Genomic DNA, 56,474 nt, shown 5'->3' with positions numbered 1-56,474 from the left:
GCATACGGGCCGCGACGCCCGACGACCTCGACACCGTGCTGGCTTTCTGGAAGGTGGCCGCCGAGGGCACGAGCATCAGTGACGACCGGACCGGCGTGGAGCGGCTCGTCGCCCGCGATCCCGAGGCGCTGATCCTCGCCGAGCACGACGGAGAGCTGGTGGGCACGGTGATCGCCGGCTTCGACGGCTGGCGGTGCCATCTCTACCGGCTCGCGGTGCACCCCGGGCGGCGGCGCCTCGGCATCGGCTCGGCGCTCCTCGCCGCCGCCGAGGAACGTTTCGTACGACTGGGAGGGCGTCGCGGGGACGCGATGGTGCTCCAGCGGAACGAGACCGCGCAGCACGCGTGGCGGGCCGCCGGGTACGGGCCCGAGGAGCAGTGGCGCCGCTGGGTGAAGCCGCTCACCGACTAGGGCCCACCACCCCACGAGAACCCTTTGCCGATCCTTTACTATTGGTGGATCATTCGATCCACCAAGGAAAGGTGTGAGCGTCCGCCCATGGGCGAGCCTCCCAGTACCCGACATCGCGCGATCCCCCCGCCCCTGGCCGATCATGGGACGGAGGTGACCCGATGACCGAAGTGCTCCTCCTCCTGGTGGCGGTTCTGCTCTCGCTGGCCTGCGGCGGCTTCGTCGCGGCGGAGTTCTCGCTGACCACGGTCGAGCGCAGCGAGCTGGAGCGCGCCGTGGAACGCGGTGAGCGCGGTGCGGCGGGCGCCCTCAAGGCCGTACGGAATCTGACCTTCCAGCTCTCCGGCGCCCAGCTCGGCATCACCGTCACCAACCTTGTCGTCGGCATGCTCTCCGAGGCGTCCATCGCCAAGCTGATCGCCGGCCCGCTGGAGTCGATCGGCATCTCGCCCTCGGCGTCGCGGTCGGTGGCGCTGGTCATCGGTACGGGCCTGTCGACGGTGTTCCTCATGGTGGTCGGCGAGCTCGTGCCCAAGAACTGGGCGATCTCCTCACCGCTCGCCATGGCCAAACACGTGGCCACGCCGCAGCGCTGGTTCAGCGCCGCGTTCCGCCCGTTCATCACGCATCTCAACAACACGGCGAACCATGTCGTACGCCGCTTCGGCCTGGAACCCGCCGAGGAGCTGGCCTCCGCGCGCGGACCCCAGGAACTGGTGGCCCTGGCCCGGCACTCCGCCAAGGAGGGCGCCCTGGAGGCGGACACCGCCGAGCTCTTCGTACGCACACTGAACCTCGCCGACCTGAGCGCCGAGAACGTGATGACCCCGCGCGTGCAGGTCATCGCGCTGGACGTCCAGGCGACCTGCGAGGACGTGGCGAACGCGACGCGGGCGACCGGGCTGTCCCGCTTCCCCGTCTACCGCGGCAATCTCGACTCGGTCGTCGGCGTCGCCCACATCAAGGACGTGCTGACCGTGGCCGCCGAGCGCCGGGCCCAGACATCCGTCGCCCAGATCCTGCGCGAGCCGCTGCTCGTCCCGGAGTCCCTGACCGTCGACCGGCTGCTCGACCGGCTGGCCGGCAAGCGCACCATGGCCGTGGTCATCGACGAGTACGGCGGTACGGCCGGGGTCGCCACCCTGGAGGACATCGTCGAGGAGGTCGTCGGCGAGGTGCGGGACGAGCACGACCCGCACGAGACGCCCGACCTGGCACCGGTCGGCACGGACGACGAGGGCCGCGCGCTGTACTCGGCCGACGGGTCGGCCCGCACCGACCAGCTCGCACGCGTCGGGCTGCGGGTGCCGGACGGACCGTACGAGACGCTGGCCGGTCTCATGGCGACCGAGCTCGGCCGCATTCCCGCCGTCGGGGACACCGTCGAGGCCGCCGGATGGCGGCTCGACGTGGTGGACGCCTCGGGGCGGCGGGCCGCGCGGGTGCTGCTGCACGCGCCGCGTGAGGACGAGCAGCCGCGCGACGAGGGGAAGGGTGCGCGATGACCGCCGTACAACTGCTGATCGGCCTCGCGACCCTGGTCGTGAACGGCTTCTTCGTGGGCGCCGAGTTCGCGCTGATCTCGGTGCGCCGCAGCCAGATAGAGCCGCACGCCGAGCAGGGCGACCGGCGGGCGCGCAGCGTGCTGTGGGGCCTGGAGCACGTGTCCGCGCTGCTGGCGGCCGCGCAGCTGGGCATCACCCTGTGCACCCTGGTCCTCGGCATCGTGGCCGAGCCCGCGATCGCGCACCTTCTGGAGCCGGTGTTCCACGCGGTGGGCATCTCGCAGAGCGCGGGCCACGCGGTCTCGTTCGTCATCGCGCTCACCCTGGCGACGTACCTGCACATGCTGCTCGGCGAGATGGTGCCGAAGAACATCGCCCTCGCGGAGCCGGTGCGTACCGCGCTGACGCTCGGCCCGCCGCTGGTCGCGCTCTCGCGCGCGCTGCGTCCGGTCATCTTCACGATCAACGCCTTCGCGAACGGGCTGCTCAAGCTGCTCAAGGTCGATGTGAAGAACGAGGTCGCGGCGACCTTCACGGACGACGAACTGGCCCGGCTGGTGAAGGACTCCGGCGCCGCCGGGCTCATCGACGTCCGCGCCCAGGAGCGGCTGCACGACGCGCTGGAGCTGGGCCGCCGGCCCGTGCAGGACGTCGTCCTCCCGCTGGAAAGCGTCGTCTACGCGAGCGTGGGCGTCACTCCTGACGAGCTGGAGCGGCTGTCCGCCGAGGCCGGCTTCTCCCGCTTCCCCGTCGTCGACGACGGCCGCCGCATCGTCGGCTATCTGCACGTCAAGGACGCGCTCGACGCCATGCCGCGCGACGTGCCGTTCCGGGTGGAGGACATGCGGCCCATCGCCCGCGTCCGGGAGAGCACTCCACTGGACGACGTGCTGACGGCGATGCGGCGCAGTCGTACGCATCTGGCGGCCGTCATGGGCAGCGACGGGCGGCTGGCGGGGCTCGTGACGATGGAGGACGTACTGAGGGAGCTGTTCGGGCAGCCGGTGTGAGGAACCTGGGGTTGGCGGTCGGCCTGAGTCGGCCGGCCGCCGGCCAAAGGTTTGATGGCCGCTGACCACAGTTGGTGGCCCGACCGACCGATGGGTATGCGTGCGGGTTACCATCTTTTCCGCCATGCAGACGAATGCCACTTACACCAGTCTTGTCGCGGTCGGCGACTCCTTCACCGAGGGCATGTCGGACCTGTTGCCCGACGGCTCGTACCGCGGCTGGGCCGATCTCCTCGCGGGCCGGATGGCCGCGCGGGCACCGGGATTCCGGTACGCCAACCTCGCGGTGCGCGGCAAGCTCATCGGGCAGATCGTCGACGAGCAGGTGGACGTGGCGGCCTCGATGCGGCCCGACGTGATCACGCTGGTCGGCGGGCTCAACGACACGCTGCGGCCCAAGGTCGACATGGGACGCGTCCGCGGTCTCCTGGAGGAGGCCGTGGAGCGGCTGGCCCCCGCCTGCGAGCAGCTCGTCCTGATGCGCAGCCCGGGCCGCAACGGCCCGGTGCTCGAACGCTTCAGGCCCCGCATGGAGGAGCTCTTCACCATCGTCGACGCCCTCGCGGAGCGGCACGGCGCGCTCGTGGTCGACCTGTATGGGGCGCCCTCGCTCGCCGACCCCCGTCTGTGGGACGTGGACCGGCTGCACCTGACGCCGGAGGGGCACCGTCGCGTCGCCGAGGCGGTATGGCAGACGCTCGGCTACGAACCGCAGGACGCTCAGTGGCGTACGCCGATGGCGGCCACCGCGCCGCCCGGCTGGGTCGCCCGCCGGACCGCCGACGCCCGCTTCGCCAAGCAGCACCTGCTGCCGTGGATCGGGCGGCGGCTGACGGGCCGCTCGTCGGGTGACGGGCTCCCGGCCAAGCGGCCGGAACTGCTGCCGTACGAGGGGCCTGTGGGGTAAGCGGCTCGGCTGGGAAGACCGGTGGGGTAGACAGGAGACGTCCGGCCGAAGGGACCGATGGGACCAGTCGGACCGAAGAGAGCCGGACGTCGGGCTGAAGGGAGCCGCATGCCCACCACCGTGATCAACCTCAAGGGCCGCATCCACGACTTCGGCCCCCGGCTGGAGAACGCGCCCGCGGACCTCGTCTACATCGGCCGCCGCTGGACCATGGGCCACTGGGATCTCCCGCAGCACGCGCTCTACAACCCATTCGCGTACGACACCCCCACCAAGAAGCGCGACGGCACCCGCGCCGAGATCATGGTCAAGTACCGGGCGTATCTCCTCGAACGCCCCGAGCTGCTCGCCCAGGTGCCCGCCCTGCGTGGCAGGACGCTGGCGTGCTGGTGCGCGCCCGAGCTGTGCCACGGCGACATCCTGGCGGAGCTGGCCGACGCCTCGTAGGTCACCCCCGTAGGTCACCCCCGTGGGTGTCCCCGGTGGCGGGGGCACGCCCGTGCCTGCTTGCTGGACCGAGAGGGGAATCGGGACAGAGAGCGGGCATCGATGGAGCCGAGGGAAGAGCGGCTGCGGACGCCGCGGGCCGCCGGTACGGCGGGGTTGGTGTTCGCGGTGCTGCTGGCGCTGGCCATCGTGCTGATGCGGATCGCCCTCCCCGCGGGGAACGCCGGCGACGCGACGGTCGATCCTGGCGAGCGGTGGGCGGTGCGCACGGCACTGGAGATCCTCCCGTTCGCGGGAATCTTCTTCCTGTGGTTCATGGGCGCCCTGCGCGCACACGTCGGCGAAGCCGAGGACAGATTCGTCGCCACCGTGTTCCTGGGCAGCGGACTGCTGTTCGTCGCCACCATGTACGGAGCCGGCGCCGCGGCGGGCACCGTACTGAACGAGAGTCAGCCCTCGAACTTCGGCCGCCACTTCGCGTACACACTGATGACGACGTACGCGCTCCGGATGGCAGCCGTGTTCATCTTCACGGCCTCGAGCATCGGGCACCGCCTCGGCGTCCTCCCCCGTCCGATCGCCGTCTTCGGGTACCTCGTGGGCCTTGTCCTGCTCGTCGTGGGGTCCGGCTTGCCGTGGTCCGAGCTGCTCTTCCCGGTCTGGGCGCTGGTCGTCAGCACCCACATCCTCCGCGTCGGTCTTCGCGAGCCGCTCCCTTCAGGGAGCGCGCAGTGAGTTCGCCGGCCCGTCGGGCGGCTCGGCGAGCATCTCCGTGCCCCCGCGCGCATGCTGAAAAGGAGGGGGCGGAGAAGGGGCCACGGAAAGGCTGATCCTCGGTGAGGCTTGTCGTCGATCTCAACCGCTGCCAGGGATACGCGCAATGCGCGTTCCTCGCTCCCGACGTTTTCGCCATGCACGGAGACGAATCCCTGCTCTACAACCCGCAAGCCGCACAGGAGCAGCGCGACGAAGTGGCGCGAGCCGTCGCCGCGTGCCCCGTCCAGGCCATCCTCCTGGAGGCGGACCCGGCGGACGTGGCCCCCGGACCCGACCGGGAGGCGACCGGTGACCGGTAACGGATCCCTGGAGCGGCTCAAGCGCGAAGGGCGCATCGTCGTCGTCGGCGCCTCACTCGCGGGTCTCCGCGGCGCGGAGACCTTGCGCGAGGAGGGGTTCGCCGGCTCGCTCACGATGATCGGGGACGAGCCGTACGAGCCGTACGACCGGCCTCCGCTGTCCAAGCAGGTCCTGCTGGGCAAGGCGACGGCGGACCGCACCGACCTCCCCCGGCGCCGGGCGCTCGACGCGCAGTGGCGCCTCGGGGTCCCCGCCACCGGCCTCGACATGGCGGCCAGGCGGGTACGGCTGGCCGACGGCGACGAGGTGGAGTACGACCGGCTGCTCATCGCCACCGGTGTACGGGCGAGGCCGTGGCCGAAGGAGGAGGAGGCGGAGCTCGACGGGGTGTTCGTGCTGCGGACCCGTGACGACGCCACCGCGCTGGAGCGCGCGCTCGCGCAGGGCCCCCGCCGCGTGCTCGTCATCGGCGCCGGGTTCACCGGCTCGGAGATCGCCTCCGCCTGCCGGGAACGCGGGATCGCGGTCACTGTGGCCGAACGGGGTGCCGCGCCCCTGGTCGGAGCGCTCGGCGGAGTCATCGGCGAGGTCGCGGCCGAGATGCACCGCGAGCACGGCGTCGACCTGCGCTGCGGCGTGATGGTGACCGGCTTGGAGGGCGACTCCGCGGGACGTGTCCGCGCCGCCCATCTCTCCGACGGGAACACCGTCGAGACCGACGTGGTGGTGGTGTCCCTCGGCGCCATGCGCAACACCGAATGGCTCGGCGGATCGGGACTCGGCGCGGGCCCCCGGGGCATCGCCTGCGACGCCGGCTGCCGAGCCTTCGACATCCGGGGCATCGTGACCGACGACATCTATGTGGCCGGTGATGTCGCTCGTTCCCCGCATCCGCTGTTCGGATACCAGTTCCTGTCCCTGGAGCACTGGGGCAACGCCGTCTCCCAGGCCGAGACCGCGGCGCACAACATGCTGAGCGAGAGCACGGAACGCCGCCCCCACATCTGGGTGCCCGCCTTCTGGTCCTCCCAGTTCGGCGTGAACATCAAGTCCGTCGGGGTGCCGACGATGGGGACGGAGATCCTCATCGCACAGGGCTCCCTCAGCGAGCGCAGATTCACCGGCGTATACGGGTATCAGGAGCGCGTCATCGGCGCCGTCACCTTCGACCAGTCGAAGTGGCTGCAGTTCTACCAGCAGCTCATCGAGACCACGGCGCCGTTCCCGCCGTCCTTCCCCACGGTGGACCGCCGCCCCGAGGGGCAGCGGCCGGTGGACGCGGACTTCCCCGACCCGTCAGTGCCCACGCACGGCCCGACCGTCACCGTCAGCGGATATTCGCCGGACGACCGGCGGCTGACGTTCACCCCCGCCAGGCACTGATCCGACGCTCACGAGGACGCACTCATGACGCAAGCCATCCTGCGGCAGATCATCGACTACGCCCACCGTGCCAATCCGTACCCGCTGTACGAGGAGCTCCGCAAGACGCCGGTGTACCACGATCCGGACGGGCCGTTCGTCGTCAGCAGGTACTACGACATCCAGAGCCTGCTCCACGATCCGCGCATCAGCTCCGACGCCCGCAATCTGAAGACGACGGCGGGCGACCCGCTGGCCGGCGACGCGGAGGAGGAGACGGCCCTGCCTCCGAGCTTCCTGCGGCTCGACCCTCCGGAGCACGACCGGCTGCGGCGCATGACCAACCGGCCCTTCGGGCCCCCGCACACACCGCGGCGTGTCTACGACATGCACGGCGATCTGCGGGACATCGTCACCGGGCTCATCGACGGTATCGACACCCCGGACCGGATCGACCTGGTCGACCAGTTCTCGTACCCCTTCCCCGTGACCGTGATCTGCCGGCTGCTGGGGGTGCCGCGCGAGGACGAATCGCGCTTCCACACCTGGGCGGACATCATCGCCGCCAGCCTGGACCCGGACCCGGAAGCCGATCCCGAAGAGCACGCCAAGGTCTCGCACAACGCCCGCACGGAGCTGGGCATGTATCTGGCGGGGCTCATCGAGGAGCGCCGCAAGAAGCCCGGCGACGACATGCTGTCGGAGCTGGCCACCGCGCAGGGGCCGGACGGTGCGATGACGACGATGGAGGTGCTGAGCACCGCGGCACTCCTGCTGATCGCCGGCCATGAGACGACGGTCAACCTCATCACCAACGGCATGCTGACCCTGCTGCGCAATCCCGACGTCCTCGGACGGCTGCGCGAGGACCCGAGGCTGGCCGTCCCCATCGTCGAGGAGCTGCTGCGTTTCGAGCCGCCGGTGCAGCTGGTGCCGCAGCGCACCACGCTCGCCGACATCGAGGTCCGCGGCGTCACCATCCCCAAGGGCGCGTCGCTGTGGCTGGTGCTGGCGGCGGGGAACCGCGACCCCGACCGCTTCAAGGATCCGGAGCGGTTCGACCCGGACCGGGAGAACATCGAGCACCTGGGCTTCGGCAGCGGCATCCACGGCTGCTTCGGCGCCCCGCTGGCCCGGCTGGAAGCCCAGCTCGCGCTGAGCGAGCTGGCCCGCAGGCTGGAGAACCCCCGGCTGCTGGAGGACCCGCCGCCCTACCGCCAGAACGCGGTCCTGCGCGGCCCACGCCATCTGCCGATCACCTGCGACGGCATCCGCCCTTAGAGCCGACGGCATCCGCCCGAGAGCCTCCGGCCAGAGCTTCTGCCTGGAGCCACCACCGCTGACCTGGGCTCCGGACGGTGCGGGCGTTCCGGAGCCCTTCCGCACGGCGGGTAAACTCCGTCCACGTGACTGCCGCGCCTGCAAAGCCCCGTATCCCCAACGTCCTCGCCGGACGCTACGCCTCCGCCGAGCTCGCCACGCTCTGGTCCCCCGAGCAGAAGGTGAAACTGGAGCGTCAGCTCTGGCTCGCCGTGCTGCGAGCCCAGAAGGACCTCGGGATCGAGGTGCCGGACGCCGCCATCGCCGACTACGAGCGCGTCCTCGACCAGGTCGACCTGGCCTCGATCGCCGAGCGCGAGAAGGTCACGCGGCACGATGTGAAGGCGCGGATCGAGGAGTTCAACGACCTCGCCGGGCACGAGCAGGTCCACAAGGGCATGACCTCGCGCGACCTCACCGAGAACGTCGAGCAGCTGCAGATCCGGCTCTCCCTGGAGCTGATGCGCGACCGTACGGTGGCCGTCCTGGCGCGCCTCGGCAAGCTCGCGGGTGAGTACGCCGAGCTGGTCATGGCCGGTCGCTCGCACAACGTGGCCGCCCAGGCCACCACCCTCGGCAAGCGCTTCGCGACCGCCGCCGACGAACTGCTCGTCGCGTACGGCCGGGTCGAGGAGCTGCTCGGCCGCTACCCGCTGCGGGGTATCAAGGGCCCGGTCGGCACGGCGCAGGACATGCTGGACCTGCTGGGCGGTGACGCGGCGAAGCTCGCCGAGCTGGAGCAGCGCATCGCCGGGCACCTCGGCTTCTCGCAGGCCTTCACCTCGGTGGGCCAGGTCTACCCGCGCTCGCTGGACTACGAGGTCGTCACCGCGCTGGTGCAGCTGGCGGCCGCGCCGTCCTCGACGGCCAAGACGATCCGGCTGATGGCCGGGCACGAGCTGGTCACCGAGGGCTTCAAGCCCGGTCAGGTCGGCTCCTCCGCGATGCCGCACAAGATGAACACCCGCTCCTGCGAGCGCGTCAACGGCCTGATGGTCATCCTGCGCGGCTACGCCTCGATGACCGGCGAGCTGGCGGGCGACCAGTGGAACGAGGGCGATGTCTCGTGCTCGGTCGTGCGCCGGGTCGCGCTGCCGGACGCGTTCTTCGCGCTGGACGGTCTGCTGGAGACCTTCCTGACCGTCCTCGACGAGTTCGGCGCCTTCCCGGCCGTCGTCGCGCGCGAGCTGGACCGCTACCTGCCGTTCCTCGCCACGACCAAGGTCCTGATGGGCGCGGTGCGCGCGGGCGTCGGCCGCGAGGTCGCGCACGAGGCCATCAAGGAGAACGCCGTCGCCTCCGCGCTCGCCATGCGTGAGCAGGGCGCCGAGCGCAACGAACTGCTCGACAAGCTCGCCGCGGACGAGCGCATCCCGCTGGACCGCGCCCAGCTCGACGAGCTGATGGCCGACAAGCTCTCCTTCACCGGCGCCGCGGCCGACCAGGTCGCCGCCGTCATCGGCCGCATCGAGGAGATCGCCAAGCAGCACCCGGAGGCCGCCGGCTACACGCCGGGGGCGATCCTCTGACGCGGCTCACTCCCGCGGACCTGGAGGCCGCCCGCGACCGGCTCGTGCCGGATGTCGTCGCGGACGGCCTCCATGTTCTGTTCTGCGGCATCAACCCGGGTCTGATGACGGCCGCGACCGGGCATCACTTCGCCCGGCCCGGCAACCGCTTCTGGCCGGTGCTGCACCTGTCCGGGTTCACACCCCGGCTGATGAAGCCTTCGGAGCAGGGCGAGTTGCTCTCGTACGGGCTCGGTATCACGAACGTGGTGGCGCGCGCGACCGCTCGGGCCGACGAGCTCAGCGCCGAGGAGTACGTCGAGGGCGGGCGGCTGCTGAGCGCCAAGGTGGAGCGGCTGCGGCCGCGCTGGCTGGCGGTGGTGGGTGTGACCGCGTACCGGGCGGCCTTCGGCGACCGCAAGGCCCAAATCGGCCCGCAGGAGCGGACGATCGGGGCGAGCCGGGTGTGGGCGCTGCCCAATCCCAGTGGGCTCAACGCGCATTGGACGGCGGCGACGATGGCCGAGGAGTTCGGGCGGCTCCGGGAGGCGGCGCAGGCTCAGTAGGTCAGGGCGGGTCGATCTCCGTGACCACGGCCAGCAGCTGGAACGGCAGTTCCTTGTCCCACTGCGAGACGCCGAGGGCAACCCATCGGTCGTGCCCGTCCGCCCTCCAGAGGTGCACGTCCGGCACATGCGAACTCAGGGTGCCCCACGGCTCGGGTATCTCCTCGCCGTCCGCCGACCGCTCGAACGAGCTCGCCAGACTGAAGATCTGGGGGCGCCCCCAGCGGTTGCTGAGCAGCTCCGAGAGTCCATCCCGATCAGCCTCGTACTGTTCCTCCGTCTCCTCCCGTGCCGTGCCGTCGTCCTCCCAGAATTCCTCGCTCGTCGCTAACTCGGCGATGTGATAGCCGGGTCCCGCGTCACCGACGCCCGACCGGCCGTGCTCCAGAGGGAAGTCCTCGGAGCACAGCCGCAGGATCGTGGCGAGTTGTCGCGCGCTGGTCATGAGAGCCAGTAAAGCGGCTGCCACTGACAATTGGCGTGCCGTCAGCGCGGTCCTGTGCCGTCGGTGCCGTTCCGTGGCGCTCTATCCCGTTGCATGCCGCTCTGTGCCGTCAGGCGTCGCGACGGCGCAGGCTCCACGCACCGGCCGTCAGGGCCGCCGCCGCCCAGGCCGCGGTCACGGCGAGCCCCGTCCACGGTCCCAGGGAGCCGTCCCATGTCTCGTGCAGCACCACTTGCCCCGCCTTGTCCGGCAGGAAGTCGGCCACGGTGCCCGACGCGTTCCCGACGACGAAGGAGACGATCAGGAGGAACGGGATCAGGATGCTCAGCGTGGCGACCCCGCTGCGCAGGACAGTCGCGAGTCCTGCCGCGAGCAAGGCCATGAGCGTCAGATAGATCCCGCAGCCGATCACTGCGCACAGCTCGTCGCCCCAGGTGAGCCCGCTCGCCCGGTCCCCGAGGACCGCCTCGCCGACGACCAGGCTCACGCCTCCGGTGAACAGCCCGACGGCGAAGGCCGGTACGCCGATCGCCACCGCCTTGGCCGCGAACCAGCGCATCCGGTCGGGGACCGCGGTGAGTGACACGCGCAGGGCGCCGCCCTGGAACTCCGCCGAGACCGCCTGTGCTCCGAAGGTGATCGCCGCGATCTGTCCGAAGCTGACGCCGAAGAACGCCGAGAACAGCGGGTCGAACTCCGGGTCCCCGGAGTCGTCGAGGCTGGCGAGCGCGGAGAACGCCGTTGTGGCGAGGAGGATGGCGAGCAGTCCCCACATGAGCGACCGCAGGGTACGGATCTTGATCCACTCCGCGCGGAGTGCGGGTGCGAACGTCATGGTCAGGCCTCCTGAGGCTGCGTCGGGGCCGGCGTGGCGGCGAACTCGGTCTCGGTTGCGGTCAGATCCAGATACGCCTGCTCCAAGGTGCCTTCCTCCGCGGCGAGTTCGAGGATCGGCAGGCCCGCGGCGGACGTGAGGCGCCCGATGTCCTCCACGCGCGCGTCGAGCGCGGTCCAGCGTCCGTCCTCGCCCTCGACGGCCTCGACACCGTGCCGCGTGAGCAGGTCGCTCAGGGCGCCGCCGTCCGTGGTGCGCACCCGTACGCGGGGCTGCACGCGTGCGTGGATGAACTCCCGCATGGGCATGTCGGCGAGGAGTCGGCCCTTGCCGAGGACGACGAGGTGGTCGGCGAAGGACGCGGTCTCGTTCATGAGGTGGCTGGAGACGAGGACGGTCCGGCCTTCCTGAGCCAGCCGGCGCAACAACTCCCGGATCCAGATGATGCCTTCGGGGTCGAGTCCGTTCGACGGTTCGTCGAGCAGCACCACGGGCGGGTCGCCGAGGAGCGCGGCCGCGATGCCCAGGCGCTGGCGCATGCCCAAGGAGTACGTCTTCACCCTGCGGCGCGCGACGGAGGCGAGCCCCGCCTCCTCCAGCACCTCGTCCACGCGCCGCTCAGGGATGCGGTTGCTCGCGGCGAGCGCCCGCAGATGGTCGCGGGCGGTGCGCGATCCGTGCGCGGCCCCCGCGTCGAGCAGCGCACCCACCTCGCGCAGCGGTTCGTGGAGGCCGGCATAGGCGCGCCCGCCGAGGGTGGCCGTGCCGGACGTGGGCCGGTCCAGGCCCAGCACGAGCCGCATGGTGGTGGACTTCCCGGCGCCGTTGGGGCCCAGGAAGCCGGTGACACGGCCGGGCAGGACGCTGAAGGTGAGGTGGTCCACGGCTCGCTTGCTGCCGTACTCCTTGGTCAGGTCTTGGACGTCGATGCTGGTCATGGCCACAGCCTGGCCGTTGCTGAGGAGGCGTCGCCTCCCCCGCGGGTGGAGATCGTCTCCCCCGCTCGGGGGAGGCCCGTTGTCAGTGCCGCCTGTCACGATGACGCAATGGCCCGCTTTCTGCGCCCGTTGCTCCGGGGGACGACGTACACACGCTGGTTGCACCTGTGGGTGCCGATGCTGTTCGAAAGCGTGTGGCTGTTCATCGACATGTCGAAGCCGTGGGTGCCCGCGGTGCTGCTGATTCCGCTGGGGCTGATTCCGGCCGTGCGGCGGGGCGAGGGTGTACAGGCGCAGTTCATGCTGGCGCCGGGCGAGCGGGGCGGCGGGGACGCGGCGTTCTCGGTCACTCCTTCGCTCACCTGGCGGGACCGGTGGCGGACCGTGCTCTGGCTGGAAGTACGGATGGCTTGTGGCTGGGCGGCCTGTGGGCTCACCGTCTGGCTGCCGGTGATTGCCGTTGATCTGGTCAACGCGGCGACCGGCCATACCATCACCGACAACCCCTTCGTGCCGGTTTCGGACCCGCACTGGGCCTACGCACTACTCGTCCCGCTGCCGGTGCTCGCCCTCTACGGCGCGGTGGTCGGCCTGGGCGAGCTGATCACGGCGATCGCGCGCCGTCTCCTGGGCCCCTCCCCCACCGAACGGCTCGCCGCCCTGGAGGAGCGCACCGAGCAACTCCTGGAGCGCAGTCGCATCGCCCGTGAGCTGCACGACACGATCGGTCACGCGCTGACGGTCGCGGTGGTCCAGGCGGGTGCGGCACGGGCGGCCGGCGACCCCGCGTTCACCGACCGGGCCCTGGGCGCCATCGAGGACACCGGCCGGGCCGCCCTGGAAGACCTGGACCGGGTGCTGGGCATCCTGCGCGAGGCGGAACGCCCCGTGAGCAGTCGCCCCACATTGAGCGAGGCCGACCGGCTTCTGGAGTCGGCGCGGAGCTCCGGCGCCAAGGTGGACGCGGAGGTGACGGGTCCGGTGGAAACCGTTCCGGGACCGGTGTCCCGGGAGGGCTACCGCATCCTCCAGGAGTCCCTCACCAATGTGCTGCGGCATGCGGGGAGCGTCCCGGTCCGGGTCCGTATCGAGGTCGCGGACGGCGCGCTCGGTCTGGAGGTCCGCAATCCGCTGACGGCCGACATACCCGGGCCCGGCCGGGGCAGTGGTCTGCGCGGCATCCGGGAGCGTGCGGCGCTGCTCGGCGGTCGCGCGCGGACGGGCCCCGACCAAGGTGACTGGCAGGTGCATGTAGAGCTGCCGTTGCGCTGATCTACGCTGGCCGGATGCCGGTCACCGTTCTCCTCGTCGACGACGAACCCCTCGTACGCGCGGGTCTGCGCGCCGTCCTGGAGGCGCAGCCCGACATCACGGTCGTCGGGGAGGCGGCCGACGGTGCGGCGGTGATCCCCCTGGTGCGGCAGCTGCGGCCCGACGTGGTCGCCATGGACGTACGCATGCCCCTCCTGGACGGCATCGAGGCCACGCGCGCGGTGCTGCGCACCGTGAGCGATCCGCCGAAGATCCTCGTGGTGACGACGTTCGAGAACGACGAGTACGTCTACGAGGCGCTGCGGGCGGGTGCCGACGGGTTTCTGCTGAAGCGGGCGCGGCCCGCCGAGATCGTGCACGCGGTGCGGCTGGTCGCCGAGGGCGAGTCGCTGTTGTTTCCCGCCTCCGTACGGCAGTTGGCCGCCGAGTACGGGGACGGGGACGGCACCGGGAATCCGGTGGCGCGGGCGGCCATGGAGCGGGCCGCGCTGACCGAGCGGGAGGCGGAGGTGCTGCGGCTGATGGCCCGGGGGCTGTCGAACGCGGAGATCGCCGCGCGGCTGATCGTCGGGACCGAGACGGTGAAGTCCCACGTCAGCGCCGTACTGGCGAAGCTGGGTGCGCGGGATCGTACGCAGGCGGTCATCGCGGCGTACGAGTCGGGGTTCGTGGCGCCCGGCTGAGCGGGCCCGTCGGCAGGTGACGATTCCGACCCGTCGGTGGGTTGGGGGTCCCCGGCACTCGCCGGGGTACGCGACGCCGAGTACGATCCGGCCAACACGCGCACGAGCTGGGAGGACGGACGTTGGGGCAGTTGACCGGCGGGGACCCCTCTCTGCTGCGAAGGATCAATTCCGCGGTGGTGCTGCACGCGTTGCGTGCCACGGACTGCGCGACGCTCACCGAGATCACCCGGGTGACGGGGTTGTCCCGGCCCACGGTCGAGGGCGTCGTCGAAGGGCTGATCGAGAACGGGCTCGTCGTCGAGAAGGCGGCCGAGGAGGGCGCTGCCCGGCGCCAGGGGCGTCCGGCGCGCAGGTTCCGGTTCCGGGCCGAGGCGGGGCATCTGCTGGGCCTGGAGATCGGCCCGCACCGCGTCGCCGCGCTGCTGGCCGATCTGGACGGCCGCGTGATGGGTGCCATGGCCAAGGACGTGGACGAGACGGCGTCGGCGGACGAGCGGCTGGAACGGCTGCGTATGGCGGTCGCCGAGCTGCTGCGCAGGGCGGGTGTCGCCCGCAGCTCCCTGCGCGCGGTCGGCGTGGGCAGCCCCGGCATCGTGGAGGCCGACGGCACCGTACGCCTGGGCACGGCGCTGCCCGAGTGGACGGGCCTGCGGCTCGGCGAACGGCTCAGTCGTTCCTTCAAGTGCCCGGTGCTGGTCGAGAACGACGCCAACGCGGCGGCGGTCGCCGAGCACTGGAAGGGCGCGGCCACCGAGTCCGACGACGTCGTGTTCGTGCTGGCGGGGTTGAGCCCGGGCGCCGGTTCCCTGATCGGCGGGCGGCTGCACCGTGGCTATGGGGGCGCGGCCGGCGAGATCGGCGCACTGCATCTGCTGGGCCGCGAGGTCACTCCCGAGACGCTGCTCTCCACCACCGACGAGCCGCTGCACCCGCTCGACGAGCAGGCCGTCGCCGAGGTCTTCGCGTTCGCCAAGGGCGGCGACCTGCGCGCCCGGGCGGCGGTCGACCGCTTCATCCAGCGTCTTGTGCACGACGTCGCGGCGCTCGTCCTCGCCCTTGACCCCGAACTGGTCGTCATCGGCGGCTGGGCGGCCGGCCTGGACGGCGTACTGGAGCCGCTGCGGCGCGAGTTGGCGCGCTACTGTCTGCGCCCGCCCAAGGTGACGCTCTCGCTCCTGGGCGAGGCGGCGGTGGCGACGGGGGCGCTGCGGCTGGCTCTCGACCATGTCGAGGAGCAGCTGTTCGCGGTGGAGGGGACCGTGACGGCGCGGCGCTGAGCGAGCGCATCGTGAGACGACGTCGCGCCCCGGAGGTCTCCGGGGCGCGACGGGTGCGGTTCGGCGGACTGCCTGGCGCGTGGCTCAGGAAGCGCGGCGCTCCGGGTCGTGATGGATCTCCACACCGCCGGAGTCGCCGAAGGTCAGCCGGCAGGTGTCGGCGCGGTACGTGGCCACGGAGACCGCCGCGGTGCGCCCCGCCGCGAAGAAGCGGGTCGTGACGACGAGGACGGGCGCTCCGGGAAGCCGGTCGAGTTCCTTGGCGTCGTCCGCGCGGGCCGAGCCGAGCTCCACGGCGCGGTCCTGTCCCTCCAGTTCCAGGCGCTGCAGCTCTCGCAGCACCGCACGCGCGCGTGCCGCACCCGAGGGCGCGTCGATCGCGGACAGGTCGGGCACCGAGGACGCCGGGATGTAGAGCAGCTCGGCGGCGACCGGCTGGCCGTGCGTCACGCGGGAGCGGCGCACGGTGTGCACCTGCTCGCCGTGGACGGTCTCCAGGATGTCGGCCACCGACGCGGGCGGGACCGCCACCGTGCAGTCCGCGGGGTGCCAGGCGTCGCCGGCCGCGCCCGGCCATACGTGCTGCTCGGATCCGACGGCCACGCCCATACGCGGCGGGGCGACGGTGGTGCCCACTCCGCGGCGGCGCTGCAGGCGTCCCTCCAGCTCAAGCTGCTCCAGAGCCTGGCGCAGCGTGGCCCGGGCGACGCCGAACCGGGCCGCCAGGTCACGTTCGTTGGGCAGGATCTCGCCCACGGAGAACTCGGAGTCCAGTGCCTCACTGAGCACGGTCTTGAGATGCCAGTACTTAGGTTCCGGCACCGATTCCAACTGCGTGGTCCCCACCCTGTCCTCCGCAATCGCCGTGGCCCGGCGGCGTTTTAACGCCCTTGTTTATTAAAGGTTCTTGCACTATCCCTGCGACCATAGGGCTGCCCCCACCCTTGGTCAAGACCAATCCTCGATCCCTTACGGATTGCACAGGCGTGTTGCCGCAGAGCGTTCACAGGGCGTTCGTGCTGGGCGATGTTCATGACACGACGCCGAAAGCCCCCGTCCAGAAGACGGGGGCTTTCGGCGTCGTACAGGCAGGGACGGCCGGCAGGGACGGCTGAGGAGCCGAGGCCGGCCGGAGTGGCTATCCGGCGGACAGGGACATCAGCTTCTCGGGGTTGCGCAGGATGTAGACGCATTGGATGCGGCCGTCCACGACGTCCAACTGGAAGACGCTGTCCGGCTTGCCCGCGGAGAGGGCGAGCACCGCGAAGCCTCCGTTGATCTCCAGGAAGCGGAACGAGATGTCGGGGACGCCCTTCTTGGCCGCGCCGATGAGGAACCGTCCGACCTTGTCGGCGGAATCGAGGACCCGCAGTGGCGCCTGGGACAGGCCACCGCTGTCGCCGACCAGCCGTGCGTCCGGCGCCAGCAGGGACATGAGCCCCTCCAGGTCGCCCTCGGCGGCGGCGGCGAGGAACCGCTCGGTCAGATCGCGGCGTTGGGCCGGGTCGACCTCGTAGCGCGGCCGCCGTTCGTCGACATGCTTGCGCGCCCGCCCGGCGAGCTGGCGCACCGCGGGCTCGCCCCGGTCGAGGACGGCGGCGATGTCCGCGTACGGGTAGCCGAACGCCTCCCTGAGGACGAACACCGCGCGCTCCAGGGGTGACAGGGATTCCAGGACGACGAGGACGGCGAGCGAGACGGTGTCGGCGAGCACGGCGCGCTCCGCCGTGTCGGGGACACTGTCCCCGAAGTCGGTGATGTACGGCTCGGGGAGCCAGGGTCCTACGTACGCCTCGTTGCGCGACTGCACCTGGCGCAGTCGGTCGATGGCGAGGCGGGTGGTGACGCGGACCAGATAGCCGCGCGGTTCGCGCACGTCGGCCCGGTCGGCGGCGGACCAGCGCAGCCAGGCTTCCTGGACCACGTCCTCCGCGTCGGCCACCCGCCCGAGCATGCGGTAGGCGACGCCCATCAGGACGGGACGGTGCTCTTCGAAGACATCGGTCGCGGTGTCGATTGCCACCGTTCCATCCCACCCGACGCGTCTCGTCGTGTCCAGGCGGAAGGGGCGCCCGTCGGAGCACAATGACCCGCGGGCCGTCGGTGGCCGGCGGCCTCACCACGGGAGGAGCGACGATGCGGTACGCGGTTCTGGGCACGGGTGAAGTGGGGCGCACCCTCGGCGGCAAGCTGATCGAACTGGGTCACGAGGTGTCGTTGGGTTCGCGCACGAAGGACAATCCGGCCGCTGTGGAGTGGGCCGACAGCGCGGGGCCCGGGGCGGGCCACGGTACGTTCGCGGAGGCGGCGGCGTTCGGTGAGGTGGTCGTGAACGCGGTGGGCGGGCGGGTGGCTGTCACCGTGCTGCAAACGGCGGGCGCGGAGAATCTGGACGGCAAGGTCGTCCTCGACGTCTCCAACCCCATCGCGTTCGAGGACGGTCAGGTGCGTCTTTCGCCCGTCGAGTCGGACAGCGTGGGCGAGCAGATCCAGCGCGCCTTCCCGCACGCGCGCGTGGTGAAGAGCCTCAACACCGTCAACTGCTATCTGATGGTCGACCCCGCGCTGGTGCCGGGCGAGCACCAGATCTTCGTCTCCGGGGAGGACCAGAGCGCGAAGGAGCAGGTGACGGCGCTGCTCGGCGAGTTCGGCTGGCCGCCGCACCGCGTGCTCGACCTGGGCGGGATCCGGACGGCGCGTGCCACGGAGATGTATCTGCCGCTGTGGCTGACCCTGATGCAGAACGTCGGGCACCCGGAGTTCAACGTGGAGATCCGCAGGGCGCGTTGAGGAACGCACGCGCGCGTGGAGTTCGACGCCGGGCACGCGGGCGTACCACGCCGGGCGTGCGCGCGTCGTGCGGCTCGTGGCTCCTGGCTCGTGGCGGCCAGGGGCTACCCGTCGGTAGCAGTTGCTGACAAGCTGTCTACAAGACTGTCCGTCAGCGTGTCCCAGACGAGGAGCAGCCCCATGTCCGCCACGGTCTCCTTCAGCCTCCCCTCTTCGCGCGGCCCGAGGACCGTGACCATGTCCTACGCGCGCGTGGGCACCGGTGAGCCGCTGCTCCTGCTGCACGGCATCGGCCACCACCGGCAGGCCTGGGACCCGGTCATCCACATCCTGGCGGCCGAGCGCGAGGTCATCGCGGTCGACCTTCCAGGGTTCGGCGAGTCACCGGCACTGCCCGAGGGGCTGACGCACGACCTGTCGACGGTGGTGCCCGCGCTCGGCGCGCTGTGCGAGGCCCTGGAGATCGAACGGCCGCATGTGGCCGGCAACTCGCTGGGCGGGCTGCTGGCCCTGGAGCTGGGCCGCGAGAAGCTCGTACGGTCCGTCACCGCGCTCTCGCCCGCCGGTTTCTGGTCGCCGGTCGAGCGGCGGTACGCCTTCGGGGTGCTGATCGCCATGCGGCAGGCAGCGCGGCAGCTGCCGCTCCCCGTGGTCGAGCGGCTCTCCCGCACGGCGGCCGGACGGACGGTGCTGACCAGCACCATCTACGCCCGTCCCGGCCGCCGTTCACCCGAGGCCGTCGTCGCCGAGACCCTTGCGCTGGCCCACGCCGAGGGATTCAGCGAGACCCTCCGGGCGGGCACCTCCGTCCAGTTCACGGACGACATCCCCGGGCTTCCCGTCACCGTGGCCTGGGGTACCCGCGACCGGCTGCTGGTACGCCGCCAGGGGATCCGCGCCAAGCAGATCATTCCCCGGGCGCGGCTGGTGCGGCTGCCCGGCTGCGGGCACGTCCCGATGAACGACGACCCGGCGCTCGTCGCCCGCGTCATCCTCGACGGCAGCCGCTGACCGGCGCGTCACCAGGCCCAACGCACCGGATCCGAGGGCGACTCCCGCGCCGACCAGGGCGCTCCCCACGGCCTGCCCGACACCGTACGCGCCCGTGCCGACGAACGGCGCGGTGCAGGCGGCCGCGACGGGGATGAGCCCGGAGAAGAGCGTGGCGCGCTCCGCGCCGATGCGCTGCATGCCCATGTACCAGCACACGAAGCCGACCACCGTGACGACCGCCGCCTGCCACAGCAGCGCGGTCGCCTCGGTGGCGTCCGGCATCCGCAGCCACGCCGCGCCGCCGGTGAGCAGGCCGGCCACCGCCGACTCGACCGCGGCGATCCCGCAGACGGTGGCCGCCAGCAGCCGTGGTCCGAGGGGCCGCAGGACGGGCACGGCCAGGACCGCGAAGCCGACCTCTCCGGCCAGCGCGCACACGGAGTACCCGATCCCGGCCGCGTCCGTGCGGCCCCACCCCTGGACGGTGAACGCGCCCAGTGCGACGAGCGACGCCCCGTACAGGACACGGCGTTGCGGACGACGGCCCTCCTGAAGGGGTACGACAACGGCCACGACGACCGGGGCGCACCCCACGAAGACACCCGGAACGGCCGGTTCCGCCGTGCGTTCGGCGGCGATCACCACGAGGTTGAACCCGACCATGCCGACGGCCGCGAGCAGCGCGAGGCGCCCCCACTGACGCACCGGGAGCCGCCGCAGCGGGACCGCGCCGCCCCGGCCGACCAGCGGCAGGAGCAGTACGCAGGCGAGGCCGTAGCGCAGGAACTGGCCGCCCGCGTACGGGTAGTGGCCCAGCAGGCTGTTGGCGGTGAAGGAGCCTCCGACGAGGACGCAGGCGAGGGCGGCGAACAGCGCGCCCCGGGTGGTGGTGGCGTTCATGACGGTGACGCTATGAAGGGACGTGGTCCGGATTAAGGTCCACTTCCATGACGCCATCGGGGACCAATCGCGACCGGCCGCCGGGAACCGCCCCGTCCGGCGCCGCGCCGTGGGCCGCCGCCTGGGAGCTGCTTCTGCCGGCCGTCTCGGCCCCGGCACGCGCGCGTGGCCGCACGCTTCAGGCGGGACTGCGCGAGGCGGTCCGCTCAGGGCGCCTCACCCCGGGCACCCGGCTGCCGTCCAGCCGTGAGCTCGCCGCGGACCTCGGGGTGTCGCGGGGGCTGGTCACCGAGGCGTACGAGCAGTTGACGGCCGAGGGGTATCTGCGCAGTGGCCGAGGTGCCGGGACCTGGGTCGGGGGCGCGGCCCGGGCGGCGCGCCCGCGCGCGCGTGATCTCGCCCCACGGCCCGCCGGCGCCCGGGCCGACTTCGTTCCCGGGACGCCGGACCTGTCGCTGTTCCCGCGCTCCACGTGGACCGCCGCGCAGCGCGGGGTACTGGCCGAACTCCCCCACCACGCACTGGGCTACCCGGATCCGCGGGGGCTGCCCCGGCTGCGTACCGCCCTCGCCGAGCTGCTCTCCCGACGCCGGGGCGTGGTCGCGGACCCGGAGCGGATCGTCGTGGTCTCCGGAGTCGCGCAGGCGATGGCGCTGCTCGGATTCGTGCTCCACGCGCGCGGGGTGCGCGATGTCGGGGTCGAGGATCCGGGAAGCCCCGAGCACGGTGCCCTGTACGCCTCGGCCGGCGTGGGCACCGTACCGCTGCCCCTCGACGCGGAAGGGCTGGCCACCGGTCCGCTGGAGGCGTCGGGGGTCCGCGCGGTGGTGACGACGCCCGCGCACCAGTTCCCGTCCGGGATCGCGTACTCGGCGCGGCGTCGCGCGGAACTCCTCGACTGGGCGCGCTCGGTGGACGGGCTGGTGATCGAGGACGACTACGACGGGGACTTCCGCTACGACCGTGCCCCTGTGGGCGCCCTGCAAGGTCTCGACCCCGAACACGTCGCCTACACGGGGTCGGTCAGCAAGTCCCTGGCACCGGGACTGCGGCTCGGCTGGCTGCTCGTCCCCGCGTCCCTCTCCGAGGAGGTCGTCGAGCGCAAGCGGACCATGGATCTCGGGAACCCGGTCGTCGACCAGGCACTCCTCGCCCGCTTCATGGAACGAGGCGACTACGACCGGCAGCTGCGCCGCTGCCAGCGCGCCTACCGGGAACGGCGCGACGCCCTCGCGGCCGCGCTGGAGGAGCACTTTCCGGGCACGGAGGTGTCCGGAATCGCGGCGGGTCTGCATGTCATCGCCGCGTTGCCCGACCGGTACGGGCCGCTGGACCACTTCCTGGCACGGACCGCCGCGGCCGGGGTGGCCGTGCGTCCGCTGGCGCACTACGGGGAGGCGGTCGAGGACGGCGTACGGCTGGTACTGGGGTACGCGCATCTGTCGCCCGCGCGCATCCGCGACGGTGTACGGCTGATGGCGGCGGCCGTCCGCGACTGAGCCGCCCCCGTCACGTTCCGGTGCCGCCCGGCCCGAGTCGCACACCGGTTCCCTTGTCTCTGGGGTCAGTTGTTCACTTGTGGTTTCCGTGTGCGCTGCGGCGCACCAGTAGTTGTGGCATTGCACACTGGCCGGATCCGTCCCCGGAGGCGCATTCATGTCACACCGTCCGCAGAGCCCTTTCCCCGGTCGCCGCAGCGTTCTGCGCGGCTCGCTCGCCGCGTCCGCGGCGCTGGCCCTTCCCACCGCCCTCGGCGCGGCGCCGGCGTTCGCCCTGTCCGGGCGGCCGAAGGCGGGGTGGGGTGTCCAAGCCGGAGACGTGACCGCGGACTCCGGCCTGGTATGGGTCCGGTCCGACAGCCCGGCCCGGATGATCGTCGAGACGTCCGCGACGGAGTCGTTCCGCAATCCCCGCAGATGGCACGGTCCGCTGCTCGGCGCGGACACGGACTTCACGGGGACGACACGGCTGCGCGGACTGCCCGCGGGCGAGCAGATCCACTACCGCGTGCTGCTCGCCGACCCCGACGATTCCCGGCGCACCGGCGAACCGGTGACCGGCACCTTCCGTACGACGCCGGCCGGGCGGCGCGACGGAGTGCGCTTCCTGTGGTCGGGCGACCTGGCGGGACAGGGCTGGGGCATCAACCCGGACATCGGCGGCTACCGGATCTACGACGCCATGGCCAGGCTCGACCCGGACTTCTTCCTGTGCAGCGGTGACAACATCTACGCCGACGGGCCGATCGCGGCGACCGCCGCGCTCCCCGACGGCAGCACCTGGCGGAACATCACGACCGAGGAGAAGTCCAAGGTCGCGGAGTCGCTCGCCGAGTTCCGCGGCAACTTCCGCTACAACCTGCTGGACGAGAACCTGAAGCGCTTCAACGCCCAGGTGCCGTCCATCATCCAGTGGGACGACCACGAGGTGCGCAACAACTGGTACCCGGGCGAGGTGATCGCGTCTTCGGACACGCGGTACACCGAGAAGAGCGTCGACGTACTGGCCTCCCGGGCCCGTCGCGCGTTCAGCGAGTACTTCCCCCTCTCGACGCTGCGGCCGGGCGGCGAGGACGGCCGTGTGTACCGGGTCATGCGTCACGGCCCGCTCCTGGACGTCTTCGTGCTCGACATGCGCACGTACCGCAACGCCAACTCACCCGACGACCAGACCACCGACCCGCAGGGCATCCTCGGCGCCGAGCAGCTGGAGTGGCTCAAGCGGGAACTGTCGCGGTCGCGTGCCGTGTGGAAGGTGATCGCCGCGGACATGCCGCTCGGCCTGGTGGTGCCGGACACGACCGAGGGGAAGCCGAACATCGAGGCCGTGGCGCAGGGCGACCCTGGCGCGCCGCTCGGGCGGGAGCTACAAATCGCCGAGCTGCTGCGGTTCATCAAGCACCGGAAGATCACTGGCACCCTCTGGCTGACCGCCGATGTGCACCACACCTCGGCCCAGCACTACCAGCCGTCGCGGGCCGCCTTCACCGACTTCGAGCCGTTCTGGGAGTTCGTCTCGGGCCCGCTCAACGCCGGCGCGTTCCCGGCGAACGCGCTGGACAACACGTTCGGTCCGGAGCGGGTGTTCGTGAAGGCGCCGACCGCCGCGAACGTCTCCCCCGCCGGCGGCTACCAGTTCTTCGGCGAGGTCGACATCGACGGCGACAGCGGCGAGCTGACGGTGCGGCTGCGCGAGCAGGACGGGACCGTGCTGTTCACGCAGGTGTTGCAGCCGGGGCGCGTGGGGCAGTAACGCTGGGCGGAAGCGGCAGCGCGGGGCCGGGAGGCGGAAGCGAGGGGCGTGGAGGCAGTAGTGCGGGGCGTGGGCGGCCGTATCGTCCGTCCGACTCCCGTACCCTCGAAGCGCTGGGCCGCGCACCGGAGTCATCCCCCGGTGCGCGGCTCCGTCCGCCGTCCGCCGAAACCGGCTCGCGAGCAAGTTCCCGCAGGTCAGAGCCGATTGTCAGTGGTCGCCTCTACGGTTTTTCCATGACGCGATCTTTGCAGGCCGTGGCCTACACCCGACCCTCCGTGCTGGAATCCGCGCCGGGCGGACGGCGCCTGGGACTTGAGACCTCGCGGGGTGCGACTCCCACGGGGTTCGAGGACCATCCTCGGTTCTTCGCGGGCTTTTTGACGTCACCTCAGATCGCGGCCGCCGGGCTGCTCGCGGTCGCGGACGTCGCGGCGGCCCGCTACTACCAGCGGCAGCTGCGCGCCTCGCTGGACCCGGTGGTCACGGGCAACGGCGACCGGCTCCGCTTCGAGTCGTTCTCCGGCTGCGGCGGGGTGTACGCGCGCCTGGACGTGCTGACAGCGGGCCTCGACGGCGGCGAGGTGGGCCACGGAACGACCAATGTCGACGTCAACAACCCCCTGCGCGAGGCGCTTTCGCGGATCGGCACGGACGATCCGCTGCACCTCCGGGTCGGCCCCGACGAGATGGCCGTGACCACCCTCGACGGCCCCGTGGTGGAGAAGAAGGTGCCGTTGCCCGACCGCTGGCTGCGCGGTTTCGCCGAGGCCCAGGTGACAGCGGCGGGCTTCGACCTGCGGGCCGAGTTGCCGGCGGCCGAGGCCGTGCGGTTCCTGCGCTCGCTTCCGCGCGGCACCGCCCGGGGGGCCTCGCGCGGCGCGCAGTGGGTGATACCCGCCGGGCGCGGCCTGCGGCCGACGACGCGTCCGGTGCCCGGGGCGGTGTGCCTGCCCGGTCCGGAGCGGCTGATCGCCCTGCAGCGGGTGCTGCGCCATGCGACGGCCCTGCGGGTGTACGGCCCCGCGGTCACCGGTGATGCCACCGCCGCCGGAGCCTGGGAGGCCGTCCTGCCCGGCATGCGGCTGACGCTCACGTTGTCGCCGGACGCCTCGCGCGGGTTCTCCGGGGAGGGCGGTGTGCTGGACGCCCTCGCCACCGACGAGGCCGCCGAGGACGCGGAGTTGATCGCCGTGCTCCTGGCGTGGGAGCCGCGCGTCGACGTCGGCGAACTGGCCGCCGCCTCCGGCCTGCCGGCCGAGCGGGTACGGGCCGCCCTGGTCCGGCTGGGCACGTCGGGGCGCGTGGGGTACGACACGGCGGAGGCGGCCTACTTCCACCGCGAACTGCCCTACGACGCCGAGCGCGTGGAGCGCCACAATCCACGGCTGCGTTCGGCCCGTGTCCTGGTCGCCGCGGGGGCGGTCGCTCTGGACGGCTCCCTGGGGACGGTGACCGCCGATGACGGGCATGTGCACCGGGTCCGCGACGACGCGGGCACGCTGAGCTGCTCCTGCCTGTGGTGGGCGAAGTACCGGGGAGGGCGCGGGCCCTGCAAGCACGCGCTGGCGGTGCGCATGGTGCGTCGGGGAACGCGGACACCACACGAAGAGGTTCTGGTCGACGGGGGCGATGTGTGATGAGCGGTGAAGCGCTGTTGAAGGCCGTACGGGCGGGGCAGACGGTCGAGGCCGCAGGCCTGCTGGACGGGATGACCGATGCCGAACGCCGGGCCTGTCTGCCCGGGCTGAAGGAGCTCCGCAAGGAGTTGCGCGCCGCGCGGTGGAGCGAGTCGTCCCGCATGGCCGGTCCCGCGCTGCACGCGGCAGGAGCCGCGTGTCACACGGGCGCCGCGGGGGCGGCGAACTGGATCGCGGCAGCCGACTTGCGCTGGTCCCAGGCCTCCCCCGGTGTGTTCCTCCATGTGCTGGGCGACCGGGAGCCGGACTGGCTCGGCGATGTGGCACACCGGCTCGCCGAGCGGCCGGCAACCTCCCGGATCCCGTATCTGCTGTTGTCCGGGCTCGTGCGACTGGCCGGTTGTGAGGTGCCCACCACGGACGCCTATGTGGAGGGCTGGTTCGAGCACATCGGCAGTACGTGGCACCACGGGGGCACCGTGGTGGAGCGCCTTCGCCAGGATCCGCACCTGGACCGGATGATCGCCGCGCTCTTCGACTCCCTGGAAGTGTCCGGCCGGGTCGCCTGGTTGTTCGGCGACGGGCCGGGCAGTTGGTACCACGCGCTCGCGCAGCTGACCGGGGAAGGAACCCTGGACCGCAAGGAGATCGTCGACGCCTGCGTGGCCCGGCTGCTGCGCGGCGGCGTCCCGGCCGATCAGCGGGTCTTCCTGAAGCTGCTGACGTGCCTCGATCTGACACGGGACGAGCAGCGGGAGCGCTCGGCCGACTGGACGGCGCTCGCCTCCGAGGCGACATCGACGGTGGCGTGGCACGCCCAGTCCGTGCTCGCCTCCCTCGCGCTGGACGACGAGTTGACGCCGCGCCGGCTCGCCGAGATGTCGTCCGGCGTGCTCTTCCGCACCGAGAAGAAGCTCGTCCGCGCGCAGCTCATCCTGTTGGGCAAGGTACTCAAACGCGATCCGTCCACCGCGGCCGAGCTGCTGCCCGCCGTGGCACAGGCCTTCGGCCACGAGGACACCGAGGTGCAGGAGCGTGCGCTGAAGCTCGTGGAGCGGCATGTCGCCGCGCTCAGCGGATCGGACGGTGTCCATGAGCAACTCGTCGAGGCAGTGGCCGAGTTGAGCCCAGGAGTGCGGATCCGCGCGGAGCGGCTGCTCGGCGCCGGGGCGCTGGACTCCGCGCCGGCGGTGCACCAGGAGGTGCTGCCGCCCGTGCCGGAGCGGACGCGGCTCGCACCGGCGCCGGTTTCGGCGGCCGAGCTGGCGGAGGAGGTCGGCGCCCTGCTGGCGTCCGGCGGCGACGTGACCGCGTTCGAGCGCACCTTGGACGGTCTCGTCCGTCATGCGTACGGCGATCGCGACGGTCTGGTGGAAGCCCTGCGGCCCGTGGTCGCCCGACGCTGGTGGGCCGACGACGATCCGGAATACACCCACGTGCCCGAGCACTTCCGCGAGGCCCCGTACGGGGTGGAGGTCATCCTCGCGACCCTGCTCGGGCATGTGCCCATGGAGACACTTCACTCGGCGGACCAGCAGGGCACGACAAGAGGCAACTGCCAGCACGATGCCCTCGCGCGCGCCTTCGACGCGCGCCTGTGGGAGGTGGCCTACCGGGTTCGGGCCGAGCCGCTGCCGTTCCTGCTGGCCACACCCACCTGGGACACGGGGCTGCTGGAGCCGGAGGAGTTGGTGGACCGCCTCATCGCGTACCGACGGCTCGAAGCCCGGCCGGGGACGGCCGATTTCGCGCAGGCACTGCTTCGGGTCAGGCGCGACGACCGCGCGACGGCGGCGGCAGCGGCGGGGCGGGCCCGCGCCCTCGGCTCTCCCGAGGGGTACCGGCTGGCCCAGTGGCTCACCGCCGAGGGGCAGGACCTGCCCACGAGCCGACGGCGGACCTCGGGCGTCCGTATCCTGCTGGAGTTCGGCGAACTCGAAGAGATACAGGGGCAGTTCCCGCCGGAGTTCCGTCGGCTGGGGCGTCCGCTGTCCGTCTTCAAGGACCGCTGGTACTGCCCGCACTGGGACGAGGCGGACCGGCAGCACTGGTCGGCCGTCGTGCCCGGACGGCGGGAGCTGGTGGCGGCCCGGGTGCTGGGCGACCTCTCCTCGGTCGCCGTGGACGACAGCCGCAGAGGCGCCGCGATTCTGCCGTTCCTCGCCGAAGCGGACGGTGAGGCGGGCGAGGCCGTGCACCTGTGCGTGGCGTACGGGCTCGGGGCACGGCATACGGAGGACCGGCTCTCCGCCGTGGACGCGCTGCTGGTCCTGGCCGCGCGCGGGCAGCTGGACGCGGAGCGGCTCGGCGGCGACCTCGGGCAGTTGGTGCGCCGGGGGGCCGTGAAGCCACTGCGGCTCGCCGAGGCGATACGGACGGCGGCGGCCACGGGCGCGTACGCCACCGTCTGGTCGGTGCTCCGCGACGCGCTGCCGATCCTGCTGGCCGATCTCGCGACGGACGCGTCGAGCGGTACGCCCGCCCGCGGGCTGGGGGATCTGCTGGCGGTCGCCGCCGACTGCGCCGAACGGTCCGGGGCGCGGGGCGATCTCTCGCATCTCGCGCAAGCCGCCGAGCGGCGCGGCTCGTCCAAGTTGGTGACCCAGGCCCGTCGGCTGCGGACGGCGCTGACCCAGGGGGTGGCCGCCTGATCAGGGGTTTGACTCATCCCGTCCGTTCGAAGCAAAAGGCCCGTAAAAAGAACTACAAAAGGGGCAGAAGGACACTTAACCGATCAGTCACAAACCGTTCGTGATCACGCAACACCCTTCCGCCACAGTGGGCTGCATGACTCCAGACATGACTGATGTGACGCGTGCGAGGCACGGTCGCCCCGTCCACCACTGGCGGCGGGACGTCGTCGAACTCGCCGCGCTGTTCACGGCCGTCGCGGTCGCGGACGCCGTGGCCAACCTGATCGGGCACGGGCCGGACGGGCCCGCCCTCCTGGTGATCTCGGCGATGATCCTGGTCGCCACGGCCGGATTCCACACATGGTGGGCACGCCGCCACGGTCACGCACCGCCGGCGGACGATACCGGCGCCCGGCCGCTCGCCGACGGGCGACGGGCCGGGCCCTCCGAGGAATCCGCCGCGACACCGGAGGCCGTCGCCGGGGCGACCGTGCTCTGGCGGATGCGGACAACGGTGAAGGACACGCCGGGTTCGCTGGCCGCGCTGTGCACGGCGCTGGCTCAGTGGCAGGTCGACATCCTGAGCCTGCAGACACACCCGCTGGCCGAGGGCACGGTGGACGAGTTCCTGCTGCGCGCCCCCGCGGAACTGGAGGCGTCGCAGATCACCCGCGCGGTGGCACAGGCGGGCGGCACCGAGACCTGGATCGAGCGGGCCGACGCCCACGACCTGGTGGACGCGCCGACCCGAGTGCTGGGCCTGGCGACCCGCACGGCCCTGGACGCCGCGGAACTGCCGCTCGCGCTACGGCAGTTGCTCGGCCGCTGCACCATCCGCTCACTGCCCGCCAAGTCCCCGGGTTCCGGGCGGGCGCAGGAGGGTGCTCCCGTGGAGGGGGCGCTGGAGGACACGGTGATGCGGCTGCGGGCCCCGGAGGGTGGGGTGATCACGGTGGAGCGGCCGTATCTGCCGTTCACGCCGACCGAGTTCGCGCGGGCGCGGGCGCTGGTGGAGCTGGACACGCGGCTCGGTCCGCGGATCCCGCACAGCCAGGACATCTTGACGCTGCCGCAGGGCAACGCCATCACGGTGCGGCGCGCCGACGTCTCGGACGTCGAGGCCGCCAAGGCGATGCACGAGCGCTGCTCGTCCCGCACGCTGAGCATGCGCTACCACGGCCCGGTCGGCGACGCGGACCGCTACCTCAACCACCTGCTCAGCCCCCGCTTCGGACGTACTCTCGCCGTGCAGACGGCATCCGGACGGATCGTCGGGCTCGGTCACCTGCTCTGGGACGGCGACGAGACGGAGATCGCGCTTCTCGTCGAGGACGACTGGCAGCGGCGCGGCGTCGGCAGCGAACTGCTCGGCCGCCTCGTGACGATGGCCGTCGAGGCCGGCTGCGAGAGCGTGTACGCCGTCACGCAGGCCTCCAACACGGGCATGGTCGCCGCCATGCGCGGCCTCGACCTCCCCCTCGACTACCAGATCGAGGAGGGCACCCTGGTCATCACCGCCCGCCTGGACGCGGCTCCGGTCGCTTCGCGGCTGCCGTATGACGAGGGGCAGCGGGTGGTGCGGGACTAGTTCGGGAGGGGGCGGGACCGGGCGGCGGGGGCCACCCGCCCCCTCGACCGCCGCCGAGCCCGGCCTTCCGCTGTCCCGCGACCGCCGTCGAGCCCCGCCCTTCCCCTAGCCCGCGATCCCCAACGCCCCGTCCAGGTCGGCCCAAAGGTCCTCCACGTCCTCCAGCCCCACAGACAGCCGGAGCAGCCGGTCGCCGACCCCCGCGTCGTGGCGGTCCTCCGCGGGCACGATGCGGTGGCTGATGGAAGCCGGGTGCTGGATGAGGGTGTCGACGCTGCCGAGGCTCACGGCGGGGGTGATCAGGCGGACCGCGGCGATGACATCGTGCGGGTCGCCGTGGACCTCGAAGGCGATCATGGCGCCGCCGATGCGCGGATAGTGGACGCGGGCGACACGCGGATCGGCGGCGAGACGGCCGGCCAGTTCCGCGGCGTTCGAGGACGCGGCCCGGACCCGTATCGGCAAGGTCGACAGGCCGCGCAGCAGCAGATAGCCGGCCAGCGGATGCAGGACACCGCCCGTCGCGAACCGCACTTGGCGCAGCCGCCGGGCGAACTCCTCGTCGCAGGCCACCACTCCGGCCATCACATCGCCGTGCCCGCCCAGGTACTTGGTCGCGCTGTGCAGGACCAGGCGCGCACCCTGTTCGGCGGGGCGTTGCAGTACGGGTGTCGCGAAAGTGTTGTCGGCGAGGAGCGGAACGGAGCCGCAGGCGTGCGCGACGGCCCGGAGGTCGAGTTCGGCGAGCGTCGGATTGGCCGGGGACTCCACCATCACCAGGCCCGTGTCGGGGCGCAGGGCGTCCGCGATGCCCGCCGGGTCGACCCAGGTCACCTCGGAGCCCAGCAGCCCGGCGGTGAGCAGATGGTCGCTGCAGCCGTACAGGGGACGAACGGCGACGACATGGCGCAGACCCATCGCGTTCCGTACGAGCAGTACGGCGCTCAGCGCGGCCATGCCGCTCGCGAACGCGACCGCGCTCTCGGTGCCTTCGAGGCGGGCGAGGGCGGTCTCGAAGCGGGCGACGGTCGGGTTGCCGAGACGGCCGTAGACGGGCGGGCCCTCCGGTTCGGCGCCGTCGGCCGCGAACGCGTCGATCCGGGCGGCCTCACCGCGGCTGTCGTACGAGGGATAGGTGGTGGACAGATCGATCGGCACCGCGTGCAGCCCCTGCCCGGCGAGATCCTCGCGCCCGGCGTGCACCGCCTCGGTGGCGAGCGCCCGGGCCATGGGCGCGAGCGCGACCTGGCCGGTTCTGTTCAGTTCGTCCTGAGCCTCGTGGGCGTCGTACGTGTCGTACACAACGGAATCCATGGCCGGAAGCCTGAACACCGGCCGGGGTCGGAGCGCCGAATCCCGTGTTACGTTCGCGCCATGGCCGATTCCGTCGTACTCGATCCGGTGGATCTTCATCTGCTGCGGCTGTTGCAGAACGACGCACGGACCACGTACCGCGATCTCGCGGCGCAGGTCGGTGTCGCGCCCTCGACCTGCCTGGACCGGGTGACGAGGCTGCGCCGGGCGGGAGTGATTCTCGGCCACCAGCTGCGGCTGGACCCGGCGAAGCTGGGACGAGGCCTGGAGGCACTGCTGTCCGTGCAGGTCAGGCCGCATCGGCGGGAGTTGGTGGGGCCCTTCGTGGAGCGGATCAGGGTGCTGCCGGAGTCCCGTACCGTCTTCCATCTCACCGGGCCCGACGACTACCTCGTTCATGTGGCGGTCGCGGACATGGCGGATCTGCAGCGACTGGTGCTCGACGAGTTCACCTCGCAGCGTGAAGTGGCGCGGGTCGAGACGCGGTTGATCTTCCAGCAGTGGGACTGCGGCCCGTTGCTGCCACCTCAACGGGGCCCCCATCGGGAGCTTCAGCGGGACGTGCACCCGGCCAAGCCGCCCGCGGCCAAGCCCTCAGCGGAATCCTGCTGACGCCGACCGCATCCCCGTATGAGGATGTCCGCATGTCAGAGACGAAAAGCCCGCTGCCCCGCGAGGTCGCCGACGCCTATGTCGACGACCTCATCGCCCTCGACCCGGTCCTCGGTACCTACCTCGGTGTGAAGGAGAGTTACAGCAGGCTCCCCGACACCTCGCCCGCCGGCCAGGAGACCGTCGCGGAGCTGGCGCGCACGACGCTCGCCCGGCTGGACGAGGCGGAGCGGCAGCCCGGCGCGGACCATGACATCGAGCGCCGCTGTGCCCGGCTGCTGCGTGAGCGCCTCACCGCGGAACTCGCCGTCCACGAGTCCGGCGAGGGGCTGCGGTCGGTCGGCAATCTGCACACGGCCGCGCATGCGGTGCGCCAGGTGTTCACGCTCACGCCGACCGAGACGGACGAGGACTGGGCCGCGGTCGCCGAGCGGCTGCGCGCGGTGCCCGCCGCGCTGGACGGGTACCGCGCGTCCCTCGCCGAGGGCCTGGAGCGCAAGCTGTACGCGGGCCCGCGCCCGACCGAGACCTTCGTCGGGCAGCTCACCGAGTGGTCGGACGCGGACGGGCAGGGCCGCGGCTGGTTCGAGGACTTCGCGTCGACGGGCCCCGACGCGCTGCGCGAGGAGCTGGACGCGGCCGCCCGCGCCGCCACCGAGGCCCTCGTCGCCCTGCGGGACTGGATGCGCGATGTGTACGCGCCGACGATCGAGGGCGCGCCCAACACGGTGGGCCGCGAGCGGTACGCGCGTCTGGCGCGCTACTTCAACGGTACGGATCTGGACCTCGACGAGGCGTACGCGTACGGCTGGGCCGAGTACCACCGGCTGCTCGCCGAGATGAAGGCCGAGGCCGAGAAGATCCTGCCCGGCGCCGAGACCCCGTGGGTGGCGCTCGCGCACCTCGACGAGCACGGCAAGCACATCGAGGGTGTCGACGAGGTCCAGGCCTGGCTCCAGGGTCTGATGGACGAGGCGATCGAGGCCCTGGACGGCACCCACTTCGAACTCGCCGAACCGGTACGCAAGGTGGAGTCCCGCATCGCTCCGCCGGGCAGCGCGGCGGCCCCGTACTACACCTCGCCGTCGGCGGACTTCTCACGGCCGGGACGTACATGGCTGCCGACGATGGGGCAGACCCGTTTCCCCGTCTACGACCTCGTCTCGACCTGGTACCACGAGGGCGTCCCCGGGCATCACCTCCAGCTCGCGCAGTGGGTGTACGTCGTCGACGACCTCTCCCGCTACCAGGCCACCGTCGGCCGGGTCAGCGCCAACTGCGAGGGCTGGGCGCTGTACGCGGAGCGCCTGATGGACGAGTTGGGCTTCCTCACCGACGCCGAGCAGCGGCTCGGCTACCTCGACGCGCAGATGATGCGTGCCGCCCGGGTCATCGTCGATATCGGCATGCACCTGGAACTGGAGATTCCGGCCGACTCGCCCTTCCACCCGGGCGAGCGGTGGACCCCTGAGCTGGCACAGGAGTTCTTCGGCGCGCACAGCAGCCGTCCGGCCGACTTCGTGGAGAGCGAGCTCACCCGCTACCTCACCATCCCCGGTCAGGCCATCGGCTACAAGCTCGGCGAGCGTGCCTGGCTGCTGGGCCGCGAGAACGCGAAGAAGCGGCACGGCGACGCCTTCGACGCGAAGGCCTGGCACATGGCGGCCCTCTCGCAGGGTTCCCTGGGCCTGGACGACCTGGTGGACGAGCTGTCCCAGCTCTGACGGCCGGCGACGGCGGCCGGTCCTGGACTCACAGCGCGAGTCCGGGCCCGGCCGCCGGGCGACGCGCCCCCGGTGTGTCAGGCCGCCGGCCCGCGGCCTACTGCGTGAGCCGGCGCAGTTGCACGAGGCCGAGCCACGTTTCGGGCCCGGGCTCCGCGTAGGCCGCGCGCACCGCGTACCGTCCCGGCTCCAGCGGGACCCTGAGGTGGTCCGTGCGGCCCGTCGCGGTTCCCGGCCAGGCCGCGTCGAAGAGGATCACGGGACCGGGCACGCTCCACTGCACCTCCGGTTCCCACACAGCCGCTTCGAGCGCCGCCGGGACGCCTGCGAGGAGTTCCTCCTCGGACTCCGCGGCGCACCACCGTACGAAGGTGCCGTGTTCGGGGAGGTAGGAGGTCGAGGCGGGTTCGTCGCCGAGGACCAGGGCCCTGGTGTCGCCCACGGGCACGAGGCCGATGAACCCGTCCACGTCACAGGCACGGTCGTAGTCGGAGGACATGTCGTCGCCGTCCGCGCCCGCCCAGAACGGCAGCACGACTTCCGGGATCGCTATGAGCGGCCCGCCGCCCGACTCCACCCACTCGACCGCACCTGGGTCCGCGTATCTGGCCATGCGCAGAAGCTACACGGCAGGGATCCGTGCGAAATCCGGTGTCCCCTCACCTGTCCGATACGCGGCCCTCGCCCCCGATGAGCAACGCTGTCCGAGACGGCTCAGCAGCCGCAGTTCTCCGCGTCCAGCGGCGCCGTCAGCGGGTCCGCGTCGCGCCGCTCGCGGCCCTCCCAGGTCTCGAACTCGAAGCCCTCGCGCGCCCAGTACTCGAAGCCGCCGAGCATCTCCTTGACCTGGAAGCCGAGTTCGGCGAGGGCGAGGGCGGCGCGGGTCGCGCCGTTGCAGCCGGGGCCCCAGCAGTAGGTGACGACGGGCACCGACTTGTCGAGGAGCTGTTCGGCCTGCCCGGGGATGAGCGCGGTGGGCAGGTGGATCGCGCCGGGGATGTGTCCCTGGTCCCAGGATTCGGTGGAGCGGGAGTCGAGGACGACGAAGCCGGGGTCGCCACCGGCGGCGAGGGCGGCGGCGACATCGGACACGTCGGCGTGAAAGGCGAGGCTCGCGCCGAAGTAGGCGGCGGCCGCGGCCGGGGACGCCGGCGCCACGCGCAGAACGGGGTTCGTCACGGTCGCGGTGCCGGTCACCGTGGTGTCAGCGGTCACAGTCATGGTCTGGCCTTCCCTCCCGAGTCCCGTCGAACCGGTGCCGATTCCGGCACCCCCGGTGCTTCCTCCGCACCGGGCCCGCGGGACTTCCTGGCCAAAAATCTACGTCGAGTGATCCACTTCCTGAAGTGGCGATCCACGGCATCACTCTTGATCGGCCGGGGTTTTCCCTGCTATCCATCGCACATGACCGCGTATTCCCCGGACGCCACCGACTGGCGCATCCTCGATGTCCTCCAGCGCGAGGGCCGGTCCAGTTTCGCCGAGCTGGCCCGGGCCGTCTCCATGTCCGCGAGCGCGGTCACCGAGCGGGTGCGCCGCCTGGAGGAGGCCGGTGTCATCCAGGGGTACGCGGCCGTCGTCGACCCGGAGAGCCTGGGCCTGCCGATCCTCGCGTTCGTCCGGCTCAGGTACCCCAACGGCAACTACAAGCCGTTCCATGACCTCGTCGAGGCGACCCCGGAGATCCTGGAGGCGCACCACGTCACGGGCGACGACTGCTTCGTGATCAAGGTCGCGGCGCGCTCGATGAGCCACCTGGAGGAGGTGTCGGGCAAGATCGGCACCCTCGGCTCGGTGACCACGAGCGTCGTCTACTCCTCACCGCTGCCGCGGCGCCCGCTCGGCCACTGACCCAGGCGCACACCCGTCCACCGGGCCGCGAGAGCGCGGGGCCACCTGGCCCACTGCCTCAGTCCTGGGCGCCCCGCTGCCGTACGACCGACCCCGTTCTCCCCTTCACCACCTCCAGCTGGGCGTGGATGCGCCGCCGCAGGTCCGCGACGTGGCTGACGATGCCGACGCTGCGGTCACGCTCCCGCAGGGAGTCGAGAACGTCCAGGACCTCGTCGAGGGTCTGGTCGTCGAGGCTGCCGAAGCCCTCGTCGATGAAGAGCGTGTCGAGCCGCACCCCGCCTGCCTCGTCCGTGACGACGTCCGCGAGGCCGAGGGCCAGGGCGAGGGAGGCGAAGAACGTCTCACCCCCGGACAGCGTCGCCGTGTCGCGCTCCCGCCCCGTCCAGGCGTCGACGACATGCAGTCCGAGCCCGCTGCGGCCACGTCCTGCGCGGTCGTCGGAGTGCACGAGGGTGTAGCGCCCGGAGGACATCCGCTCCAGCCGTACGGTCGCGGCGGCGGCGACCTGCTCCAGTCGTGCGGCGAGGACGTACGCCTCCAGGCGCATCTTGCGCTCGTTGTCCGCCGATGTGCCCGCCGCGAGGCCGGCCAGCCGGGCCACCCGGTCGTACTCCTCGCGCAACGGACCCAGACGGCGCACGCCCCTGGTCGCGCGCGCGGAGAGCCCGTCGAGCTGCGCGCAGCGCCGCGCGGCCGCGTCCTGCGCGGAGGCGGTGTGCCGCAGACCCCGGGCGGCGGACTCGGCGGCCTGTTCCGCGGCCCGCAGATCGGCGGGCGGCTGCTGGGCGGCGGCAGCCGTGTCGGCCTCGGCGAGTACGGCACGCACCGCGGCCTCCTCCGACTGCCAGGCGTCGAGCCGCCGTTGGAGTTCCCGGTGGGCCGCGTCGTCGAGCAGCGCGGCGGCCGCCGCCCGCGGTGTGTCGAACCCGGCGCGGAAGGCCGCGTCGGCGAGTCGCGCGTCTGCGTCCTTGAGGCGCTGCGCGGTGTCCTCGGCCCCGCGAACGGCGTCCGCGGCCTCGGTGAGCAGCGCCACCTGCCGCTCCAGCTGCGCGGCGCGCGCCGATACGCTCCCGGTGGCGCCCCGCGCCTGCTCCAACTCCCCCTCCAGAGCGGCCTTTTCGCGGTCCAGGGCATCCCTGGTCGAGGCGCGTGACGCGACGCCGCGGGCGGCCTCCTGCTGGGCGGCCAGCCGCCGCTGGTGCTCGCGCTCGGCCTGCTCCCGCGCCTCACGCGCGGCGTGCAGCCCGGACGCCACGGCGCGGGCCTCGGCGTGTTGCCGCTCCAACGCCTCGGCCTGCTCGGCGAGTTGCGCCGTGGGCGCGTCGCCCGCCTCCGCGGTCGCGGCGGCCAGCGCCTCGCGGACGACGCCGAGCCGCCGCTCGTCCTCGGTGCGCTGCTCGTCGGCGCGCCGATGGGCGGCGAGGGCCCGCTCCTCCGCGTCCCGGTCGACGTGTCCGGCGATCTTCCGTGCGGGCGCGGGGTGTTCGGAGGCGCCGCAGACGGCGCAGGGCTCGCCGTCGACCAGGCCCGCGGCGAGTTCCGCGGCGATGCCCTTGAGGCGCTGTTCCTTCAGGTCGAGCCAGCGGTCGCGGGCCTCCGTGGCGCGTTCGCGTGAGGCGAGGGCCTGAGCGTGGGCGTCGTCGGTGTCCTGGGCGAGGTGGTCGCGCTGTCGGGCCGCGCCCAGCCGCTTGAGCGCCGGTTCGCGTTGGACGGCGAGCTGTTCGGCGCGGGTCGTGGCCTCCTGCGCGGACTCGATCCGTGCCTCGATGCCGGTGCGGGTCGCCTCCCATGTGGCCAGCCAGCTCTCGGCCTCCTGGAGGACGTCCTCGTCGGCGCGCTCCTGCCGGTCCAGGTCGGCGCGTTCCTTGGCGAGTTCGGCCAGCCGGCGTTCGGCCCGGCGTGCCGATTCCAGGCCGCCGAGCTCCTCGGCCGCCTTGCGGGCCGCTGCCGCGAGCCCGGGTGCACCGGCGCCGGCGAAGGTCTCCGGCAGGGTGGCACACGCGCGTGCCTCTTCGGCGGCCGCGCGCCGCTGCTCGGCCTCGGCGGCTTCGCGCAGGTCGAGTGCGGGGGCCACCGCCTCGGCCTTGCGGGCCCGCTCCATCCGCGCCTGGGCCTCCCGATGGGCGTCGGCCCGCTCGTCCAGGCGCGCGGCACGCTCCCGCGCCTCCGTGAACCGGCGTTGCAGCCGGGCCACTTCCCGTACATCGCCGAGTACGCGGTCCGCCGCGGCCTGCGCGGATTCGGCGGCCACGCGCGCGCAGTGGGCGATCGTGAGGCGTTCGCGGGCCGCGCTGCGGGCGACGGCGGCCCAGGCCAGCACGGACTCGGCGAGGCCCGGATCGCCGGGTGCCAGGTCGGGCAGCGGCATCTCGACGCTGTCCCCGGCCTCCTGCTGCATCCGGTGCGCGTCGGCCAGCAGGGCCGTGTCGCCGGCGCGCACTTCGGCTTCGGCCGCGCGCCGTCGCTCGGCGAGGCGCTTCTCGACCTCGGCGAAGCGCTGGGTGTCGAAGAGGCGGCCGAGCAGCTTGCCGCGGGCCTCCGCGTCGGCCCGCAGGAAGCGCGCGAAGTCGCCCTGGGGCAACAGCACGACCTGGCAGAACTGCTCGCGGCTCATACCGAGCAGCTGGGTGATCTCCTCGCCGATCTCCTGGTGGGAGCGGCTGAGATCCTTCCAGGAGCCCGCCGACGCGTCGTACTCACGCAGCCAGCTCTGTGCCTTTTCGGTAGTCGTGCCGGCACCGCGCTTCTTGGGGCGTTCCCAGGGCGGCTGCCGGGTGATCTCCAACCGGCGTCCGGCGACGGTGAGTTCGAGGCGGATCTCGGTGCGTGTGGCGGGTTCCGCGTGGTCGCTGCGCAGGCCGAGGCCCTGGCCGCTCTGGCGGGCGCCGGGCACCGCTCCGTACAGCGCGTAGCAGACGGCGTCCAGGACGGACGTCTTGCCCGCGCCCGTCGGCCCGTGCAGCAGGAAGAGCCCGGCGGCCGACAGGTCGTCGAAGTCGACCTTCTGGGCGCCGCCGAAGGGCCCGAAGGCGGTGATGTCCAGGCGGTGCAGCCTCATCGGGCCACCTCGAAGCCGCGTCGGTGCGCAAGCCGCTCGGCGTCCGGGGCTGCTGTGAAGTCCAGCGGACGTGATGTCACCGGGCGACCTCCCGTACGGCCTCGTCGGCACGGACGGCGTCGAACGCGTCCCGCAGCACGACCTGTTCGTCCACGTCGGGGCCCGCACCGCGCACATGGGCCACGAAGTCCTCCGCGATCTGCTGTTCGCTGCGGCCCGCCAGCCGCCGGGCGTAGGAGATGTCCGGGTCCTCGGGGGCCCGCTCCGGATCGAAGGCGAGGCTGAGCGTGTGCGGGAAGCGCTCGGTCAGCCGCGCCATGGGATCGGCCGGGCGGACCGGGTCGGTGAGGGTCGCCTCGACCCACGCCTCCTCGTGGCGCTCCAGCTCCGGATCGGCGAGCAGGTCCTCCAGGTGCCCCCGGATGCGGGCGAGCGCCCGGGGGACGGGGCAGTCGATCCGCTCCGCGCTCAGGGAGCCCTCGGCACCCAGATCCACGAGCCACATGCTCTTGCGGTGGTCGGCCTCCGAGAACGAGTACGGCAGCGGGGAGCCCGAGTAGCGCACGCGTTCGGTGATGGTCTGGCTGCCATGCAGATGCCCGAGCGCGGTGTAGTCGACGCCGTCGAAGACCCCGGCGGGCACGGAGGCGACCCCGCCGACGGTGATGTCCCGCTCGCTGTCGCTGGCCTCTCCGCCGGTGACGAAGGCGTGGGCGAGGACGACGGACCGGGTGCCCGGCGCGCGCGTGGCGAGGTCGGCGCGGACCCGGTCCATGGCGGCGGCGAGCACCGCCTCGTGCCCGGCCTTCTCGACGCCGAACTCGTCCTTCACCAACGCCGGTTCGAGATACGGCAGGCCATAGAAGGCGACGTCGCCGTGGGCGTCGGGGAGCACCACGGGGGTGCCGCACGCCGAGGCCTCGGTGCGCAGGTGGACGCCGGCGCGCCCGATGAGGCCCGCGCCGACACCGAGCCGGCGCGCCGAGTCGTGATTCCCCGAGATCATCACCGTGGGCACACCGAGGTCGGCCAGCCGGTGCAGGGCGTCGTCGAAGAGCTCGACGGCGGCGAGCGGCGGCACCGCCCGGTCGTACACATCCCCCGACACGACCACCGCGTCCACGTCGCGCTCGCGCGCGGTCGTGACGAGATGGCCGATGAACTCGGCCTGGGCGCCGAGCATGTTCACCCGGTGGAACGCCCGGCCGAGATGCCAGTCGGAAGTGTGCAGAAGCCTCATGATCCCCGAGACTAACGGGCGGGTCGGACATCACGGGCGGCTACTCCCGTATCGGCCCTCAGCAGGTCACGCCGCGCATGCTCCACGCGCGCGTACCTCACGCGACCCCACCCTCGCGCACGTGCCCCACGTCACGCCGCGGGACGGTCGGACCGCCGCCCCCGCTCACGCGTCCCCGTACGCCTCTCCCCCGAGTTCGAACCCCGCCGTGCCCGCTGTCGCGTCGGCGAGCCACGCCCGGAAGGCCTCCACGTCGGAGTCCGGCAGCCCGATCTCGATGGTGACGGCCTCGCCGTACCGCACATCTCGCACCTCGCGCCCGGTGGACCGCAGGTCGTTCTGCACCTTGCCGGCACGCTGATGGTCGACCGTCACCGTGGCCAGCCGGAACCTCCGGCGCGTGAGGGTGCCGAGCGTGTCCAGCGCCTCGCCCACCGAGCCGCCGTACGCCCTGATCAGTCCGCCCGCGCCCAGCTTGACCCCGCCGTAGTAGCGGGTGACCACGGCGACGACGTACCGCATGTCGCGGCGCAGCAGCATCTGGAGCATGGGGACGCCCGCGGTGCCGCCCGGTTCGCCGTCGTCGCTCGCCTTCTGCACGGCCGCGTCGGCGCCGATGACGTAGGCGAAGCAGTTGTGCGTGGCGTCGGCGTGCTCCTTGCGGACTCCGGCGATGAAGTCCTGGGCCTCCTGCTCGGTGGCGGCCGGGGCGAGAGCGCACAGGAACCGGGAGCGGTTGACCTCGGTCTCGTGCACGCCCGCGCGGGCCACTGTGCGGTACTCGTCCTGCATCACGCCAGCGTATGTGCTGCACGCGCGCGTGGAGCACGCCCCGTCCCCGCCCGGTCGCCCCGGGAGCGGGGCGGACAGCGAGGTGGTGGATACTCGCTCCTCGTTGCCCGGAGCCCCTGGGCGACGCCGAAGACCCCAGGCCACACCGAGGGCCTACCGCAGGCCTTACCGACGGCTCGACCGTGGCCCGACCGATCGCAGGGAGATCGCAGCATGACCGGCACTCAGGTGGAGAGCGCGGACACGCCCGACCATCCGGAGCCCTCCGTTTCCACGCCCCGCTGGCGGGCGTGGCTCCTGGAGGGCCTGAGCGAGCAGTCGGCCCGTCACCCGGGCCCGCACGCCACCCCGGACGCCGAGCACCGGGGCCACAAGTGGTGGCGGGTCATGTGCCTCACCGGTGTGGACTACTTCTCCACGCTCGGCTACCAGCCGGGTATCGCCGCGCTCGCCGCCGGACTGCTCTCCCCGCTCGCGACACTCGTGCTGATCGCGCTGACCCTGCTCGGCGCGCTGCCGGTCTACCGCCGGGTCGCGCACGAGAGCCCGCACGGCGAGGGTTCGATCGCGATGCTGGAGCGGCTGCTGCCCTGGTGGTCGGGGAAGATCTTCGTTCTGGTGCTGCTCGGCTTCGCGGCCACCGACTTCCTGATCACGATCACCCTGTCGGCGGCGGACGCCTCCGCGCACGTCGTGGAGAATCCTTTCGCTCCGCACTGGATGCACGGCGGGAACACCTGGATCACCCTCGTCCTGGTCGCCGCGCTGGGTGCGGTCTTCCTGAAGGGCTTCAAGGAGGCCATCGGCATCGCGGTGGCGCTCGTGGCGACGTATCTCACACTTAATGTCGTCGTTCTGGCCGTCGCCGCCTGGGAGGTGCTGAGCCACCCGGTCAGGATCGGCAACTGGACCGACGCGATGACGGCCGAGCACTCCTCGCCGCTCGCGATGATCGCCGTGGCGCTCCTCGTCTTCCCCAAGCTGGCGCTCGGCATGTCCGGCTTCGAGACGGGTGCGGCGGTGATGCCGCAGGTCGAGGGTGACCCGACGGACACGTACGCGAAGCCGACGGGCCGGATCCGGGAGACCCGCAAGCTGCTCACCACGGCCGCCGTGATCATGAGCGGCTTCCTGCTGCTGTCCAGCCTCGCGACGACGATCCTGATCCCTCAGGACGCGTTCGAGAGCGGCGGCCCGGCGAACGGGCGTGCCCTGGCGTATCTCGCGCACGAGCACCTGGGCGAGGCCTTCGGCACGGTCTACGACATCTCGACCATCGCCATCCTCTGGTTCGCGGGCGCCTCCGCGCTCGCCGGACTCCTCAACCTCGTACCGCGCTATCTGCCCCGCTACGGCATGGCCCCGGAGTGGACCGGTGCGGTGCGCCCGCTGGTCCTGGTCTTCATGGCGGCCGCGGTCTTCATCACGCTGTGGTTCAACGCGAACGTCGACGACCAGAGCGGCGCGTACGCGACCGGTGTGCTGGTCCTGATGCTCTCCGCGTCCTTCGCCTCGACGGTCGCCGTGCACAGGAAGGGCCGTCGCGCCGCCGCGCTCGGCTTCGGCGTGATCACCGCGGTCTTCGGGTACACGCTGGTCGCCAATGTCATCGAGCGCCCCGACGGCATCAAGATCGCACTGATCTTCATCCTCGCGATCCTGATCACGTCGTTCGCCTCACGCGTCCATCGCGCCTTCGAGCTGCGTGCCGCGGCTGTCACGTTCGACGAGGCCGCGGCCCGGTTCATCGACGAGGCCGCGGCGAGCGGACCGCTGCAACTGATCGCCAACGAGCCTCAGGAGCACAGCACCACGGCGTACCGCGCCAAGGAGTACAGCCAGCGCGACCACACGCACATCCCCGACGGCCGCCCCGTGCTGTTCCTGGAGGTCTTCGTGACGGACTCCTCGGACTTCACGGCCGACCTCGCGGTGCACGGCGACGAGAAGCACGGTGTGCGCAGGCTGCGGGTGGAAGGCGCGACGGTGCCCAACACCATCGCCGCCGTCCTCATGCAGCTGCGCGACCGCACCGGCCAGGTCCCGAACGCCTACTTCAACTGGACCGAGGGCAACCCGCTGAGCCACCTCGTGCGCTTCCTCGTCTTCGGCGAGGGCGAGGTCGCGCCGGTCACCCGCGAGGTGCTCCGCCGCGCCGAGCCCGACCCCGATCGCAGGCCCCGGGTCCACGTCGGCTGACCGGCCGGCCTCGTGCCCCTCGGCACGGCGGGTCAGCGATTTGTACGTCGCGGCACGGCAGGTCAGTGTTTCTTGCCTCTCGGCACCGTCATGTCCGTCAACAGGGCTGTGCCGGGGGCGAGTTCCTGCCAGCTGCTGCCGTGCCAGGCGAGGATCGCGACGGCCGAGGTCGGGAACTTCGTGCGTACCTCGTCCAGCGCGTCGTCGAGGCCGTCCCCCGCCAGTTCGAGGACCAGCTCCTCAAGGCCCGGATTGTGCCCGATCAGCAGCAACGTCCGTACCTGGTCCGGGACTTCGCGCACGGCCTCCAGCAACTCCGGTACGTCCGCCCCGTACAGCCGCTCGTCGAGCCGTACGGGTGGCGGGGTGCCCCACTGCTCCGCGGCCAGCTCCCAGGTCTGGCGGGCGCGTACGGCGGTGGAGCACAGGGCGAGGTCCGGCAGACAGTCGGCCTCGGCGAGGGCGCGCCCGGCCGCTGGGGCGTCGCGGCGGCCGCGCGGCGCGAGCGGCCGCTCGTGGTCGGGCACGCCCGTGGGCCAGGCGGACTTGGCGTGCCGCAGGATGACGAGTCTGCGCAGCGGGCCGGCTCCTGCGCGGGCCATCACAGCGCCGCCCCGATCTCCCGGGTGAGTTCGAGCCCGAGGAGCCGGTCCGCGTAGGCGTAGGTCTCGAAGCGGGCGCCCTCCGGCACGTCGGACGTCTCCACCCAGCGCAGCACGCTCAGGACTTCGGGTACGTCCAGGTCGTCCTCCCAGGCCGCGCGCAGCCGTTGGCGTACGTCGTCGGGAACGGGACGGGACGGCCGGGTCGCCCAGCCGGCGACCGCGGCGCGCCACCGCGTGAGTGTGTCGTCGGCGTCCTCCAGGACGGCCGCGTCGAGCCGCAGGGGGGCGTCCCTGCGGTGCGCGAGCAGGGCGAGGCGCAGGACGGTGGGATCCACGGAACCGCTGCCGGGTTCCACGGGGGCGACCTGGACGCGGACGTCGCCGGCCGCCGCGCCGACCGCCGCGTCCCGGTCCGGGCCCACCACATGGATGGTCCGCGCGTCCCCCGGCCCGGGCGCGGTGTCGTGATGGTCCTCGAACGGCCGGATACCGAGCGTCGCGGCAGTGGCCAGGAGTTCCGCCGGGTCCGCCGGGCCGCTCAAGGTCGCCCAGACCGGTGTTCCTCCGATTTCCAGGGCCCGCACGAGGACGTCGGCGACGAGGAGCACCCGTAGACCCGTGGTGTCGGACCCGGACGCGCGTGCGTGGACGCGGACCAGACTCCGGCGGGCGCGGGCGGCGTCAGTGGGCTCGCCCGTTCGGGCGTCGATGATACGGAGCACGAGGTGAGCGTAGGCGGGCCGAAGGCCGGACGGAGGGAGGTGGGACCGATTCCGGTCATGCGTAGGCGCACGGCGGCCTCAGCCGAACGTTCCCAAGCACCGTACGTACGGGCGATCGGTTCGTCGAGGAGGAGGTTCTCTCCGCTGCCCGTCAGCTCCGGATGCGCACCGGATTCCCTGACCCACGCACATGGGTTCGACTGGCTTCGGCAAGCCATCACGCGGCGTTCATGGCAAGGCCACGCATGTGCCCCCGAGGCCTGAATGAGTGGTTCCGCTCAGTGCGTCACTCGGAGGCACCGGAGGGCTGCCCCATGGCCGGGACCGAACCCGCGTCCGCGATCAACCGCCGTCGTTTTCTGCTCGCCTCGGCCGCCGCCGTGGCAGCCGGGGCGCCCGGGACGGCGGGGGCGCTCCTGCCGAGGCAGCGCGCACATCCCTCCGTAGGGGATGCCTCCCGCATGCCGGCCCGCACCACCAGGCACCCCGCGCCGTACGGGACGACCACCCTGGAGACGACAGCCCGCCTCGGCGGCGCCCCGCACACCGGCACCTACCGCCGGCTGGTCCCGGGCCCCGGCTGGCCCCTCGTCGTACGGGGAGAACTCGCCCCTCCCCGGGCCGGCCGCGAGGACCGGCGTACGGCGCTCGCGTGCTTCGTGCAGTTCACCGACCTGCACCTCGCCGACGTACAGAACCCGCTGCGCACGGAGTTCCTGCGGTCGCACGCGGCCGCCGCGTGGCGGGCGCAGGAGGCGCTGACCGTCGCGGGCGCGGTCGCGCTCGTGGAGCAGGTGAACGCGTTCGGCGGGGGCCCGCACACCCATCTGCCGCCCGCGTTCGTGATGACGACGGGCGACAACGTCGACAACAACTCCGCGATCGAGCTGGAGTGGTTCCTCACGCTGATGAGCGGCGGCCGGATCACCCCCAACACCGGTGACCCGACGGCGTACGAAGGCGTCCAGAACTCCGGGCTGCCCCTGTACTGGCACCCCGGCGACGCGGCCCTGCGTGACCTGGACAAGCGGCGCGGGCTGCCGGTGATCCCCGGCTTCCTCGACGCCGCGACCCGGCCGGTGACCAGCCCGGGCCTCCGCATCCCCTGGTACTCCACGGTAGGCAACCACGACGATCTGCCCGGCGGCTGTCTCTCCCCCGCGCTCGGCGACTTCGCGGTCGGCTCCCGCAAACTGCTGTCGGTGCCCGCCGCCGACGCGGCCGCCTACGCCAGGGCGCTCGGGTCGGGCGACGACCCCAAGAGCGAGGTGCTCAAGGCGATCCTGAGCAGACACGCGGCCTCGGCGCGGACCGTGACGGCCGACGAGCGTCGACGGCTGTGCACCCCGCACGACTATCTGGCCGCGCATCTCGACCCCGCCCACGCGGGCGCCGGTCCGGTCGGCCACGGCTATACCGAGGACCATCTCGACGGCGAGCGGATGTACTACAGCTTCCGGATCGCCGAGAACGTCATCGGCATCAGCGTCGACACGACGTACCGCAGCGGCCACTACGAGGGCTCGCTCGGCACCGGCCAACTCCGCTGGCTGGAACGGACACTGGCCGCGCACAGTTCCCGGTCCTACGACGCGGACGGCCGTCTCGTACGCAATACGAGCGCCGACGACGCCCGCATCCTGGTCTTCAGCCACCACCACAGCCCGAGCATGACCCGCCGCCCCGACGCCGCCCGCACGGACGAACCGCGCCACGACGGCGCCGAGGTCATCGCCCTGCTCGGCCGGTTCCCGAACGTGGTCGCCTGGATCAACGGCCACAGTCACGTCAACCGGATCACCCCTCACGCGCACGCGACGCCCGCCCGCTCCTTCTGGGAGGTCAACACCGCCTCCCACGTGGACTATCCGCACCACGCCCGGCTGTTCGAACTGGCCGACAACGGGGACGGCACGGTGTCCCTGTTCACCACGCTCATCGAGTCGGCCGCCCCGCACCGCACCGCCCCCGGCTTCGACGACCTCTCGGCGGTGGGCCTCGCCTCCCTGTACCGGGAGCTGGCGTACAACGCTCCCGGCCTGGCCACGGGCGCGCGGGCCGGCGTGCACGAGGGCTGGGCGGGCGGGGCCGGCGACCGCAACACGGAGCTGGTGGGAATCACCGCGTGACGCCCACTGTTTCCCCCTGAGCAGCCATGACAGGGACCCTTAGGAGGCCGACCATGTACGGCGACCCGGCAACGATCCGTAAGATCCTCACCGAGCTCGGTGACACCTGGGCGATCGTCGGCCTCTCCTCGAACCAGCGCCGCGCGGCCTACGGCGTCGCCGACGTCCTGCAGCGCTACGGCAAGCGCATCGTGCCGGTGCACCCGAAGGCCGAGACCGTCCACGGGGAGAAGGGATACGCCTCCTTGGCGGACATCCCCTTCGAGATCGATGTGGTCGACGTCTTCGTGAACAGCGATCTCGCGGGACCCGTCGCCGACGAGGCGGTCGCCAAGGGCGCCAAGGCCGTCTGGTTCCAGCTCGACGTCATCGACGAGGACGCGTACGACCGGACCCGGGCCGCCGGAGTGGACATGGTCATGGACTTCTGCCCGGCCATCGAGATCCCCCGGCTCGGCTGACCCTCGAACCGCCCCGCGTCCAAATGCGGTTGACGTCCCGTGGGCCGCACCGGTTTCCTGCTCCGGTGCCCACTCTTCGTATCGAACAGCCGGACGACGAAGCCCGTCTCAAGGACTGGCAGCATGTCCACAATGTGATTGTCCCGCCCGCCGCCATGTCGCTCGACGAGGTGCGCGAGCGTGTCCGGCGCAACCACTTGGAGGTCGCGTATCTCGGCGACGTCCTGGTGGGCTGCACGACCGTGCGTCCGCCCACGGACGACACCGCCACGGCCACGGTGATCGCGCGCGTGCTCGCCGAGCACCGCGGTCAGGGGTTCGGCGAGGAGCTGTACGTACGCGGGCTGAAGCAGGCGCGCGAGCTGGGCGCCGAGGCGATCGAGACCGTCGTGCTGGCCGCCAACGAGGACGGACTGCGGTTCGCGCGAAAGCACGGGTTCGTCGAGATCGAACGCTATGTGCTGACGGGCGAGACCGTCGAGTGGGTCGACCTGCGGCTGGCCTGAGCCGGTCCGGACGGGGCGGCCCGCGGTCTGCGGCCACCCGAGCCGGTCACTTCCCCCGGTCGAGGAAGTCGGCGACGGTCTCGCTGAAGGCGCGTGGGTCGTCGAGCCACGGGAAGTGGCCGGCGCCCGGCTGCACGGTCAGCTCGGCCCGGGGAAACAGTTCCGCGACGGCGGCGGCGACGCGTGGCAGCGGGCCGCTGTCCAGCGCGCCCGCGATGAGCAGCACCCGCGCGTCCCACGAGGCGGCGGCCGCGCGGGCCTGGGCGGGATCGAAGGCTCCGGGGCCCGGGTAGAGCTCCGCCGCTTCCTCGTTGCTCTGCTCGGCGTCGGTCGAGGCGTGCGCCTGGGCGGCCGCGTCCCAACGGCCGTAGAAGAACGGGGTGATGGTGTCCCAGTCGGCGTCGCTCGCGGAACCCGCCCAGACACGTTCGTAGGCCTCGTGCGCGGTCTCGAACCACGGCTCGGCCTTGCGCAGGTCGGCCGCCTCTCTGCGGTGTTCCTCGGTGAAGTCGACGCCGAGGGCCCGCGCCCGGCTGGTGACCAGCGTGAGGGAGCGGATGCGCCGCGGATAGCGGGCCGCGTACAGGAGGGCGAGGTCGCCGCCCGCCGAGTGGGCGAGCAGATCGACGCGTTCCAGGCCGAGGTGCGCGCGGAGTGCCTCGACGTCGCCGACCTGTCGGTCGCAGCGGTAGGTCGCCGGGTCGGCAGGGACGTCGGAGTCGCCGGTGCCCCGCAGGTCGAGCAGGATCAGCCGGCGGTGCCGCGCCAGCCCGCCGAGATCGCCGAGGTAGGCGGAGGCGCGCATCGGCCCACCGGGCAGGCAGAGCAGCGGCTCCCCCTCGCCCCTTACGTGGTAGGCGAGTTGGGTTCCATCAGGGGCGGTGAAGGTCGGCATGACGCCATCCTCATCAGCGCGCGACGATCACGGCAAGCGGTTTACTTCCCCTGTGCCGCGGCTCACCGGGACGCCGTCCGAAACGCCCGCAAACACATGCTCACCTTCACTCCGGCACGGGTGTCCTTCGCCTCCGGTTCGCCGCGTGTACACCTCCGATTGCTTCCATCGGGAGCTGGACCTTCGCTGATCGTGCCCCAGTTCCACTGACACCGTCACCAGCACGTATACGTAGACGGACGGACTCGGGCAGGGACACGGGCACGGACACGGGCATCGCGGGGAAGGGGAGGGCCGGATGACGGAACTGCTGACAGGCATGCGGGTCGACTACAGCGATCACGACGACCCGGTGCTGATCCAGCCGGACGGCAGCCCGGTGGAGACGTGGCGGGAGAACTACCCGTACCCGCAGCGTATGGAGCGCAAGGAATACGAGTGGCACAAGCGGCTCCAGCAGATCGAGCTGCTGAAGCTGCAGAGCTGGATCAAGCAGACCGGCCGGCGTCTCGTCATCGTCTTCGAAGGGCGGGACGCGGCCGGCAAGGGCGGCACGATCAAGCGGTTCACCGAGCACCTCAACCCGCGCGGCGCCCGGGTGGTGGCCCTGGAGAAGCCGACCGAACGCGAGCGCGGGCAGTGGTACTTCCAGCGGTATGCGGAGCATCTGCCGACCGCGGGCGAGATCGTGATGTTCGACCGGTCCTGGTACAACCGCGCGGGCGTGGAGCGCGTGATGGGCTTCTGCACGGACGACGAGTACCGGCGCTTCATGCGGCAGGCTCCCGCCTTCGAGCGGATGCTCGTCGACGACGGGGTGGACCTGATCAAGTTCTGGTTCTCGGTGTCGCAGGGCGAGCAGCGCACCCGCTTCACGATCCGTCAGGTCGATCCCGTACGGCAGTGGAAGCTGAGCCCGATGGATCTGGCCTCCCTGGACCGCTGGGACGACTACACGGCGGCCAAGGTCGCCATGTTCCGCGAGACGGACACCGAACAGGCGCCCTGGACCGTCGTGAAGAGCAACGACAAGAAGCGGGCCCGCGTCGAGGCCATGCGCAGTGTCCTGGCCCGCTTCGACTACGCCGACAAGGACGAGGAGGTCGTCGGCAGCCCGGACCCGAGCGTCGTGGGCGCGGCGGCGAACCTGCTGGAGGCGGGCGAGGACGACAACGACGACTGAGGGGTACGACGACCACGGGGGCGTACGGCCTCCAGGTCGCCCTCAGTCGTGCGCGGGCCGGTCGCTGATGCGGTGGTCGGCCAGGCTCAGCGCCTCGTCGACCACCCGGCGCAGATGGCCGTCGCCGAGCGAGTAGATCACCCGGCGGCCTTCCTTCCGGGTGTTCACGAGCCCGGCGAGACGGAGCCGCGCCAGATGCTGGCTGACGGCCGGACGTGCGGCGCCGCACGCCTCCGTGAGGGTGGTGACGTCGGCCTCGCCGCCGGTCAGGGCGTGGAGCAGCGCGAGACGGGTGCGGTCGCCCAGGAGGGCGAGGAGTTCGGCGGCGAGCGCGAACTGTTCCTCGCCGGGGGTGCGCGGGTGCGCATCATGCGCAGGTGACAGGTGCATGCGTGCGCTCATACGCACATAATGGCCCTGTGGACACCGACACGTCCACTCCCGCGCACCGGAAGGGGCCCCACGTGAGCGACCGGCACCACCACGAGCACGGCCTGGAACACGACCACTCGGAGGGTCACCAGCACGGCCACGACCACTCGTACGATCACGAGCACGGCCGCGACGCGCACGGCGACGCCCATCAGCACGGTCACACCCACCCGCACGCTCACGACCGCACGCACGAGCACCCGCACGCCCACCCCCATCCCCACACCCTCGCGAGTCGCCTGCGCCACCTCCTCACCCCGCACTCCCACGAAACCGCCGACAAACTCGACTCCGCCCTGGAGTCGTCGGCCCGGGGCATGCGGGCGCTCTGGCTCTCCCTGACCGTCCTCGGAGCAACGGCCTTGGCGCAGGCGGTCGTTGTCGTGGTCTCGGGCTCGGTCGCGCTGCTCGGCGACACCGTGCACAACGCCGCCGACGCGCTGACGGCCGTACCGCTCGGAATCGCCTTCGTGCTGGGCCGGCGCGCGGCGACGCGACGCTTCACCTACGGCTACGGGCGGGCGGAGGACCTCGCGGGCATCGCGATCGTGCTGACGATCGCCGCGTCCGGGACCTTCGCGGCCTGGACGGCGGTCGAGCGGCTGCTCGACCCGCAGCCCATGCGGCACGTCCCGGTCGTCGCGGCTGCCGCGCTCATCGGCTTCCTCGGCAACGAGTGGGTCGCCCGGCACCGCATCCGCGTCGGCCGCGAGATCGGCTCCGCCGCGCTCGTCGCGGACGGACTCCACGCGCGTACGGACGGGTTCACCTCACTCGCCGTACTGGTGGGCGCGGGCGGCGCGGCGCTCGGCTGGCAACTCGCCGACCCGCTCGTGGGGTTGGCGATCACGGCTGCGATCCTGCTGGTGCTGCGCGACGCTGCCCGGGAGGTGTTCCGGCGCGTGATGGACGCCGTGGACCCGGAGTTGGTGGACCGGGCCGAGCAGGCGCTGCGGGAGGTGCCCGGCGTACGCGAGGTGGGGGAACTGCGGCTGCGCTGGATCGGGCACCGGCTGCGCGCCGAGGTGGCGGTCGTCGTCGACGGCGAGGTGAGCGTGCGTCAGGCCCACCACATCGCGGTCGAGGCGGAACACGCGTTGCTGCACGCCGTACCGAAGCTCACCGCGGCCCTGGTGCACGCCGATCCGACGCCCGCGCCCGGAGAGACGGACCCGCACCTGACACTGGCCCATCACACGGCCGCCTGACCAGGTCCGCGGGGCGTACGGCCACCTCCCCGCGACACGGCAGGCAAGCAGACAGACAAACAGACAGACAGACGGCCAACTCCCCTGTTCGTGAAGGGGCTCAGGCCACCCCCAGACCCTCCAGCACCACCACGTTCGGCAGCTCCGCGAACACCTTTCCCGGCACCAGCAGCTTCCCGCGCCGTCGGCCACTGCCCACCAGCACATACGGCAGCTCCACGACGGCCGAGTCCACCAACACGGGCCAGTCGCCGGGGAGTCCGAGCGGTGTGATGCCGCCGTACTCCATGCCGGTCTCCCCGGTCGCCGTGTCCATCGGTGCGAACGAGGCCTTGCGCGCCCCGAGTTGGCGGCGCACGGCGCCGTTGACGTCGACGCGGGTGGTGGACAGGACGACGCACGCGGCGAGCGTGGTGTCGCCGCCGCGCCTGCCCGCGACGACCACGCAGTTGGCGGACTGGTCGAGCAGCTCCTGACCGTAGTGCTCGACGAAGGTGGCGGTGTCGGCCCACTCGGGGTCCGTGTCGACGTAGACGATCTGGTCGGCGGGGATGCTGCCCCGCCAGTCGCGTACGGCGTCGGCGACCGGGCGGGTGAGTTCGTCGAGGCAGTCGGGGGCGGGCATGGCGTGGCCGAAGTGTCCGAGGGGTGCGCGCATGACGGCACGCTAACAGCCGCGTCCGTGCGGCCCGTCGGGTGTCTCAGTGCACGAGTGGGACCGACACGGCCATGACCATCTCCACCGGCGCATCGCCCTTGTTGGCGTACGTGTGAGGGGTGTTGGCCTCGAACGACACGCTCGCGCCCTCGGGCACGAGGTACTCGACCCCGTCGACCGTGAGGGTCATCTCGCCCGCCGTGACATGGACGAGTTCGACGGTGCCGGCGGGGTGCGGGTCCGAGGGGCTGCCGTCGCCGGGCATGAGCCGCCAGTCCCACATCTCCAGCGGGCCGGGTGCCTCGGTGCCCGCGAGCAGCCGGTTGTAGCTGCCCGCGTCGGTGTGCCACAGCCGTACGGCCTGGTCGGCCGGGACGATCCGGACCTTGGGGCCCTGCTCGTAGTCGAGGAGGGTGGTGATGCTGACGCCGAGCGCGTCACCGATCTTGACGATGGTGCCGATGCTGGGGTTGGTCCTGGCCTGCTCGATCTGGATGAGCATGCCGCGGCTGACTCCGGCGCGCGCGGCGAGTGCGTCCAGAGTGAAGCCGCGCTCGGTGCGCCAGCGCTTCACGTTGCGCGCCAGGGACTGAGTCAGCAGGTCGAGGTCCGACACATTCCGTCCAATATTCTGGATGACAGAGTTCAATCGGGTGAACTATGGTGTGGTGCACCTGATCGTTCACCGAACTGTACTGCGAGGCATCCCGTGACAGCACTCTTCGCCCTGGCCACCAGCCTCCTGTGGGGCCTGGCCGACTTCGGCGGAGGACTGCTGACCCGGCGTACGCCCGCCCTCACGGTGGTCGTCGTCTCCCAGGCGATCGCGGCGGCGGTCCTTGGCGCCATCGTGGTCGCCACCGGCGGCTGGAGCGCGGCCGGACCGCAGCTGTGGTTCGCGTTCGCCGCCGGGCTGGTGGGCCCGGTCGCCCTGCTCTCCTTCTACAAGGCGCTCGCCCTGGGCCCGATGGGAGTCGTCTCCCCGCTCGGTTCGCTCGCCGTGGCCGTCCCGATCACCGTGGGACTCGTCCTGGGCGAGCGTCCTGGGCTGCTGCAGATCGCGGGCATCGCGGTCGCCGTGTCGGGTGTCGTGCTCGCGGGCGGGCCGCAGCTGCGCGGCGCGCCCGTGCAGCGGCAGGCGATCCTCCTCACCCTGGTCGCGGCGCTCGGCTTCGGCACGGTGTTCGCGCTGATCGCGGAGGCGTCGTCGTCGGTCACCGGGCTGTTCCTCGCGCTGTTCGTCCAGCGCGTGACCAACGTGGCGGTGGGCGGCACGGCCCTCTACGTCTCGGTGAGGCGTGGCGCCCGGGCCGTCCCCGAGGGCGGTTTCCCCTGGAGCTCCCTGCCCGCGCTCGCCTTCGTCGGCCTCGCCGATGTCGCGGCCAACGGCACGTACTCGGTCGCCGCCCAGCACGGCCCGGTCACCGTGGCCGCCGTCCTCGCCTCGCTCTACCCGGTGGTCACCGCCCTGGCGGCGCGCGGCATCCTCAGCGAGCGGCTGCGCGGAGTGCAGGCGGCGGGAGCGGGCCTGGCCCTGGTCGGCACGGTGCTGCTGGCGACGGGCTGAGGCGGGGCGACCCGCTCAGGACTCCGCGCGGACGTCCCCGGAGGCGCCCTCGGTATCGAGGTCCAGCTGGGCCAGGCGCGCCGCGGCCTCCTCGTCCAGCCCCGACAGCGCCAGCAGCTGCTCCGGCGTCACTCCGTCGGGAATCGGCACCGGCGCCGGGGTCCGCAGCGGCGGCTGCCACCCCTCCACCGGGTCCCAGCGCCGCACGACGCGCGCGGGAGCGCCCGCCACGACCGAGTGGTCCGGCACCGCACCGCGTACCACCGCACCGGCCGCCACCACGACGTTCCGCCCGATCCGCGCCCCCGGCAGGATCACGGCCCCGGTCCCGATCCAGCAGCCCGGCCCGATCTCCACCGGTTCCATCCGGGGCCACTGCTTGCCGATGGGCTGGTGCGGATCGTCGTACGAGTGGTTCGTCGACGTGACGTAGACGTAGGGGCCGAAGTAGCAGTCGCTGCCGATGGTGACCGTCGTGTCGGCGATGACGTGACTGCCGCGGCCGAGCACGACGCCGTCGCCGATGCGCAGGATCGGGTCGGGACCGAGGTCGAGGTCGGGCATCAGACCGGCGGTCAGCGTGACCTGTTCGGCGACGATGCAGTGGGAGCCGAGGTGGATCCAGGGTTCGCCGAAGACCGTGCCCAGCGGGAAGGCCAGCCTGGTATGTGTTCCTATGGCCCCGAAGCGGAGCCGTCCCGGGTGCTCGGCCGTGACCGCCCCCGTGCGCTGCACCCAAGCCCAGCCCGCGTGGACGGCGCGCTGCGCGAGGCGGCGCCGCCATGATGAGAACGTGTTCTTGCTCTTGGGCACCCGCTCACGGTACTCAGCGCGAGGTGCGCCGATGAGCTCGTACGGCTGTGATCTTCACCCCACCGGGGCAGGGAACGATGGCATACGGTGCCGGAGTACCGAACTACGACGAGACACGGAGACGGTGATGACGCATCAGGCGCTGATCATGGGGATCGGCGGCAAGGAACCGCAGGTGGACCCGGAGGCCTTCGCGGCGCCCACGTCCGTGGTCATCGGGGACGTCACGCTGCACGAGGGCGCGAGCGTCTGGTACGGCGCGGTGCTGCGCGCCGACTGCGGTCCGATCGTCATCGGCGCCAGCAGCAATGTGCAGGACAATTGCAGCCTTCATGTGGACCCCGGCTTCCCCATCACCGTCGGCGAGCGCGTCTCCATCGGCCACAACGCCGTGCTGCACGGCGCCACCGTCGAGGACGACTGCCTGATCGGCATGGGCGCCACGGTACTCAACGGCGCGGTGATCGGCGCCGGCTCCCTGGTCGCCGCCCAGGCCCTGGTCCCGCAGGGAATGCAGGTCCCCCCGGGCTCCCTGGTCGCAGGCGTCCCCGCCAAGATCAAACGCCAGCTGACGGCCGAGGAACGCGAGGGCATCTCCCTGAACGGCACGTTGTACGTGGACCTGGCAAAGGCCCACAAAGAGGCCCACGAGTAAACCGCCGGAACGGAAACGCGCCCCTTTTAGGGGCGCGGGGCTGTGACATTGTGCGGCTCCGCCGCGTGGGCGCGCCCAGCCACAAACAACCCGCACCCTCGAACGAACCGGCGGAGCTACTCGGCGGCAGCCAAGGGCTCCGGCTCCGCCGCCTCCCGCTCGGCAGCAACCTTCTTCGCCTTCCGCCTGACGACCAGCATCGAAGCGAGCCCGATGAGCAGCGCCACCACGAGGCCGAGGTACGAGAACCGCTTGAGCCACGACTCGGCGACCACACCCACGTAGTAGATGACCGCGGTCGTACCCCCGGCCCAGATGATCCCGCCGAACACGTTGGCGATCAGGAACTTCCAGTACGGCATCCGCAGCACACCCGCGAGCGGCCCCGCGAAGATCCGCAGCAGGGCGACGAAGCGGCCGAAGAAGACGGCCCACATGCCCCACTTCTCGAATGACCGCTCGGCCGTGGCGATGTGGCCCTCGCTGAAGTGCTTGGGGAACTTCCCGCCGAGCCAGGCGAGGAGCGGGCGTCCGCCCTTGCGGCCGATGGCATAGCCGATGGAGTCGCCGACGATCGCGCCGAGGCTGGCGCACGCTCCGAGGATGACCGGGTTGATGCCGTCGTGCTGGGAGGAGAGCAGCGCCGCCGAGATCAGGATGATCTCGCCGGGCAACGGGATGCCCAGGCTCTCCAGGCCGATGACCAGGCCCACCAGCGCGTAGATGCTGACAGCGGGCACCGTCTCGAGCCACTCCTGGACGTGCAACGCCGGTTCCTCCCGTTTCGCTGTGCCTGACCCGGGCACCTGCGCTGCGCATGTTCACCCGGCGTGCGCTCCCCCCTGAGCGCACGCCGGGCAGCCTACCTGGTCGGCCTCACGAGGCGGAGTCCCAGAGGTCGCACCGGTGCTCGCTGTGGACGGTGGTGCTGAGGATGTTCCCGCCCGCGGAGGCCGTCCGCAGCGAGAGCACCCGCCCGGTTCCCGCGGGCATCGCGGGCTGACCGTTCGCCCGCGGCACACCACCGCGGATGAAGGATCCCCAGTACCGCACCATCTGCCGCGAGAGCACCCGCTGCTCCGCGTTCAGCGGTGATTCCAGCCCGAAGTGCTTGAAGAGGTACTGCACCTCGTTGACGTGGGTCGCGCCGAAGTCGAAGTCCGTGTGCAGATTGCGCAGCGAGGCGAACGGGGGTGAGGTGCGGTCGGCGAACTCGTACGAGTAGACAGGACCGCGGGTCGCGAGCACGCCGTCGAGCCGGAGCGCCGGGCAGGCCATCAGGTAGTCGCCGAAGGCGGTGCCATAGGCGATGGTCGGGGAGGGGTAGTCCGACAGCGGGTAGCGCGCGAGCACCCGCTCGCCCCGGTCCGCGCCGAAGACGGCCTTCACGACCACCGGGTACAACTCGGCGGTGAGCGGCGTGCCACTCGCGTCGAACTGACCGAAGGCGAAGAGACGCCCCTCGTCCTGGTTCGCCCCGTTCAGCACGGGGACCCGGGCGGCAGCCCCCTTCGCGTACGCCTCGAAGGGCTGCACGGGCAGGAAGTCACCGCCCACGACAGGTCCCCAGTCGAAGCCGGCCTGGGCCGCGAGGATCTCCTCGGAGGACTTCCCCCGCAGACAGGCGAGTGAGAGATCGGCACAGCCCGCCTTCTTCGCGAAGGCCGCGCCGGCCGAGACGGCCGTGTCGTGAGTGCGTGCCGCACAGTTCCCGTACGCGCCGCTCTCGACAATTCCCGCCCGGTACAGGCCCTTTGAGGTCGGCGAGGCCATCTGGGTGCACACCGAACGGCCGCCCGCCGACTCGCCCGCGATGGTGACGCGGCCCGGATCACCGCCGAAGCGGCCGATGTTGGCGCGCACCCAGCGCAGCGCGGCCTGCTGGTCGAGCATCCCGAAGTTGCCGGAGACCCCGTCGCGCGCCTCGCCGTCGAGTCCGGCCGTGGCGAGGAAACCCATCGCGCCCAGGCGGTAGTTGACGGTCACGACGACCGCGCCGGTCCGCCGGGCGAAGGTGTCGGGCACGATGTCCGCGCCCGCGCCCGCGGTGAGCCCGCCGCCGTGCAACCAGACCATCACCGGTCGCCGTCCGGCGCCGTCGGGGGCGTACACATTGAGGTCGAGGCAGTCCTCGGTGTGGGTGGGCTGTTCGTACCCCGGGTCCCAACTCGCCGTCTGCACACAGCGGTTGCCGAAGTCCTGCGCGGTGCGTACGCCTTTCCAGGGTTCGACGGGCTGCGGGTTCTTCCAACGGAGGTCGCCGACGGGCGGCTGTGCGTACGGGATGCCGAGGAACTGCCGTCCCTCGGTGGTGGTTTCGCCGCGGACCCAGCCCGCCTCCGTACGCACGACGGCGTGCTGGGTGGTGGATACGGACGCGGACCGGGCCGGTGCCGGGGCGACGAGGACGGTGGCGAAGGCCGTGAGCCCGATGGCCAGGCGGCGTATCACGCGCTCACCTCCGCGGTCGTCCGCAGCCGCAG

53 protein-coding genes and 1 pseudogene (2 of these 54 running past the window's edge) are annotated in these 56,474 nt (G+C 71.9%); 32 read left to right on the top strand and 22 right to left on the bottom strand.

Annotation, left to right across the window (positions count from 1 at the left end):
• The 11 genes from OIC96_RS41065 to mug all read left to right on the top strand — a co-directional run.
• Positions 1-413, top strand: partial view of a GNAT family N-acetyltransferase gene (locus OIC96_RS41065; protein WP_330302965.1) — the 3' portion only. The gene continues 13 nt to the left of window position 1, outside the view; 413 of the gene's 426 nt are visible here — the last part of the coding sequence; its start codon lies off the left edge, out of view; the stop codon is at positions 411-413.
• 161 nt (positions 414-574) lie between these two features.
• Complete coding sequence (locus OIC96_RS41060) at positions 575-1,918, top strand: hemolysin family protein (RefSeq protein WP_330302966.1); 1,344 nt, start codon at positions 575-577, stop codon at positions 1,916-1,918.
• Positions 1,915-2,928 carry a hemolysin family protein gene (locus tag OIC96_RS41055; protein WP_330302967.1) on the top strand — a complete coding sequence of 338 codons (1,014 nt, stop codon included), beginning with the start codon at positions 1,915-1,917 and terminating at the stop codon, positions 2,926-2,928. The genes OIC96_RS41060 and OIC96_RS41055 overlap by 4 nt, the downstream gene beginning before the upstream one ends.
• A gap of 124 nt (positions 2,929-3,052) precedes the next feature.
• Entirely contained in the window at positions 3,053-3,835 is a 783-nt protein-coding gene (locus OIC96_RS41050) for an SGNH/GDSL hydrolase family protein (RefSeq protein WP_330302968.1), read from the top strand.
• Positions 3,836-3,943: 108 nt separating this feature from the next.
• Positions 3,944-4,282, top strand: a complete 339-nt coding sequence (locus OIC96_RS41045) for a DUF4326 domain-containing protein (RefSeq protein WP_330302969.1) — start codon at positions 3,944-3,946, stop codon at positions 4,280-4,282.
• 102 nt (positions 4,283-4,384) lie between these two features.
• Positions 4,385-5,017: a hypothetical protein gene (locus tag OIC96_RS41040; RefSeq protein WP_330302970.1), complete on the top strand. Its 633-nt coding sequence runs from the start codon at positions 4,385-4,387 to the stop codon at positions 5,015-5,017.
• 101 nt (positions 5,018-5,118) lie between these two features.
• Positions 5,119-5,358 (top strand): ferredoxin, encoded by a 240-nt coding sequence (locus OIC96_RS41035; RefSeq protein WP_330302971.1) that lies wholly within the window; start codon positions 5,119-5,121, stop codon positions 5,356-5,358.
• Positions 5,348-6,742 carry an NAD(P)/FAD-dependent oxidoreductase gene (locus OIC96_RS41030; protein ID WP_330302972.1) on the top strand — a complete coding sequence of 465 codons (1,395 nt, stop codon included), beginning with the start codon at positions 5,348-5,350 and terminating at the stop codon, positions 6,740-6,742. Before OIC96_RS41035 ends, OIC96_RS41030 begins: the two co-directional genes overlap by 11 nt.
• Before the next feature lie 24 nt (positions 6,743-6,766).
• Positions 6,767-8,002, top strand: coding sequence for a cytochrome P450 (locus OIC96_RS41025; protein ID WP_330302973.1), 1,236 nt, complete (start codon positions 6,767-6,769; stop codon positions 8,000-8,002).
• Positions 8,003-8,127: 125 nt separating this feature from the next.
• A complete protein-coding gene (purB, locus tag OIC96_RS41020) occupies positions 8,128-9,570 on the top strand; it encodes an adenylosuccinate lyase (protein WP_330302974.1) in 1,443 nt (480 codons plus the stop codon).
• Positions 9,571-9,614: 44 nt separating this feature from the next.
• The gene (gene mug, locus OIC96_RS41015; protein ID WP_330302975.1) at positions 9,615-10,115 is read left to right on the top strand and encodes a G/U mismatch-specific DNA glycosylase; all 501 of its coding nucleotides are present in this window, start codon (positions 9,615-9,617) and stop codon (positions 10,113-10,115) included.
• Position 10,116: 1 nt separating this feature from the next.
• On the opposite strand, the gene OIC96_RS41010 is transcribed toward mug, so the two are convergent.
• The 3 genes from OIC96_RS41010 to OIC96_RS41000 form a co-directional block, all read right to left on the bottom strand.
• Positions 10,117-10,560, bottom strand: coding sequence for a hypothetical protein (locus OIC96_RS41010; protein ID WP_330302976.1), 444 nt, complete (start codon positions 10,558-10,560; stop codon positions 10,117-10,119).
• Between the two features lie 109 nt (positions 10,561-10,669).
• Positions 10,670-11,395 (bottom strand): ABC transporter permease subunit, encoded by a 726-nt coding sequence (locus tag OIC96_RS41005; RefSeq protein WP_330302977.1) that lies wholly within the window; start codon positions 11,393-11,395, stop codon positions 10,670-10,672.
• Between the two features lie 2 nt (positions 11,396-11,397).
• A complete protein-coding gene (locus OIC96_RS41000; protein ID WP_330302978.1) occupies positions 11,398-12,333 on the bottom strand; it encodes an ABC transporter ATP-binding protein in 936 nt (311 codons plus the stop codon).
• Between the two features lie 108 nt (positions 12,334-12,441).
• Here OIC96_RS41000 and OIC96_RS40995 point away from each other — a divergent pair, with 108 nt between their 5' ends.
• The 3 genes from OIC96_RS40995 (at position 12,442) to OIC96_RS40985 (ending at position 15,568) form a co-directional block, all read left to right on the top strand.
• Positions 12,442-13,605 (top strand): sensor histidine kinase, encoded by a 1,164-nt coding sequence (locus tag OIC96_RS40995; protein WP_330302979.1) that lies wholly within the window; start codon positions 12,442-12,444, stop codon positions 13,603-13,605.
• Positions 13,606-13,619: 14 nt separating this feature from the next.
• Positions 13,620-14,288: a response regulator transcription factor gene (locus OIC96_RS40990; RefSeq protein WP_330302980.1), complete on the top strand. Its 669-nt coding sequence runs from the start codon at positions 13,620-13,622 to the stop codon at positions 14,286-14,288.
• A gap of 122 nt (positions 14,289-14,410) precedes the next feature.
• A complete protein-coding gene (locus tag OIC96_RS40985; RefSeq protein WP_330302981.1) occupies positions 14,411-15,568 on the top strand; it encodes an ROK family transcriptional regulator in 1,158 nt (385 codons plus the stop codon).
• 84 nt (positions 15,569-15,652) lie between these two features.
• Here the strand turns inward: OIC96_RS40985 and OIC96_RS40980 are convergent, their stop codons facing one another.
• Positions 15,653-16,414 (bottom strand): GntR family transcriptional regulator, encoded by a 762-nt coding sequence (locus tag OIC96_RS40980; protein ID WP_330302982.1) that lies wholly within the window; start codon positions 16,412-16,414, stop codon positions 15,653-15,655.
• A gap of 292 nt (positions 16,415-16,706) precedes the next feature.
• Complete coding sequence (locus tag OIC96_RS40975) at positions 16,707-17,591, bottom strand: RNA polymerase sigma-70 factor (protein ID WP_330302983.1); 885 nt, start codon at positions 17,589-17,591, stop codon at positions 16,707-16,709.
• A gap of 113 nt (positions 17,592-17,704) precedes the next feature.
• On the opposite strand from OIC96_RS40975, the gene OIC96_RS40970 reads away from it, so the two are divergent.
• Together OIC96_RS40970 and OIC96_RS40965 are read left to right on the top strand one after the other, a co-directional pair.
• Positions 17,705-18,358 carry an NADPH-dependent F420 reductase gene (locus tag OIC96_RS40970; RefSeq protein ID WP_330302984.1) on the top strand — a complete coding sequence of 218 codons (654 nt, stop codon included), beginning with the start codon at positions 17,705-17,707 and terminating at the stop codon, positions 18,356-18,358.
• A gap of 180 nt (positions 18,359-18,538) precedes the next feature.
• Positions 18,539-19,369: an alpha/beta fold hydrolase gene (locus OIC96_RS40965; protein ID WP_330302985.1), complete on the top strand. Its 831-nt coding sequence runs from the start codon at positions 18,539-18,541 to the stop codon at positions 19,367-19,369.
• A 93-nt stretch (positions 19,370-19,462) separates the two neighbouring features.
• Here the strand turns inward: OIC96_RS40965 and OIC96_RS40960 are convergent.
• Positions 19,463-20,251, bottom strand: a pseudogene (locus OIC96_RS40960) (DMT family transporter); the annotation flags it as partial.
• A 47-nt stretch (positions 20,252-20,298) separates the two neighbouring features.
• Between OIC96_RS40960 and pdxR the strand changes: the two are divergent.
• The 5 genes from pdxR to OIC96_RS40935 all read left to right on the top strand — a co-directional run bounded on the left by pdxR (position 20,299) and on the right by OIC96_RS40935 (position 29,364).
• On the top strand, positions 20,299-21,750 hold the full coding sequence (pdxR, locus tag OIC96_RS40955) for a MocR-like pyridoxine biosynthesis transcription factor PdxR (protein ID WP_330302986.1): 1,452 nt from the start codon (positions 20,299-20,301) through the stop codon (positions 21,748-21,750).
• Between the two features lie 157 nt (positions 21,751-21,907).
• Complete coding sequence (locus tag OIC96_RS40950) at positions 21,908-23,503, top strand: alkaline phosphatase D family protein (RefSeq protein ID WP_330302987.1); 1,596 nt, start codon at positions 21,908-21,910, stop codon at positions 23,501-23,503.
• 236 nt (positions 23,504-23,739) lie between these two features.
• Positions 23,740-25,143, top strand: coding sequence for an SWIM zinc finger family protein (locus OIC96_RS40945; RefSeq protein WP_330302988.1), 1,404 nt, complete (start codon positions 23,740-23,742; stop codon positions 25,141-25,143).
• Positions 25,143-27,794 (top strand): DUF7824 domain-containing protein, encoded by a 2,652-nt coding sequence (locus OIC96_RS40940; RefSeq protein WP_330302989.1) that lies wholly within the window; start codon positions 25,143-25,145, stop codon positions 27,792-27,794. Before OIC96_RS40945 ends, OIC96_RS40940 begins: the two co-directional genes overlap by 1 nt.
• Positions 27,795-27,942: 148 nt before the next feature.
• Positions 27,943-29,364, top strand: coding sequence for a GNAT family N-acetyltransferase (locus tag OIC96_RS40935; RefSeq protein WP_330302990.1), 1,422 nt, complete (start codon positions 27,943-27,945; stop codon positions 29,362-29,364).
• A gap of 105 nt (positions 29,365-29,469) precedes the next feature.
• Here the strand turns inward: OIC96_RS40935 and OIC96_RS40930 are convergent, their stop codons facing one another.
• Entirely contained in the window at positions 29,470-30,678 is a 1,209-nt protein-coding gene (locus OIC96_RS40930; protein ID WP_406501370.1) for a trans-sulfuration enzyme family protein, read from the bottom strand.
• A gap of 60 nt (positions 30,679-30,738) precedes the next feature.
• Between OIC96_RS40930 and OIC96_RS40925 the strand changes: the two genes are divergently transcribed.
• Entirely contained in the window at positions 30,739-31,290 is a 552-nt protein-coding gene (locus tag OIC96_RS40925; RefSeq protein WP_330302991.1) for an Lrp/AsnC family transcriptional regulator, read from the top strand.
• 32 nt (positions 31,291-31,322) lie between these two features.
• Positions 31,323-33,014 (top strand): DUF885 domain-containing protein, encoded by a 1,692-nt coding sequence (locus OIC96_RS40920; protein ID WP_330302992.1) that lies wholly within the window; start codon positions 31,323-31,325, stop codon positions 33,012-33,014.
• 97 nt (positions 33,015-33,111) lie between these two features.
• On the opposite strand, the gene OIC96_RS40915 is transcribed toward OIC96_RS40920, so the two are convergent.
• Both OIC96_RS40915 and OIC96_RS40910 read right to left on the bottom strand, forming a co-directional pair.
• Positions 33,112-33,627 (bottom strand): immunity 21 family protein, encoded by a 516-nt coding sequence (locus tag OIC96_RS40915; RefSeq protein WP_330302993.1) that lies wholly within the window; start codon positions 33,625-33,627, stop codon positions 33,112-33,114.
• Positions 33,628-33,728: 101 nt separating this feature from the next.
• Positions 33,729-34,235, bottom strand: coding sequence for a rhodanese-like domain-containing protein (locus OIC96_RS40910; RefSeq protein WP_330302994.1), 507 nt, complete (start codon positions 34,233-34,235; stop codon positions 33,729-33,731).
• 183 nt (positions 34,236-34,418) lie between these two features.
• Here OIC96_RS40910 and OIC96_RS40905 point away from each other — a divergent pair, with 183 nt between their 5' ends.
• Positions 34,419-34,865, top strand: a complete 447-nt coding sequence (locus tag OIC96_RS40905) for an Lrp/AsnC family transcriptional regulator (protein WP_330302995.1) — start codon at positions 34,419-34,421, stop codon at positions 34,863-34,865.
• A gap of 58 nt (positions 34,866-34,923) precedes the next feature.
• On the opposite strand, the gene OIC96_RS40900 is transcribed toward OIC96_RS40905, so the two are convergent.
• The 3 genes from OIC96_RS40900 to OIC96_RS40890 all read right to left on the bottom strand — a co-directional run bounded on the left by OIC96_RS40900 (position 34,924) and on the right by OIC96_RS40890 (position 39,958).
• Complete coding sequence (locus OIC96_RS40900) at positions 34,924-37,926, bottom strand: SMC family ATPase (protein ID WP_330302996.1); 3,003 nt, start codon at positions 37,924-37,926, stop codon at positions 34,924-34,926.
• A 76-nt stretch (positions 37,927-38,002) separates the two neighbouring features.
• Entirely contained in the window at positions 38,003-39,166 is a 1,164-nt protein-coding gene (locus OIC96_RS40895) for an exonuclease SbcCD subunit D (protein WP_330302997.1), read from the bottom strand.
• 165 nt (positions 39,167-39,331) lie between these two features.
• A complete protein-coding gene (locus tag OIC96_RS40890; RefSeq protein ID WP_330302998.1) occupies positions 39,332-39,958 on the bottom strand; it encodes a YigZ family protein in 627 nt (208 codons plus the stop codon).
• 213 nt (positions 39,959-40,171) lie between these two features.
• On the opposite strand from OIC96_RS40890, the gene OIC96_RS40885 reads away from it, so the two are divergent.
• The gene (locus OIC96_RS40885) at positions 40,172-42,157 is read left to right on the top strand and encodes an amino acid transporter (protein WP_330302999.1); all 1,986 of its coding nucleotides are present in this window, start codon (positions 40,172-40,174) and stop codon (positions 42,155-42,157) included.
• A 62-nt stretch (positions 42,158-42,219) separates the two neighbouring features.
• On the opposite strand, the gene OIC96_RS40880 is transcribed toward OIC96_RS40885, so the two are convergent.
• Together OIC96_RS40880 and OIC96_RS40875 are read right to left on the bottom strand one after the other, a co-directional pair.
• Positions 42,220-42,762 (bottom strand): SixA phosphatase family protein, encoded by a 543-nt coding sequence (locus OIC96_RS40880; RefSeq protein ID WP_330303000.1) that lies wholly within the window; start codon positions 42,760-42,762, stop codon positions 42,220-42,222.
• On the bottom strand, positions 42,759-43,484 hold the full coding sequence (locus tag OIC96_RS40875) for a hypothetical protein (RefSeq protein ID WP_330303001.1): 726 nt from the start codon (positions 43,482-43,484) through the stop codon (positions 42,759-42,761). Before OIC96_RS40875 ends, OIC96_RS40880 begins: the two co-directional genes overlap by 4 nt.
• Before the next feature lie 314 nt (positions 43,485-43,798).
• Between OIC96_RS40875 and OIC96_RS40870 the strand changes: the two genes are divergently transcribed.
• The 3 genes from OIC96_RS40870 (at position 43,799) to OIC96_RS40860 (ending at position 46,580) form a co-directional block, all read left to right on the top strand.
• Positions 43,799-45,613, top strand: a complete 1,815-nt coding sequence (locus tag OIC96_RS40870; protein ID WP_330303002.1) for a TIGR03767 family metallophosphoesterase — start codon at positions 43,799-43,801, stop codon at positions 45,611-45,613.
• A gap of 53 nt (positions 45,614-45,666) precedes the next feature.
• A complete protein-coding gene (locus OIC96_RS40865) occupies positions 45,667-46,074 on the top strand; it encodes a CoA-binding protein (protein WP_330303003.1) in 408 nt (135 codons plus the stop codon).
• A 65-nt stretch (positions 46,075-46,139) separates the two neighbouring features.
• Positions 46,140-46,580: a GNAT family N-acetyltransferase gene (locus OIC96_RS40860; protein WP_330303004.1), complete on the top strand. Its 441-nt coding sequence runs from the start codon at positions 46,140-46,142 to the stop codon at positions 46,578-46,580.
• Between the two features lie 46 nt (positions 46,581-46,626).
• Here the strand turns inward: OIC96_RS40860 and OIC96_RS40855 are convergent, their stop codons facing one another.
• Positions 46,627-47,475 carry an alpha/beta fold hydrolase gene (locus OIC96_RS40855; RefSeq protein WP_330303005.1) on the bottom strand — a complete coding sequence of 283 codons (849 nt, stop codon included), beginning with the start codon at positions 47,473-47,475 and terminating at the stop codon, positions 46,627-46,629.
• Positions 47,476-47,773: 298 nt separating this feature from the next.
• Here OIC96_RS40855 and ppk2 point away from each other — a divergent pair, with 298 nt between their 5' ends.
• A complete protein-coding gene (ppk2, locus tag OIC96_RS40850; RefSeq protein WP_330303006.1) occupies positions 47,774-48,658 on the top strand; it encodes a polyphosphate kinase 2 in 885 nt (294 codons plus the stop codon).
• 42 nt (positions 48,659-48,700) lie between these two features.
• Here ppk2 and OIC96_RS40845 read toward each other — a convergent pair whose 3' ends face one another.
• Entirely contained in the window at positions 48,701-49,060 is a 360-nt protein-coding gene (locus OIC96_RS40845) for an ArsR/SmtB family transcription factor (protein WP_330303007.1), read from the bottom strand.
• Between the two features lie 62 nt (positions 49,061-49,122).
• Between OIC96_RS40845 and OIC96_RS40840 the strand changes: the two genes are divergently transcribed.
• Positions 49,123-50,298 (top strand): cation diffusion facilitator family transporter, encoded by a 1,176-nt coding sequence (locus OIC96_RS40840; protein WP_330303008.1) that lies wholly within the window; start codon positions 49,123-49,125, stop codon positions 50,296-50,298.
• 100 nt (positions 50,299-50,398) lie between these two features.
• On the opposite strand, the gene OIC96_RS40835 is transcribed toward OIC96_RS40840, so the two are convergent.
• Positions 50,399-50,956, bottom strand: coding sequence for a YbaK/EbsC family protein (locus tag OIC96_RS40835; protein ID WP_330303009.1), 558 nt, complete (start codon positions 50,954-50,956; stop codon positions 50,399-50,401).
• 43 nt (positions 50,957-50,999) lie between these two features.
• A complete protein-coding gene (locus OIC96_RS40830) occupies positions 51,000-51,572 on the bottom strand; it encodes a helix-turn-helix domain-containing protein (protein ID WP_330303010.1) in 573 nt (190 codons plus the stop codon).
• A 93-nt stretch (positions 51,573-51,665) separates the two neighbouring features.
• Here OIC96_RS40830 and OIC96_RS40825 point away from each other — a divergent pair, with 93 nt between their 5' ends.
• Complete coding sequence (locus tag OIC96_RS40825; protein ID WP_330303011.1) at positions 51,666-52,523, top strand: DMT family transporter; 858 nt, start codon at positions 51,666-51,668, stop codon at positions 52,521-52,523.
• Between the two features lie 15 nt (positions 52,524-52,538).
• Here OIC96_RS40825 and OIC96_RS40820 read toward each other — a convergent pair whose 3' ends face one another.
• Entirely contained in the window at positions 52,539-53,369 is an 831-nt protein-coding gene (locus OIC96_RS40820) for an acyltransferase (RefSeq protein ID WP_330310007.1), read from the bottom strand.
• A gap of 94 nt (positions 53,370-53,463) precedes the next feature.
• Between OIC96_RS40820 and OIC96_RS40815 the strand changes: the two genes are divergently transcribed.
• The gene (locus OIC96_RS40815) at positions 53,464-53,991 is read left to right on the top strand and encodes a gamma carbonic anhydrase family protein (RefSeq protein ID WP_330303012.1); all 528 of its coding nucleotides are present in this window, start codon (positions 53,464-53,466) and stop codon (positions 53,989-53,991) included.
• A 116-nt stretch (positions 53,992-54,107) separates the two neighbouring features.
• Here OIC96_RS40815 and OIC96_RS40810 read toward each other — a convergent pair whose 3' ends face one another.
• The 3 genes from OIC96_RS40810 to OIC96_RS40800 form a co-directional block, all read right to left on the bottom strand.
• The gene (locus OIC96_RS40810) at positions 54,108-54,758 is read right to left on the bottom strand and encodes a DedA family protein (RefSeq protein ID WP_330303013.1); all 651 of its coding nucleotides are present in this window, start codon (positions 54,756-54,758) and stop codon (positions 54,108-54,110) included.
• Positions 54,759-54,867: 109 nt separating this feature from the next.
• Positions 54,868-56,442: a carboxylesterase/lipase family protein gene (locus OIC96_RS40805; protein WP_330303014.1), complete on the bottom strand. Its 1,575-nt coding sequence runs from the start codon at positions 56,440-56,442 to the stop codon at positions 54,868-54,870.
• On the bottom strand, positions 56,439-56,474 hold the 3' portion of the coding sequence (locus OIC96_RS40800) for a beta-glucosidase family protein (protein WP_330303015.1). Its footprint extends 2,433 nt past the window's final position; the window shows 36 of its 2,469 coding nt (coding positions 2,434-2,469); the start codon falls outside the window, past its right edge; its stop codon occupies positions 56,439-56,441. Before OIC96_RS40800 ends, OIC96_RS40805 begins: the two co-directional genes overlap by 4 nt.

The sequence above is a fragment of the Streptomyces sp. NBC_00775 genome, assembly GCF_036347135.1.
In the GTDB taxonomy this organism is placed as follows: domain Bacteria; phylum Actinomycetota; class Actinomycetes; order Streptomycetales; family Streptomycetaceae; genus Streptomyces; species Streptomyces lutosisoli.
This window is presented reverse-complemented; position numbering and strand designations above follow the sequence as displayed.

Coding starts and splice junctions, on each gene's coding strand:
- OIC96_RS41060 (WP_330302966.1), top strand. CDS start 575: ATGACCGAAGTGCTCCTCCTCCTGGTGGCGGTTCTGCTCTCGCTGGCC.
- OIC96_RS41055 (WP_330302967.1), top strand. CDS start 1,915: ATGACCGCCGTACAACTGCTGATCGGCCTCGCGACCCTGGTCGTGAAC.
- OIC96_RS41050 (WP_330302968.1), top strand. CDS start 3,053: ATGCAGACGAATGCCACTTACACCAGTCTTGTCGCGGTCGGCGACTCC.
- OIC96_RS41045 (WP_330302969.1), top strand. CDS start 3,944: ATGCCCACCACCGTGATCAACCTCAAGGGCCGCATCCACGACTTCGGC.
- OIC96_RS41040 (WP_330302970.1), top strand. CDS start 4,385: ATGGAGCCGAGGGAAGAGCGGCTGCGGACGCCGCGGGCCGCCGGTACG.
- OIC96_RS41025 (WP_330302973.1), top strand. CDS start 6,767: ATGACGCAAGCCATCCTGCGGCAGATCATCGACTACGCCCACCGTGCC.
- OIC96_RS41010 (WP_330302976.1), bottom strand. CDS start 10,560: ATGACCAGCGCGCGACAACTCGCCACGATCCTGCGGCTGTGCTCCGAG.
- OIC96_RS41005 (WP_330302977.1), bottom strand. CDS start 11,395: ATGACGTTCGCACCCGCACTCCGCGCGGAGTGGATCAAGATCCGTACC.
- OIC96_RS41000 (WP_330302978.1), bottom strand. CDS start 12,333: ATGACCAGCATCGACGTCCAAGACCTGACCAAGGAGTACGGCAGCAAG.
- OIC96_RS40995 (WP_330302979.1), top strand. CDS start 12,442: ATGGCCCGCTTTCTGCGCCCGTTGCTCCGGGGGACGACGTACACACGC.
- OIC96_RS40990 (WP_330302980.1), top strand. CDS start 13,620: ATGCCGGTCACCGTTCTCCTCGTCGACGACGAACCCCTCGTACGCGCG.
- OIC96_RS40970 (WP_330302984.1), top strand. CDS start 17,705: ATGCGGTACGCGGTTCTGGGCACGGGTGAAGTGGGGCGCACCCTCGGC.
- OIC96_RS40965 (WP_330302985.1), top strand. CDS start 18,539: ATGTCCGCCACGGTCTCCTTCAGCCTCCCCTCTTCGCGCGGCCCGAGG.
- pdxR (WP_330302986.1), top strand. CDS start 20,299: ATGACGCCATCGGGGACCAATCGCGACCGGCCGCCGGGAACCGCCCCG.
- OIC96_RS40950 (WP_330302987.1), top strand. CDS start 21,908: ATGTCACACCGTCCGCAGAGCCCTTTCCCCGGTCGCCGCAGCGTTCTG.
- OIC96_RS40945 (WP_330302988.1), top strand. CDS start 23,740: ATGACGCGATCTTTGCAGGCCGTGGCCTACACCCGACCCTCCGTGCTG.
- OIC96_RS40940 (WP_330302989.1), top strand. CDS start 25,143: ATGAGCGGTGAAGCGCTGTTGAAGGCCGTACGGGCGGGGCAGACGGTC.
- OIC96_RS40935 (WP_330302990.1), top strand. CDS start 27,943: ATGACTGATGTGACGCGTGCGAGGCACGGTCGCCCCGTCCACCACTGG.
- OIC96_RS40930 (WP_406501370.1), bottom strand. CDS start 30,678: ATGGATTCCGTTGTGTACGACACGTACGACGCCCACGAGGCTCAGGAC.
- OIC96_RS40925 (WP_330302991.1), top strand. CDS start 30,739: ATGGCCGATTCCGTCGTACTCGATCCGGTGGATCTTCATCTGCTGCGG.
- OIC96_RS40920 (WP_330302992.1), top strand. CDS start 31,323: ATGTCAGAGACGAAAAGCCCGCTGCCCCGCGAGGTCGCCGACGCCTAT.
- OIC96_RS40915 (WP_330302993.1), bottom strand. CDS start 33,627: ATGGCCAGATACGCGGACCCAGGTGCGGTCGAGTGGGTGGAGTCGGGC.
- OIC96_RS40910 (WP_330302994.1), bottom strand. CDS start 34,235: ATGACTGTGACCGCTGACACCACGGTGACCGGCACCGCGACCGTGACG.
- OIC96_RS40905 (WP_330302995.1), top strand. CDS start 34,419: ATGACCGCGTATTCCCCGGACGCCACCGACTGGCGCATCCTCGATGTC.
- OIC96_RS40900 (WP_330302996.1), bottom strand. CDS start 37,926: ATGAGGCTGCACCGCCTGGACATCACCGCCTTCGGGCCCTTCGGCGGC.
- OIC96_RS40895 (WP_330302997.1), bottom strand. CDS start 39,166: ATGAGGCTTCTGCACACTTCCGACTGGCATCTCGGCCGGGCGTTCCAC.
- OIC96_RS40890 (WP_330302998.1), bottom strand. CDS start 39,958: ATGCAGGACGAGTACCGCACAGTGGCCCGCGCGGGCGTGCACGAGACC.
- OIC96_RS40885 (WP_330302999.1), top strand. CDS start 40,172: ATGACCGGCACTCAGGTGGAGAGCGCGGACACGCCCGACCATCCGGAG.
- OIC96_RS40870 (WP_330303002.1), top strand. CDS start 43,799: ATGGCCGGGACCGAACCCGCGTCCGCGATCAACCGCCGTCGTTTTCTG.
- OIC96_RS40865 (WP_330303003.1), top strand. CDS start 45,667: ATGTACGGCGACCCGGCAACGATCCGTAAGATCCTCACCGAGCTCGGT.
- OIC96_RS40855 (WP_330303005.1), bottom strand. CDS start 47,475: ATGCCGACCTTCACCGCCCCTGATGGAACCCAACTCGCCTACCACGTA.
- ppk2 (WP_330303006.1), top strand. CDS start 47,774: ATGACGGAACTGCTGACAGGCATGCGGGTCGACTACAGCGATCACGAC.
- OIC96_RS40845 (WP_330303007.1), bottom strand. CDS start 49,060: ATGAGCGCACGCATGCACCTGTCACCTGCGCATGATGCGCACCCGCGC.
- OIC96_RS40835 (WP_330303009.1), bottom strand. CDS start 50,956: ATGCGCGCACCCCTCGGACACTTCGGCCACGCCATGCCCGCCCCCGAC.
- OIC96_RS40815 (WP_330303012.1), top strand. CDS start 53,464: ATGACGCATCAGGCGCTGATCATGGGGATCGGCGGCAAGGAACCGCAG.